The organism is Marinobacter lipolyticus (assembly GCF_018424605.1).
Taxonomy (GTDB): domain Bacteria; phylum Pseudomonadota; class Gammaproteobacteria; order Pseudomonadales; family Oleiphilaceae; genus Marinobacter; species Marinobacter lipolyticus_B.
Map to the genome: position 1 here is coordinate 1 of NZ_QTKT01000019.1, position 40,850 is coordinate 40,850.

Below are 40,850 nucleotides of genomic sequence, written 5' to 3' on the forward strand. Positions count from 1 at the left end.
CGATTACATCGAAATGTTCTATAACCCGGTACGCCGGCACGGCAACAACGGAGGACTGTCTCCCGTGGACTTCGAAAAGCAGTATTTTAAGCAGCTGTCAGGCGTCTAGGATATCGGGGGCTTGCCACACCGAACTCGTCTGGACTGGCCCGACGACTCCATTTGTATCTGCTCGCAGAACAGAGCAGGCGCTTTTACAGGTTATCAATTCCGCTGAGCACTCTTTGTTCATTACGAGTTTCGTGGCCTACGACGTCTCCACCGTCGTTAAGGCTCTTAATAGCGCGAATGAACGTGGCGTAGGCATATCAATGGTTCTTGAGCTGTCACAGGATCACGGCGGCAGTATTTCGTTTGATGCGATTGGCAGAATGAGAGCGGTTGTTCCCGCCGCCAACCTTTATGCGTGGCATGAAAAATCAGATGCATTTGCCGGCGGACGTGTTCATGCCAAAGTTGCTGTTGCTGATGAAAGAATTTGCTTCATTACCAGCGCCAACCTAACTGGCCACGCGATGGAAAAGAACATGGAAGCAGGTTTGATCATTGAGGGAGGGCGTATTCCAACAACCCTCAAAAGGCATCTTGAGGCACTCATTAGCACGAATATAGTGAGTGGCCTCTAGTTCCTTGGATCAAAGTATTGAATTATGAATCTGCACTAGAGTGTTCACGAAAGGTTAAAAAATTGACGAGGTAGGGAGCTCGAATCAAAAGCGACAAACGAGTTTTACTCCGTTTTCACGGACGATTCGAAGATAGTGTTGGACTTACCCGGGTCCAGAGCCAAAATTGCGGGACTTCCGCTTATAAGTTACTGATTCTGAGAGGGTGAAAGTGGGAGGCAAAGCGAGCGGCCAAAACTCCCGACGTAAGTCACCATAATGTGGCCGTTCCGGCCAATTTATGGTGGCATGACCATGAGGTTCTATGGCATTGCAGTAGATGGTGGGCCCAGCAGGACTCGAACCTGCGACCAAGGGATTATGAGTCCCCTGCTCTAACCAACTGAGCTATAGGCCCTATTCAGCGAACGCTGTTCTGAAAGGTGTTTCCGGCGAGGGGAAACAAAGCGGGCGCCATTATACCGGTGAGGTGTGGCGCCCGCTACTGTTGCGGTGTGTCTTAGCCGTTGCCCTGGTCGTCGATGAAGCCGCGCAGATGATCGGAGCGGGAGGGGTGCCGCAGCTTGCGCAGCGCCTTGGCTTCGATTTGACGGATGCGCTCCCGGGTAACGTCGAACTGCTTGCCGACTTCTTCCAGGGTATGGTCGGTGTTCATCTCGATGCCGAAGCGCATGCGCAGTACTTTCGATTCGCGGGCGGTGAGGCCGGCCAGTACCGAGCGGGTGGCTTCGCGCAGGCCTTCGGCGGTGGCGGAGTCCACCGGCGAGAGTGCCTGAATGTCTTCGATGAAATCGCCCAGGTGGCTGTCTTCGTCATCGCCGATCGGGGTTTCCATGGAGATCGGCTCTTTGGCGATCTTCAGTACCTTGCGGATCTTGTCCTCGGGCATTTCCATGCGCTCACCCAACTCTTCCGGCGTGGGCTCACGGCCCATCTCCTGCAGCATCTGACGGGAGATGCGGTTGAGTTTGTTGATGGTCTCGATCATGTGCACCGGAATACGGATGGTGCGGGCCTGATCCGCAATGGAGCGGGTGATGGCCTGACGAATCCACCAGGTGGCGTAGGTGGAGAACTTGTAGCCACGGCGGTACTCAAACTTGTCCACGGCCTTCATCAGGCCGATGTTGCCCTCCTGGATCAGGTCCAGGAACTGCAGGCCGCGGTTGGTGTATTTCTTGGCAATGGAAATAACCAGACGCAGGTTGGCCTCGACCATTTCTTTCTTGGCGCGACGGGCCTTGGCTTCGCCGATGGATACGCGACGGTTGATCTCCTTGATATCGGCGACGTCCAGATCCACTTCGGTCTGGATGTTCTGGATGCGCTTCTGCAACCGAACGATTTCGTCGATGCGCTCGCTGACGGCGGCCGCATAGGGCTTCTTGCTCTTGCCGATTTTTTCCGCCCAGTCGAGGTTGGTCTCGTTGCCGGGGAAGGACTTGATGAAGTCCTTGCGGGGCATTTTACTTTCCTTGACGCAAATCTGCATGATCGCGCGCTCGTTCTCGCGCACCAGATCATTGGTGGAACGGACCACGTTCACCAGTTCGTCGAAAGCTTTGTTGCCCAGCTTGAACGGGGCGAAGACCTGTCCCAACTCGTTCAGGGCTTCCTGGGTTCGCTTGTCGCTGCGGCCGTACTTTTCCAGTGCCTTGTCGGCGGCGTTGAGCTTTTCCTTCAGCAGCTCGAAGCGCAGGCGGGTCTCTTCGGGATCCGGGCCGCTCTCGGTTTCTTCTTCGCTGTCGTCGTCATCGTCGCTGTCTGAGGAGTCGTCAGAGCTGCTGGTGTCCGGGGTGTTGTCTTCGTCCATGAACGGCTCGGCGCCGTCCGGATCAAGAAAGCCGGTCACGATGTCGCTGATGCGGCCTTCGTTCTCGATGATGCGGTCGTAGGCCTGGATCACGGTGCCGCTGATGCCGGGGAAATGCGCAACCGCCGCCATCACATCGCGGATGCCTTCCTCGATGCGCTTGGCAATGACGATCTCGCCTTCACGGGTCAGCAGTTCAACCGTGCCCATTTCCCGCATGTACATGCGGACCGGGTCGGTGGTGCGGCCAGCGTCGGTTTCAACGGCGGCGAGGGCAGCGGCGGCTTCGGCGGCGGCCGCTTCGTCAGCGGTGGAGTCGCCTTCGGTCATGATCAGGGTATCGGCGTCGGGAGTTTCCTCGCACACCTGAATACCCATGTCGTTGATCATGCGAATGATGTCTTCCACCTGATCCGGATCGGCAATGTCTTCCGGGAGGTGGTCATTTACCTCGGCGTAAGTCAGGTAACCTTGTTCCTTGCCTCGTGCAATGAGGTCTTTCAAACGTGATTTCTGCGAATTGCCTGACATAGACACCCTGTGAACTCGCTGGTAAACGGAAAAAAGTTAAACAGCCATTATAGCTGTCGCTCGGTTGCTCTGCCACCGGATGGTTAGATGGTGATCAACGCTTCAAGTTTCAAGTGCAATACCGGATAAGCCCTGTATTTTCCGGTTATTCCGGGCGGCGCTGACCGCCGCTCAATCCTCTGGGCCCCCGCTCAGGGCTTTCAGTTCCTGGCGTTCTTCCGGGCTCAGGTCGGCAAGGCTGCGCTTCGACGCCAGCAGCGCGGAGAGCCGCTGTTTCCGGGCCGCTTCCTGGTTCGGGGTCAGCAGTTCCCGGGCGCCGGCAAGGGTCTTTTCCCGCGACGGTATGTGTTCAATGCCATCGAACAGGTTGTAAAAGCGGTCCCTCGACGGCTTGTCTGTGGCCAGAGTGCGCACCAAAGTGCGTCTGTCACCGATGCCGCGATCCAGTATCCATTCCGCGAAGCCCCGGGCCAGCCGGAACTGCCGGGATTGGCGCGCCAGTTCCACCACATCGCTTGCCATGTCTGGCGCTTCCACGAGGGCCAGGCACAGCGTGCTGTCCTTGCTGAGCCGCACGTCGATGCGTTCTTCCTGAACCCGATCGCGGCGGTCACCAAACCGCTTCTGGCCGGGCTGGGGGCGGCGGTTCTGCCAATCCTGCCTTCCGCCACACAAGCGCAGCATTTCATGCCACATGGCATCCCGCAGGGTGCTTCTGGGCATCTTGTTCAGCAGCGGTTCCACCCGGGCTCTGAGCTCGCCCCGGTTTTCCGGTAACTGCAGGTCCAGCCCTTCACTCTGCCGGTCAAACAGGAAGCGTGACAGCGGCGTGGCGCCTTCAATGCGCTTGCGGAACGCTTCCGGGCCTTCCTTGCGCACCAGCGTGTCCGGGTCCTCGCCGTCCGGCAGCATCAGGAACTGCAGGTGCAGGCCATCGGCCATCAGCTCCAGTGCGTTCTCCATGGCGCGGTCGGCGGCACGAAAACCGGCCTGGTCGCCATCAAAGCAGAACACGATGTGCCTGACCTGTCGGAGCAGGGCGCTCAGGCTGTCCTGATTCGTTGCGGTGCCAAGGGTGGCCACCGCAAAGTGGATGTCGTGCTGTGCCAGCGCAATGACATCCATGTAGCCTTCCACCACCAGCAGCTTATCCAGCTGGCGGATGGCCTGTTTGGCTTCGTACAGGCCGTAAATCTCGCGGCTCTTGTGAAATACATCTGACTCCGGCGAGTTGATGTATTTGGCCTTGTCATCACCGAGGGTGCGTCCCCCGAAGGCGATGGTCTTGCCGCGGCTGTTGCGGATGGGGAACATCACCCGATTGCGAAACAGGTCCCGTGGGCGGCCGTACTTGTCGGAGACCGTGCCAGTCTCAATCAAAGGACCCTGGAGGTCCTTGTTGCTGGCATCAAACAGGGCGGTACCGGTGCCGGGCGCGAAGCCAAGCTGGTAGAGCTGGATGACGTGATCGTCCAGCCCGCGTTGTTTGAGGTAGTCCCTTGCCAGCTCGCCCTGTGCGCCGCGCAACGCCGACTGGTAGAAGCGACTGGCGAAGTCCAGCGCGTCGGTCAGTGTGCGGGCCTGCTGGATTTCCTGGCGGGCACTCTGATCGTAAGGCACTTCCAGGCCGGCGCGCCGGGCCAGTTCTTCGACGGCATCGGTAAATCCTAACCCTTCAAACTCCCGCACAAAACTGATGGCGTCGCCATGGGCGCCACAGCCAAAGCAGTGGTAAAAGCCCTTGTCGGGCCGAACGTTGAAGGACGGTGTCTTCTCATCATGAAACGGGCAGCAGGCCTTGTAGTTGGCCCCGGCTTTTTTCAGCGTAATGCGTGATCCGATAAGCTCCGCCAGATCAATCCGGTCCAGCAGATCTTCAACAAAGCGTTGCGGGATCAATCCGCTCATGATGACTCCGGTTACGCAAAGGGTGCCGGCTTAGCGAAGCCAATAGCCAAAAATGCCGCCGAAGCCAGGCCTCGGCGGCATTTTGGAATCGCTCTGTGCAGCCTGCGGCTGAACAGGCGATCAATGGTTTGCAGTCAAGCGGCGTCAGCTAAAGCTTAGTACAGACGCTCGAACTTGCGCTGTTCCCGCTGAAGCTTCTTGAGATGACGCTTAACGGCAGCGGCTGCCTTACGCTTGCGTACAGCTGTCGGCTTCTCGTAGTGCTCACGGCGACGTACTTCCGACAGTACACCTGCTTTCTCGCAGGAACGCTTGAAGCGACGCAGGGCTACGTCAAACGGTTCATTCTCTTTCACTTTAACAGCTGGCATTCGAAAATCACCTACCTGATGTATTCGGTTTCTGTTGTGTCTGATCGACTCGTGCGTCAAATCGACTCGATACCTGGTCAGATTGGCTAAAACTCGACCAGTGCATATTTAAGGGCGGCAATGATAGCCCCTGCTTCGGGGTAAGGTCAATGTTTGTTCGATGAAACTGCCAGCGCGTTTCGGCTTTCTGCTAAAATAGCTCGCCTGACCATTCATGCCACCCGTTGTGATCCTTGTTTATGCTGATTCTCGGAATTGAAACGTCCTGCGATGAAACCGGCGTTGCCCTCTATGACAGCGAGCGGGGCCTGCTGGCCCATGCCCTGTTCAGTCAAATCGACATGCATGCCGACTACGGCGGCGTGGTGCCGGAGCTGGCCTCCCGAGACCACGTGCGCAAGCTGCTGCCGTTGTGTGATCAGGTGCTGGCAGAGGCCGGCTGTACCCGCGCGGATATAGACGGCATTGCCTACACGGCCGGACCGGGGCTGGTGGGTGCGTTGATGGTGGGCGGTTCCGTGGCTCATGCCCTGGGCCTGGCGCTGGATGTGCCGGTGCTTGGGGTCCATCACATGGAAGGTCACCTGCTGGCGCCGATGCTGGAGCCCGAACCGCCGGCCTTTCCCTTTGTCGCCCTGCTGGTCTCCGGCGGGCATACGCAACTGGTGCGTGTTGACGGTATCGGTGAATACGAGCTGCTGGGGGAGTCGGTGGACGACGCCGCCGGCGAGGCGTTCGATAAGACCGCCAAGATGCTGGGGCTGGACTATCCCGGCGGACCGCGTGTCGCTGCACTGGCAGAGCAGGGTGCCGCGGGCCGATACCGTTTTCCGCGGCCGATGACAGATCGCCCGGGGCTGGATTTCAGTTTCAGCGGGTTGAAAACCTTCACTCTGAATACGGTCACCGCGGCGGTCGACGCAGGAGAATTGAACGATCAGACCCGCGCTGACATTGCCCTGGCGTTCGAGGCGGCGGTGGTAGACACCCTGACCATCAAATGCCGCAGGGCGTTGGAGCAGACTGGCTGCAAGCGGCTGGTGATTGCCGGCGGTGTCAGCGCCAACAAGCGGCTGCGGGCCGGGCTGGAGAAAATGACAGCAAAGCTGCAGGCGGGGGTGTTTTATGCACGCCCGGAGTTCTGCACCGACAACGGTGCGATGATTGCGTATGCCGGTTGTCAGCGCTTGCAGGCGGGCCAGCGGGATGGTGATCGCATTGTCGCGGTGCCGCGCTGGCCGATGAATACCCTGCCGCCGCTGTCGCGCGCCTGCTCGAACGGGCTGGTGGACCAGACCTTCTAGAATCGTGCCTCACGCCCCTGGGCAAGGCGAATCAGGTTGTTGCGGTGACGAACCACAATCAGAATCGCCAGTAGCCCGAACAATGGCAGGGTTGCAGGCTCAATCACCGCGCTGATGACTGGCCCGGCCACGATGGCAATGATTGAGGCCAGCGCTGAAATGCGCCAGCGCCACATGATGGCCAGCCAGATCGCCGCCAGCAGAAGGGTGGTTGCGGGGGCCAGTGCCAGCCCGCACCCCAGTGCTGTGGCAACGCCCTTGCCGCCTTTGAAGCGGTAGAACATGGGGATCATGTGGCCGGTAACCGCGCACAGCGCTACCATGGCCTGGGCCAGAATCGACAGGCCGGCGTTGTGGGCCAGCCAGACCGGAACAAAGCCTTTGGCGGCATCCAGTACCAGTGTCAGAGCCGCCGGAATCCAGCCGCCGTTGCGATAAACATTGGTGGCGCCCGGGTTGCCCGAGCCCATCGCCCGCGGGTCGGGCAGCTTCCACAGCCTGCAGATTTCCAGCGCAAACAGCACTGAGCCGGCGGTATAGGCCAAGGCGCATAGCAGTACGGTCAGTAACGGGTCGCTCATCAGATTCACTGGCAATTGGCCTGGGGCAAAGACGTGTCCGGGTCATTTGTGAGAAAATGCCGGCCCTCAATCGTGTCAGGCCGTGGTTCACACAGTATCCCTAGCCTGTACGTTATTCAATCAGCAAAGAGTGTAACCCGGGAGAAATAAGCCGGTGACAGACAGCGTTCTGATCGAAGGCCTGGCCGTTGAAGCGGTCATCGGCGTGTACGACTGGGAGCGGGAAGTAACCCAGCGGTTGTTGGTGGATCTGGAGATGGCCTGGGACAACCGGGCGCCGGGTGCCACGGATGATGTGGCGGATGCTCTGGATTATGCCGCGGTGAGTGAGCGGGTAACCCAGTGGCTGCGCCAGGCGCAGCCAGCGCTGCTGGAAACGGCGGCCGAAGGTCTTGCCGGGGTCATTCGCCAGGAGTTCGGCGTCGGCTGGCTGCGGCTGACCCTGCGCAAGCCGGGTGCCGTGCCGGCTGCCCGGTCCGTGGGTGTGCGTATTGAGCGGGGGCAGGCGTGATGACGGCCATGGCACGGGTGTACATCAGCATTGGCAGCAACATTGACCGTCACCGGTACATCACCTCAGCGCTGGATGCGCTGGCCGACTGGTTCGGCGATCTGATCATCTCCCCGGTCTTTGAGAGCGAGGCGGTGGGCTTTGACGGTTCGCCGTTTTACAACCTCGTCGTGGGCGTCGACAGTCCATGGCAGGTTGGTGAACTGTCGCGGCGGTTCAAACAGCTGGAAGCGGAGAATGGCCGCCGCCGGGAAGCGCCCAAATTCAGCGCGCGTACGTTGGATCTGGATATCCTGACGTACAACGATGCCGTGGGTGAAGTGGACGGAGTGGCCCTGCCGCGGGCGGAAATCCTCAAGAATGCCTTTGTACTCTGGCCGCTGGCCGAGGCGGCACCGGACGCCCTGCATCCGGTTTGCGGCAAAAGCTATCGCCAGTTATGGCAGGAATACACCAGCGACCAGAAGCTCTGGCCGGTGGATTTCATCTGGCGGGGGCAGCTCATTTCACGGGCGCTTTGACCGGAACAGGCCGATGAGGTGTTCGGTGGAGGCGTCCGCTTGCGACCGCTCCGGGTTGTTCCCCAGTATCTGGTCCAGAATCTCTTTGCCCATCTGCTTGCCCAGTTCCACGCCCCACTGATCAAAGGAATCCACGTCCCAGATCACACCCTGTACAAACGTGCGGTGCTCGTAAAGGGCGATCAGTGCGCCCAGAGTGTGCGGCGTGAGTTTGTCCATCACCAGGGTATTGCTCGGCTTGTTGCCGGGAATCACCTTATGGGGCGCCAGCTCAGCCGCTTCCCCGGCGGACATGCCTTCGGCGGCCAGTTCCTCAAGTGCCTCGGCCTCTGTCTTGCCGGCCATCAGCGCGCGGGTCTGGCTCAGGCAGTTGGCGAACAGGGACGCGTGGTGCTCGCCCACCGGATTGTGGCTTCGCAGCGGGATAATGAAGTCGGCGGGAATCAGTCGGGTCCCCTGATGAAGCAGCTGGTGGTAGGCGTGCTGGCCATTGGCGCCCACGCCGCCCCAGATCACCGGCCCGGTCTGGTAGCTGATGGTCCGGCCGTCGCGGGTCACGCATTTGCCGTTGCTCTCCATGTCCAGCTGCTGGAGGTGCGAGGGCAGGCTTTCCAGGTAATGGTCATAGGGCAGAATGGCGTGCGTGTCCGCGCCCCAGAAATTGCTGTACCACACGCCCAGCATCGCCATCAGTACCGGCAGGTTGCGTTCCAGCGGGGTATGTCGGAAATGCAGATCCATGTCGTGCGCGCCGGCAAGCAGGGCGCGGAATTGATCCATGCCCACCAGCAGCGCGATGGGGAGGCCAATCGCGGACCACAGTGAATAGCGCCCACCGACCCAGTCCCACATGGGAAATACATTTTCGGTACGGATACCAAACCGGCCGGCCTCTGACGCGTTGGCCGTCACGGCGACGAAGTGCCCGGCAATGTCGCGCTCTGCGCCGCCATTGGCGAGAAACCAGTCCCTGGCAACGCGGCTGTTCTCCAGTGTTTCCTGAGTGCGGAAGGATTTCGATTGCACCAGGAACAGGGTGGTCTCGGGGTTCACCCGGTTGAGTACCTCGGTAATGTCCGAACCGTCAATGTTGGCAACAAAGTGCCCCCTGAGCTGCCCATGGTGATAGGGCAGGAGGGCTTCGCTCACCAGTCTCGGTCCCAGGTAGGATCCGCCGATACCGATGCTCACCACGTCGGTGAAGCGCTTGCCGGTGAATCCGCTGCGATGGCCGGTGATCACGTCCCGGGTGAAGGTATCCATTCGGGCCAGCGTCTGTTGGACTTCCGGCATTACGTCGCGGCCGTCTACTAATACCGGGTCCGCACCGGTATTTCTCAGCGCCGTATGCAGGGCCGGGCGCTTCTCGGTCTCGTTGACCGGCTCGCCGAGGAACATGGCCTCAGTGCGGCCCGGAAGATCACAGGCGCGGGCCAGGGCCATCAGCGCCGACAGTACCTCGTCAGTAATACGGTTCTTGGAGAAGTCCAGGGAGAGCCCTGCGCCTTCGGCGAAGAACCGCTGTGCGCGGTCCGGGTCCTGCCCGAACAAATCTCGCATGTGGCAGGTTGCCAGACTTCGCTGGAGTTCGGTCAGAGCCTGCCACTGTGGGCGTGACGTCAGGGGAGCAGGGGCCGGAGCCATGGTCGAGTCCTTTCGTTCAGTGTTCACCAGCGCCGGACCCTTGTATCAACGGCTGACCGACAGGTTGTCAATCAAACGGGTAGTGCCAAGGAAGGCCGCCACCAGAATGGTCAGTTCCGTATCCTCGGCGGTGGCCGGCTTCAGGGTGTCGCTGTTGACGATATTGAAATAATCCGGCCGCAAACCGGCTGCGCTCAGTGCTTCGGTGGCTTCGCGTTCGATGGCGCCAAAATCGGAGCGACCGTTGCCAAGTTTGTCGGCGCTGTCCTGCAGCGCCCGGTAGACCGCCGGGGCAATGGCCCGTTCCGACTCGTTCAGGTAGCCGTTGCGGGAACTTTTGGCCAGACCATCGGTTTCCCTCACCGTGGGGGCGCCAATGACCTCCACCGGAATCATCAGATCGCGCACCAGCTTGCGGATGACGGCAAGCTGCTGAAAATCTTTCTCGCCGAATACGGCGATGTCGGGCTGTACCATGTTGAGCAGCATGGTGACCACTGTGGCCACGCCCTCGAAGTGGCCCGGGCGGCTGGCACCGCAGTGGCCATCACTGACTTCCGGAACCACGACCTTGGTCTGCTGGACCAGGCCCTGGGGGTAGATCTCCTCCACGCCCGGGGCGAAGACCAGGGTATTTCCGGCGGCTTCAAGCTGCCTCTGGTCGTCCTCGAGAGTGCGAGGGTAGCTGTCCAGGTCTTCGCTGGCGCCGAACTGCATCGGATTGACGAAAATGCTGGTCACCACCACGTCGGCCGCTTCACCGGCTTTGCGAACCAGCGAAATGTGGCCCTCGTGGAGATTGCCCATGGTGGGAACCAGGCCAATAGTTTTTCCCTCGCGGCGATAGCCGCGCAGGATGGTACGAAGTTCTCTCAGGGAGTTAACGGTTCTCATGCCTTGAACGTATGCTCCTCGGCGGGGAAAGATCGGTCGCGGACTGCTTTGACATAGGCTTCGATTGCGCCCTGAACCGAATCGGTATCCGCCAGGAAGTTCTTCACAAAACGCGGCTTGCGACCGGTGGTGACGCCCAGCATGTCGTGGAGCACAAGTACCTGACCGTCGGTGTCGGAACCGGCACCAATGCCGATGACCGGCGCCTTGACCGCCTGGGTGATGCGTGCGGCAAGGGGGGCGGGTACACACTCGAGCAAAATGATGTCAGCGCCCGCCGCTTCCAGTTCGCAGGCATGTTCGATCATCATCTCGGCCGCGTGCTCGTCGCGCCCCTGCACCTTGTAACCACCGAACTTGTTGACGAACTGTGGTGTCAGGCCCAGATGGGCGCAGACCGGCACGCCCCGCTCGCTGAGCGCAGCGATCGTGTCGGTCATCCAGTCGGTCCCTTCCAGCTTGACCATGTGGGCGCCTGCCCGCATCAGTTCGGCTGCATTCTCCAGAGCGGCTTCGGTGGTGCCGTAGCTCATGAAAGGCATGTCTGCCATGACCAGTGCGCCCCGGTTACCTTTGGCCACGGAGCTGACGTGATAGATCATCTGGTCCATGGTGACCGGCAACGTGCTGTCGTGCCCTTGCAGCACCATGCCGAGGGAATCGCCGATCAGGATAACGTCGACGCCGGCTTCGCTGACGATTTGGGCGAAGGTGGCATCGTAGGAGGTCAGAGCAGCAAAGGCTTCGCCTTTCTGCTTGTATTCCCGCAGGGTATTGATGGTTACAGCCATAGAATCCTTGCCTTGTGGGTGGATGGGCCAAGACTGTGCCGGGGTCTGCCGGCGTTCAGGTATAAAGGGTAATCCCGGGGTGTGTCTGAGGCAATAGTAGCACGAAGCCTTCGGGTCAGCAGGGCGGCTGCAGCTCACGGGAAAACGGTGGCAGCTTCTTCAGCCGGTTGTCCGGGCAACGCTGGCGCAGGTCGGCGACGGACCGGCCATCGGGCAGAGCAAGGTCAGCGTTCAGGTCCAGCAGCGGCTGCAGCACAAAGTCACGGTTGGGTAGTTCGCAGTGGGGAACGGTCAGGCGGTCGTTGCGGATGGTCTCGCTGCCAAACAACAGCAGATCGAGATCGAGGGTTCTCGGCCCCCAGTGCTGCTTGCGTACGCGTCCGTGCTGCTGCTCAATCGCCTGCAACTGATCCAGCAGCTCAAGCGCGGTCAGGCCGGTGCGCAGCCACGCCGCGCCATTGACAAAATCCGGCTGATCCTGGGGGCCCACCGGCCGGCTGGTGTAGAAGGCCGACTGGGCCACCAGCGAGGTGGCGGGTAGTGCCGCCAGCGCGCTGATGGCGCGCGCCAGCTGGGCGGTCGGGTCCGCCAGATTGCTGCCGAGACCGACAAACGCGTCTGTCGTCGCCATGATCAGCTCCGATTGACGGGCTTGCGCTTGCGGCGCCGCTTTTTCGGGGCGTCAGAGGTCAGTTCGTTGAGCATGCGCTCCTGGCCGCGCTCGTCAGTGGCCTGGAAGTCAGTCCACCATTTGCCCAGCCCGGGCTCAATTTCACCGGCGGATTCGCGCACCAGCAGGAAATCGTAAGCAGCGCGGAAGCGGGGGTGAGACATGGCCATAAAGGCCCGCTTGCCCTGCCGGCGGGGCAAACGCATCTGCATTTCCCAGATCTCTTTCATTGGGCCCGAGAAGCGCTTGGGAATCGACGTGGCCTGGACCTGGCGCCCGATAACCTTGGCAATGGCGCCGTGAAGGGCCGGCTGAACCGGGTCGCCATTGTCCTGGCGACGACGCCATTCCGACTGCAGTGCCGGCCAGAGCATGGCGGCAAACAGGAAATAGGGCGTTACGGACTTGCCCTGGGCGATGCGGGCATCGGTGTTCTGCAGGGCCTGGCGGATCAGTTCGTCGGATTCGCCGGCATTCAGGGCGCGGACGGTCTCCGGAAATAAGGGGGCCAGCAGGTTATATTCCCTGAGCAGGTCGTAGGTTGCCTCGCCAAAGCCGGCAGAGAACAGTTTCAGAACCTCGTCGAACAGGCGGGCCGGCGGAATGTGGGTCAGCAGCGGGGCGAGTTCACGAATCGGCTCTTCGGTGTCCTCTTCAATGTCGAAACCCAGTTTAGCGGCAAACCGCACCGCACGGAGCATGCGCACCGGGTCTTCCCGGTAGCGGGTTTCGGGGTCGCCAATCAGGCGGATCTGCCGGTTTTTCAGGTCTTCGATGCCATCGGCGAAGTCGATAACGGTAAAGTCGCGGATGCAGTAATACAGGGCATTAACCGTGAAGTCGCGGCGCAGTGCGTCTTCTTCCAGGGAACCGTAGACATTGTCCCGCAGCAGCAGACCATGTTCGCTGGTACGGCGATCGTCGTCCTCGGTATCATCGTCGGCTTCCACAGCATTGCCACGGAACGTGGTGACCTCGATGATTTCCCTTCCGAACACCACGTGCACAATGCGGAAACGGCGGCCGATCAGGCGCGAGTTTCGGAACAGGTCGTGGACCTCTTCCGGAGTGGCGTTGGTGGCGATGTCAAAATCTTTCGGCTGCCCGCCCAGCAGAATGTCGCGGACGCCGCCGCCGACCAGATAGGCGTCGAAGCCGGATTTGTTGAGCCGGTGCAGAACCTTCTTCGCAGGTTCGCTGATCGCGGATCGGGATACGCTGTGCTGGTCCCGGGGGATCTCCCGACGCTGATAGGGGCGCTGCTTTTGCTTTCCGTTGCCGGGCATAAAGGCGCGGATTTTTTCCACCGACTGCTCGAAGAGAGAAGAGATTGATTTAGGCATTTAATTCCGTTGGTGCATGAGCAAAAACGAGAGTTTAACGGTTTGGGCAGGATTTGCACACGTTTGCAAGAGAATGTGCGGGAAAAACGGCAGAAAACCGGTAGTGGGAACGGGGCGCTCGGTGCCTGGTGCGACGTTTTCCGTAGCCCCAATAATCAAAAGGCGGATCCGTTTGCACGAATCCGCCCTGAAAGCGTTGACGATCTGCATTGTTTTTATTTTTGCCGGGATTTTTCTTCGTTTTTGTACCCCACTGTGTATCCCCAAATACGGAGATGTCAGCAGTGCAAACGGAAGGCTTTGAATACACAGAGCGGTCAGAAGCATCGGGCAAGTTATGGGTAAATGCAGTGTCGCCTGGAAGACGATTCTTCTCTACATCTACAACTCGCTCGTGCCAGGGGACCCCTAAAAAGCACAGTACCCAAAACACTCAGTTCGCTTACGTTCTGCTGTTGTTTTTGTTGCTGAACGTTTTCCTGCAGCTTTTTGTTTTTGTTGTGGCGCTGCGTTGTCACTCTTGTTTTTGTTGGTGTGCGCTTAATAGAGTGCAGGGCGTGTGCCAGTTTTAGTAAATCCTTTATTAACAGGTGGTTAAGAAAATCGGCTTTATAAGTGTTACCCCGTACAGCGTGGAAGTGTTACCCGGATCTCATTTCGGCCGCGGGGAGTGTTACCGTACGGAACAGCCGGTAACAACTGAGCCCGGGTTCACACTTTCGTTGGGTGGCGTGTGCAAGCCGAGCCAGGCTGGCGCGGACAGCTCAGTTTCCAGAGGCTTTCTTACGGGGAATACCAAGGCGCTGGCGGCGCTCCCACAAGGATTTGCGGCTGATGCCGAGCTTCTGGGCCAGCTCCGTTTCACTCATCTTGTCCTGATTCTCCAGCACGAAATGCTGAAAGTAATCTTCCAGTGACAGGTCGTTGGAGGATTCCGGTTCCCGGGCGCGCACCTGCTCGTTGTTGCCCTCCACCAGGGTTTCCGGAATGTATTCGTCACCGCCCTCGTATTCCAGGTCGAGCAGTGACGGGGTGATCAGGTCCGACTCGCACAGGATGGTGGCACGCTCGATGGCATTCTCCAGTTCGCGGACGTTGCCGGGCCAGCGGTGGCGCTCCAGGGCGCGCATCGCCTCAGGGCTGAGGTTCAGTCGCGGCTTGCCCATTTTCTCGCCCTGCCGCTGAAGGAAGCGCTGGGCCAGGCCAAGGATGTCGGATCGGCGCTCGCGCAGCGGCGGAATCCGCACCTGCATCACGTTCAGGCGGTAGTACAGGTCTTCGCGAAACTCGCCGGTGCGGGTCATCGCTTTGAGGTTGCGGTGGGTAGCGGCGATCATCCGCACATTCACCTGTCGGCTCTGGGTGGAGCCGACCTTGCGAATTTCTCCTTCCTGCAACACCCGCAGCAAGCGAGCCTGGGCTTCCGGGGGCAGTTCGCCAATCTCATCCAGGAACAGGCTGCCACCGTCGGCGGCCTCAATCAGCCCGGTACGGGCGGAAACCGCGCCGGTGAAGGAGCCTTTTTCGTGGCCGAACAGCTCGGATTCGATCAGGCTCTCGGGAATGGCGGCGCAGTTTACTGAAATCAGGGGTTTCGCGGCCCGCGGGCTGAGCAGGTGCAGCGCCCGGGCGGCGAGTTCTTTACCGGTGCCGGATTCGCCCTGGATCAACACGGTGGTTTCGGTGGGCGCCACCTTGCGGATCAGGGTGAACACTTTCTGCATGGCCTCGCATTCACCAAACATGATGCTGGCGGGATCACTGCGGATGTGGTCAGCCGAATCGGGCGCGGTGTCCGTTGTGGTGTCGTCCCGGCCGGTAAGCCTGCGAGACAGGATGTTTTCCACCGCGGCCAGCATCTCGTCGTGGTCAAACGGTTTGGCGATGTATTCCACCGCGCCCATTTTCATCGAATCGACCGCCGAACGCAGGCTGGCGTAGCTGGTCATGATCAGCACCGGGGTGTTGGGGGCGCGATTGATGAGCTCGGTGCCCGGGGCGCCGGGCAGGCGCAGATCGGAGATGATCAGGTCGAACTCATCGGGCTCGTGGCCCTGTTCCGCTTCTTCGACCGATCCGGCGTCAGCCACATCGTAGCCGGCATGCTGGAGCAGCTTGCGTACGGCCGAGCGGATTATCTCTTCGTCTTCTACGATCAGAATGCGAGGCATAGGATGTTACGACCTTTCGTTCAGGCTGATGGCAGCATTGCCGGGGTCCGGTTCGTAGGCCGGCAGTTTCAGGCGCACACAGGTACCACGCCCGGCGTCCGGGTCGGCAGGGCTGTCTACGTGAATGTTGCCGTAATGCTCTTCGACAATACTGTACACCAGAGATAGTCCAAGGCCCGTGCCCTTGTTGGGTGCCTTGGTGGTGTAAAAGGGTTCAAAGATGTGGTCGAGCTGGTCTCCCGGGATGCCCGAACCCTCATCAGTGACCTCGATGATAGCGGAGTAGCCATCGCGGATGCCACTGATGCGGATGGCGCCGCCATCGGGCGAGGCGTCTCGGGCGTTGGCAAGGAGGTTGACGAATACCTGCACCAGCCGCTGCTCGTCGCCCAGTACCGTCAGGCTCTCGGGGCAGTCGTTGATGTAGTGGATGCCCAGCCCCTGGTCGCTCAGGGACAGCAGGTTGATGGATTCGTCGACGCAACGACGGATGCCCACCGGCTCGTATCGGTTGGCCTGGGAATGGTTGCCGGTGCGGGCAAAGTTCATCAGCGATTGCAGGATCGTGGAGATGCGCCGGGTTTGCTGCTGAATCTGTTCCGCGGTAGAGAGGATGTCCGGGTCGTCAGTTTCCAGCTTAAGGTTCTGGGCCAGTGAGGAGATGCCGGTCACCGGGTTCCCGATCTCATGGGCTACGCCGGCGGCAAGACGGCCCACCGAGGCCAGACGCTCGCTGTGCATTAGTTCGTCTTCGAGAAGCCGGGTTTCGGTCTGGTCTTCCACCAGAATAATACTGCCGCCCTCAGGGTGGTCCGGTCCGCTCAGCGCGGCTTTGTGCAGATTCAGCCAGTGGGGTTTGCCATTGAGATCGAGCCGGTGCTTGTAGCGGTGCAGGTCCTCGCCACTGTTGAAGTCGTCCAGTAACAGGTGCCAGTGCTCGGGCAACGCCTGCAACCGGGCACCCACCACGTCGTCGGCGGTAATGCCGGTCAACTGTTCGATGGCGTTGTTCCACATCAGGATCTCGCCGTCGTCCCCCATCGAGCACGCCGGAATCGGCAGGTTCTGCAGGGTCTGCCGATAATGCCGGCGCAGGTTGTCGAGCTCTCCTGCAAGGCCGGTTAACTGGTTCTGATAGTCACCGAGGGCGCGTTCGACGTAACGGATGTCCTGTGCGGTACCGCCGCTGGCCATGGGTTTGTAGCCCAGGTGTCGCTTGACCAGGTCTCGCGCCACGGCGGGTCCCAGCAGACCGGAAAGATTGACCTCAACCTGGTCCCGCAGTCGCCGCAGCTGGTAGGGTCGGTATTCGACGTTGGGCAGTTTGAGCTGAGCCAGCGCACGCTCCACTTCCCGTCGGGCCACGCCGCGACCGAGGGGGGCTTCAAGCTGACGGACAAAATCCGCCGACGAGGTGGCCACCAGCTCCCGCCGATGGGGGCGGGACAGGGCCCCGAGTGAGCACGCCTGTGCCGCGCTGTTTTCTTCTGCGGTGCTGTTGCTGAGAATTGAGACCAGCGCGAACACCGTGACGTTCACCGTCAGGCTGATGAAGGTAAAGATGTGCCAGTTGCTGTAATCGGGCACCAGCGGTGCTTGCAGCCACTCCAGCACATTGGCGGTGTGAGAGAACGGCAGCACCAGGGTCAGCACCCAGATGGCAATGCCGGACACCAGCCCGGCAATCAGACCGCGCCGGTTACCTTCCGGCCAGTAAATCACGCCAAGGGCGCCGGGCAGCAGCTGCAGCATGCCCGACAGGGAAATCGCCCCGAGAATAGACAGATCCAGATGGGTACCGATGGTTTCGTGGAACAGCAGCGCCGCAAAAATGATGACGGCGATCAGCAGGCGCTTGATCCACCGCAACCAGTGATAGATATCGCCATGGTCCTTTGGTGTGCGCAGCGGAAGCACCACATGGTTGAGTACCATCCCTGCCAGCGCCAGCGTACTGACGATCATCAGCCCGCTCGCCGCCGAAAGCCCGGCAATGTACATCAGCAGTGTTAACGCCGGGCTGCCCAGAGCCTGGGCCGTGCCAATGGCGTAGAAGTTGGGGCCTGTTGTGGCTGCCAGTTCCTGACCGCCCCAGAGAATCAGCGGTACCGGAAGCCCCAGCAGCAGCAGGTACAGCGGCAGCCCCCAGCTTGCCTTGGCCAGCGCTTTGGGCGAGGGGTTCTCGCTGAACGTCATGTGGTACATGTGGGGCAGCACCAGGGCGCCGGCGAAGGACATCAGCATCAGCGCCCGCCAGCTGCCATCGTCAATGCTCATGGTCATCGGGCTGGCCGGTGAGTTCTGGTTGTCCAGCCAGGTTTCCAGCCCGCCCATGCCGCCGAAAACGCTGAACAGGATCACCCCGCCGAGCACCAGCAGGGCCGCAAGCTTGACCAGGGAATCAAAGGCAATCGCCAGCACCAGTCCCTGATGGCTTTCGGAGCCCTGATTGCGGCGGGTGCCGAACAGCATGGCAAACAACACCACGGTAAAACTGAACAGCACACTGATGAGGTGCGGTGAGGTATCCGGCGCCAGCAGGCTGGCGGAGGTGGACACCGCCTGAATCTGCATGCTCAGCAGTGACAGGATCGCCGCGCCGGAGCAGATGGTGACCAGGGTACCGGCCCACTGGCTGCGGTAACGATAGGCAAACAGATCGGCCAGGGACGCCAACTGGTAGGCCCGGCCGATGCGCATCACCGGGTTGAGTAACACCGGGGCCAGCAAAAAGGCGCCGCTGATGCCCAGGTAATAAGCCAGGAAGCCAAAGCCGGACTCCGCCGCCACGCCCACCGCCGCATACACCGCCCAGATGCCGGCATAGACGCCTAGGCTGAGGGTATACACCAGCGGGTGCCGTACCCAGTGCCGCGGCAATACGCCACGCTCGGTAATCCAGGCGACGCCGAACAGCAGAATTAGATACAGCAGGCTGGCAAGCAGCAGGCCCGGAGCGCTAAAACTCATTGGGGTCTCGCCGCCATTCCAGCCAGAATCCGATGGCGATCAGGCCGGCCCAGATGATGTAGGGGGTGTACCAGGCATTTCCGGGGGAGGTCCACCAGTCGAGAATGTTCGGTGAAAAAATATAGATGGCCAGAACCAACAGGAAGACCAGACGATAGATATACATCAGGCATGCTATCCGCGCTGAGGTTTGTGAGTGGTTTTATACCACGTAGCTTACCGGGATGTCAGGGGAATTGCCTGCCGCCGCCAGTGTTCCACCGACCAGTCGAGAATGCCCTGGACGGTGGCGTGCCTGAGCCCGGTGGGGGGCTGTTGTCCAAGCGCTTCCAGCGCCCGCACCAGGTTGCTGGCCGGCTGCCGGTCATCCAGCGCCGGCGCGTGATTCTGTTTGCTCAGTTTCTGCCCGCGGGCATTGAGAATCACCGGGATGTGCAGCCAGCGCGGCGGCGTGGCACCAAGCGCGCGATAGATCTGTTGTTGCTGTGCGGTCATCTCCAGCAAATCCGAGCCTCGCACCACATCGGTGATGCCCTGATCTATATCATCCACCACGACGGCCAGCTGGTACGCGTAAAACCCTTCCTTGCGCAGAATAACCGGGTCATCCAGTTCCGCTGTCACCTTCTGGATCTGCTCGCCCAACAGCTCGTCGTGCCAGTGGCTGACTTCGTCCCCCAGCGCGAACCGGACGGCAAAAGGCCGGTCGCCGGGCTGGCTCTTGCCGTCGCGGCAGCGTTCCGGGTGGCGGCCCTGGTGTTGCTGCAGTTGCTTGCGGGAGCAGGCGCAGCGATACGCCAGCCCCTTGTCGAGTAGGGTGGTGATGGCGTTTTGGTAAGCGTCGTGGCGCCGGGACTGAAAGCGTACCGGTTCGTCCGGGATCAGGCCGTGACAGGTCAGGCTGTGGAGAATCTGCTCGGTGGCTTGGGGGCTTTCGCGCAGCGGATCGAGATCCTCAATGCGCACCAGCCACTGGCCTTGGTGGCATTTTGCCTCAACGTAGCTGGCGAGAGCCGTGACCAGCGAACCAAAATGCAGTGGCCCAGTCGGGGAGGGGGCAAAGCGACCGCGGTAGGAGTGGTCAGCCATAAATAACGAGTGGCCTGCCGGCATTGGCGCCGGCGGGCTTGGCGTTGATTCGGCTCAGATGCCGGTCTGGCGTTCACGGATTTCCGCCAGGGTTTTGCAGTCAATGCACAGGGTGGCCGTTGGCCTTGCTTCGAGGCGACGGATACCGATTTCCACACCACACTGATCGCAGAAACCGTAATCGTCCTTGTCGATGCGGTCGATGGTCTGGTCGATCTTCTTGATCAACTTGCGCTCGCGATCCCGGGTGCGCAGTTCCAGGCTGAATTCTTCTTCCTGGGTTGCACGGTCACTGGGATCCGCGTAATTTGCGGCATCTTCCTGCATATGGTGCATGGTGCGGTCGACTTCTTCCATCAGCTCCTGCTTCCATTGCAGCAGCAGATTTTTGAAGTGCTCGAGCATCTCGGCACTCATATACTCTTCACCCTTCTTCATTTCATAAGGGGTGAAGTTGGTAAAACGTTCGCGTGGTTGTTCTGCAGTGTTTGCCATTGAACCCGGCCTCTTGTTTGTACTTCACAAGAACGCTTTGCTTCCCTCCGCACCAGCCGAGGCTGCGCGGTTTGACCCTGGATAAAGCATTCGTCCTGAAACGGGAATTTGCGGAAAATAGCAGATAAGTCACAGGGGTGCCAGCCTTGTGATCAGACTTTCATACGGAGACTACCATGAAGTGCCCTGATCCTTTGATTGAAGGCCGGCTGATCCGGCGCTACAAGCGGTTCCTGGCCGATATCAGGCTGGCGGACGGCAGCGAAGTGACCGCCCACTGCCCCAACACCGGATCAATGCTTGGCTGCCAGCCGGAAGATGCGCGGGTGTGGCTCAGTGAAAGCGATAACCCCAAGCGCAAGCTGCGTTACACCTGGGAGCTGGTGGAAACCGCCCCCGGTGAGCTCGCCTGCATCAATACCGCGCGGCCCAACACCCAGGCCCGCCAGGCCGTTGAATCGGGTGTGGTTGAAGAGCTGGCGGGGTACGGCACGGTGCGTGCGGAGGTGCGTTACGGCGCCGAGAAGAGTCGCATTGATCTGCACCTGTCGGAGCACTCCACCCGCGAAGATGCCTGGGTGGAGGTCAAAAACGTCACGTTGTGTGACGCCGGGACCGGCTATTTCCCTGATGCAGTGACCACCCGCGGCCAGAAACATCTACGGGAGTTGATGGCTCAGGTGAGAGGAGGTGAGCGGGCCGTTCTGTTGTTCGCCGTGAATCACACGGGGATTACGACGGTGCGGCCAGCAGACCACATCGATCCGGCCTATGGGCAGTTGCTGCGGGAAGCGGCCGCCGCCGGCGTGGAAGTGCTCGCCTACCGTGCCGAGCTCGGTGATGCCAGCGGGCCGGCGGGTGAATGGACGCTGGCGGCACCGGTGCCGGTTATTCTGGAAACCTGACGAAGAGGCCGTCGGGACGTTCGGCAAGGTCCAGCGGTGTCAGCGCGTCACCCTGGCACGGCCCGGCAATGCACTCGCCGCTGTCGGGCAGGAACAGGGCGCCGTGGGTCGAGCACTGGATGAAACAGTGATCGGCATCCAGGAAGCGCCCGGGCATCCAGTTCAGTTCGATGCCCAGATGCGGGCATTGATTGACATAGGCCCGTGGCCGCCCGTTGTGGAGCAGCACGAAACCGCGTAACGCCAATGCATCTGGATGGGCGGCTTTGCCTGCGAGCGTGAATTCGACCGCTCCTCCGGGCGTGAGGTCCTCTAACCGGCAGACTCTCTGCCAGCCATGGTTATCGGTCATTTTCCGGTGTTGTAGCGCATACGGGTGCCATGGTTGAGTGACATCACGATCTCATCCGCGTGCAGCGCGTGGGGGAAGAAACACCCGGAAATCTTCGCGCCGGCAATGCTTGCCCCTTCCATCTCGCACTCGCTGAAGTCAATGCCGCGTATATCGGCGCCGCGAAAATACCCGTGGCGAAGATCCAGCCCGCGGGCATCCATTCCGCGTAAGTCGAGGCCGCGAAAATCGCCGTGAGCAAAGCTGGGCAGATCGGTCTGCCGGCTCTTGGCGGCGTTGAAGGCCTCCATGTTTTCGCTTCGCAGCGTTTCGTAGAGCGGATCGTTGATCTGACGTACTGCATCTGAATCCATCATGATGACCTCTGCTCGCTGGTGCGGGTGTTCGGTGACAGACAGCCGCCCATCGGGCGGATGCTGTCAGTGTAGACGGTTTATTGCACCTGCAGCCCGAAGTGTTGGCGAATCCGGTCGGCGACCGCCTCGGCCACATGCTCCTGATCCGTATGCAGGTGGATGGTGTGGGTTTTTTCCTCGGTGGTCAGTGGTTCGAACCAGCTCTGCTGGGTCTCCAGCAACGCCTCGGTGGCTTCCGAAGCGTCGCCGGAGCGGCGACGAATCCACTCACGACGAAGGTCTTCCGGTGCTTCGCAGTGGATCAGGGCAAAGGGCAGGCCCTGGTTTTCCGCCACGTCGGCGAGCAGTGTCCGCTCACTTTGCTTGAGTGAGGCGGCATCGATAATCACCGGCAGGCCAGCCCTCAGCAGTTCACCAGCCACGGAGGCCAGGCGCTGATAGGTTTCCCGGGTCGCTTCCTCAGTATAGAGGTTGCCGCCGGTGGGAGATTTGCTCTGATCCAGTGGCCGCAGGCCAAACAGGCGTTTGCGTTCAACGTCGGAGCGCAGGCGGATCAGCCCCAGTTCCGCCGCCATCGCGGCGCTGACGCAGGATTTTCCGCTGGCCGACAGCCCGGTGGTGACCAGCAGGTAGGGGTTGGGAATAACGCTGTAATCCTCTGCCAGTTGGGCATAATCGCGGTAGCGTTGCATCAGGCCCGATTTCTCGGCGTCGGACAGCGCTGGATTCCCCATCGTGAACAGGGCGATCTTGGCGCGCACCATGGCGCGATAGGCTTTATACAGCGGCAGCAACGGCAGTGCGTCGAAGTCGCCCCGGTATTCCAGGTAGGTGTTGAGGACCCGGTTGGCCAACAGTGGTTCGCGGCGGGATTCCAGGTCCATCAGCAGGAAGGCCAGATCGTTGATCACGTCTATCCAGCGAAACGGCTCGTTGAATTCGATGCAGTCGAAAACCGTGACCTTGCCGTCGAAGCTGGTAATGTTGGCCAAATGCAGATCACCGTGGCACTCCCGCACAAACCCCTGCTCGCGCCGTGCGGCGATGAGCTCCCGCTGGCGGTCAAACGTGCTGCGGGTCCAGGCTTCCAGATTCTCCAGTTGAGCCAGCAGTTCGTTGTCGTCCAGCAGCGGGCGAATCTGGTCAAAATTCTCCTGCATGGCGGCGAATACCGCATCCGGGGTGCCCAGCGGCTTGTCCTCCGCCACCGGCGGCAGGGTGTCGTGGAAGTCGGCAACCTGTCTGGCCAGGCTGGTCAGCAGCTCCGTGGTGAGGGAGCCGTTTTCCTGGCGCACGTCGAACAGTTCGTTCTGATCAAACTGGCGCATGCGAATGGCGTACTCGAAGGCGTCGCCATGGCCGCCGATGACCGGTTCTTCCGGGCTGCCGGTGATCGGTACCACCTCAAGGTAGAGGGCGTCGGCCAGCCGTGAGTTGAGGCGCAGCTCTTCCTCGCAGAAATGCTTGCGGCGGTCCAGGGTGGAAAAATCGAGAAAGCCGAAGTCCATGGGCTTCTTGATCTTGTAGGCGTAATCACCGGTGAGCAGAACCTGAGAGATGTGGGTCTCAAGAACCTGGAAATCCTTTACCGGGTGGTCGTACAGCGCCGGATTCTGTAATGTCAGAATCAGGTTGTTGGTCTCGGTGTCGCTCACAGTTCTCTCCTCGCATTCCCTGAACTTATTGATTTTTCTTGCCGCTATCATAACGGGCAGATTACAGAAATAACACACAGATGACCTGCCTTCCGCCGCCATGCATTCGTTATAATCGCGCCATGAAAAAATCACCCCCCTCGAATAAGTCCGTAAAGAAAAAATCCGGGAAGGGCCGTTCTGCCAGAAAACCATGGTTCTGGCGCCTGTTCTGGCGGGTCACGCTGATTGGTGTGGTGTTGCTTGCCGGATGGATGGTCTATCTCGACGCCGTGGTCACCTCCCGCTTTGAAGGTCGTCGTTTTGAAGTGCCGTCGCGGGTTTATGCGCGCCCGCTGGAACTCTATGACGGCGCCAGCGTCAGTGCCGGCAATCTCCAGCGTGAGCTGGAACTGGCCGGGTTCCGCAAGGGCGATGGCGTGCGACCGGGTACCTATCGCCGCAATGGCGGCCGCTTTGTGATCAGTTCCCGCGGTTTTCTGTTTGCCGATGGGCTGGAGCCCCGGCGTCGGCTGGCGCTGACCGTTTACGGCGACCGGGTGCAGGATTTCCGTGTGCTGGAGGGGGAGAACTCACCGGTTGTGCGCCTGGAACCGGCACAGATCGGTGGCATCTACCCGGCCCATAAGGAAGACCGGGTGCTGGTTCAGTTGGAAGACGTTCCCGAGTTGCTGACGGATGCACTGTTGGCCATAGAAGATCGGGGCTTCTACGACCACCACGGTGTGGCGCCCCTGTCGATTGCCCGCGCGCTGTTAGTGAATCTGCAGGCGGGTCGGGTGGTGCAGGGCGGCAGCACCCTGACGCAGCAACTGGTGAAGAACTTCTACCTGACCCGTGACCAGACGCTGGTGCGCAAAGGCAACGAGGCACTGATGTCGTTGCTGCTGGAGCTGCATTACGACAAGAACGACATTCTTGAAACCTACCTGAACGAGGTCTATCTCGGCCAGGCCGGTACCCGCAGTATCCACGGTTTTGGTCTGGCAAGTCAGTTCTACTTCGGCGAGTCGATCCGCGACCTGGATCTGCATCAGGTCGCCCTGCTGGTGGCCATGGTCAAGGGGCCGAGCTATTACAACCCCCGTCGACACCCGGAGCGCGCCCTGGAGCGGCGAAATCTGGTGATTGACGTCATGGCGGACGGAGGGCTCGTCGAAGGCCCACAAGCGGCCAAGGCCCGGGCACAGCCACTTGGCGTCAGTGAGCGGCCCTCCTACTCGGAGAACCGTTACCCGGCCTACATCGATCTGGTCCGTCGCCACCTGGCGCGGGATTACAAGCAGGAAGATTTGCAGAGCGAAGGCCTGCGTATCTTTACCACGTTGAACCCCGGGATACAGTACGCCGCCGAGTTTGCCGTTGAGGAAACGCTCTCACGGATGGACTCGGGCGCGAAGGAGACATCGCTGGAAGCCGCCATGGTGGTCACCGCTCGCGACAGCGGCGAGGTGCTGGCTCTGGTCGGCGGGCGTGATTCGCAATTTGCGGGCTTCAACCGCGCCGTGGATGCCAGCCGGCCGATCGGCTCGCTGATCAAGCCCTTCATCTACCTGACCGCATTGCAGCAGCCGGATCGCTACACCCTGATCAGTCCGGTGGAGGACAAGGGCTTTGCCCTGGTGTTTGACGACGACCGGCGCTGGGAGCCGAAAAACTACGACAACAAGGAGCGCGGAGACGTGCCACTGCACCGCGCGCTGTCCCATTCCTACAACCTGCCCGCCGTTCGGGTGGGTCTGGATGTTGGGGTCGATGCCGTGCGTGACACGCTACAGGCGTTCGGGGTGACCAGCCCGATCTCCCAGTATCCGTCCATGCTGCTGGGTTCCGTGTCGATGACGCCGGTTACCGTGGCGCAGATCTACCAGGGGCTGGCGACATCGGGCTTCAATACCCCGCTGCGCACCATTCGCCAGGTGACCGATTCCGGCGGCAAGGCGCTGTCACGTTACAACCTGGAAGTCGATCAGGTGGCGGATCCTGCCGCGGTGCACCTGGTGCAATACGCCATGCAGGAAACCATGCAGGAAGGCACCGGCCGTTCCGTGTATCGTACCGTGCCACAGCAGTTGTCTCTGGCTGGCAAAACCGGCACCACCGATGATGGCCGGGACGCCTGGTTTGCCGGTTTCAGCGGGGACTTGCTGGCCGTGACCTGGGTGGGGCGGGATGACAATGGCCCCACCACCCTGACCGGCGCAACCGGCGCTTTGCCGGTTTGGTCACGCTTCATGGGGCAGGTGCCCCAGCACGGCTTTTCGCCGGTGATGCCCGACGGAGTGTCCTATCACTGGGTCAATCCGCAGCGTCAGGCGCTGACCCGTGAACACTGCGACAATGCACGCCTGGTTCCGTTCATGACAGGCAGTGAGCCAGTTCAGGAAGTCTCCTGTTCGGGCAATCTAGAACGACGGATCCGTGGCTGGTTTGAAGGACTTTTCCAATGAAGACAACAACACTGAAAATCAGCGTAGCGCTGGCACTGGCGGCTATCATTGGCGGCTGTGCCTCCCCCGGCGGTTCCATTTATGTGCCAGCAGGTGGCTCGTCACGGCAGGTGGAAGAGGCTCCGGAGCCGCCCCGGAGCGAGCCGAGCGCTGAAACCACCCGTACCGAGCGCAAGAGTGAGCAGCCGCCCGAGCCCGAACAGGATTGGGAGCGGGAGCGCCAAAGCGCCTCCCCGAGCTATCAGGAAGCCGGCGACCAGCTCTCACCGGCGGCCAAGAGCCTGATTCAGCAGGCTGACCGCTACCTGGCCGAGGGCAACATCCCGGCGGCTATCGCCCAGCTGGAACGGGCCCAGCGAATTGCACCGCGGTCAGCGGAGGTGTATTTCAAACTCTCTGAGGCTTACGTTGCCTCGGACCAGCTTAGGGCGGCGGAGCAGTTCACCCTCAAGGGTTTGTCGCTGGCGGGTAGCGACACGCGTTTGCAGCGGTCTGGCTGGCTTCTGCTGGCGGATGTACGCCGCGAGCGCGGGAATGTTGCCGGTGCCAATCAGGCGGAGGAGCGGGCCAACGCGCTTTGACGATGCTGCTGTCTGTTGGCCTGGCATAAAAAACCCCGCACTTGCGGGGTTTTTTGTTGTTCAGATTATTCGACTTCGAAGTTTGCGGTTGTTTGTGAGCCCGCCGTAACCGTAACGTTGCGGGTTCCCAGGAACTCGAGTTCCTCATTCGCCACTTCGTTGTCATCCGGATCACAAGTGTAGCTCACGGTATATTCACCCTCCACCAGGAAGGCAGCCGTGTAGTTGTACTCTGACGCTTCCCCGTCAAAGGCAACCGGTGCAGTCAGTACGGGCTCGTTCTCGCTGCCCAGATCACCGGTGGTAGCATCGCTGCCCTGATAGACGTAAACCATGCCATCGAAAGCCGGATCGTTATCTGCGCACTGAACCTGGATGATGGTTGACTCATCGACCGCGCCGGCGATCGATCCGACCTCCAGGTTGTTGACCAGTCGCAGTGCCGGCCTCAGCATGAAATTAGCGAGTGCTTCGCCTTGAGGGTCGACCACGGCCTTGCGCACGTCGAAATCGATGGTGAAGCTGGTGGACGTGTCGGCGGCGACCACGAAGTCCCCCTGCAGTTTCAGGCCGCTCTGCTCACCAGACGGAACTGCGAGGGAGTACTCTGTGTCGCCGGTGTCAGAGCGGGTAACGAACGAATTCTCGGTGTCGACAATCAGGCGGATTTGGGAGTACTCACCGGCAGGCACTTCTTCGTCGGTGATCAGCGGCTCGCTGATGCCGCCCTGCAAATCCAGCATGTTCACGGTTTCAAAACCCTCGAGGGGGAAGGAAACCCAGTCACCATCAACAGGCTTAAGACGAATCTCGGTAAAGGCGACGGTTACGTTGCTGAGATTCGTCGCCGGCGCGTCAGTGATACCGAAGGATACGGTGCCGGTGGCCTCGGAATCGGAACTGCTGCTACTACCACCACAGGCGGCCACGCCCGCGGACAGGGCGGCAATGGTGAAAAACTGCAGAGAACGCTTCATTTAAGTAAACCTCCTTGATGCTTTCTGACGAACGTGCGGGGGCGTAGGCCGCCCCGCATGTCCTGATGGAACGAATCAGATTAACATCGGGTTCCCGTGATGTTGTTTACCATTTTCTCATGTCACGGGGCCACATCGGTTGAGCCGACGCTTACAGGCCGGCGTTCTTCAGCCGATTGGCATGCTGCTGGAAGACCGCCTTGGGGTCGGTCTCGAACAGGCTGTGCAGGCCCAGAGCCTGGTTCACTTCATCCAGGTGGTTCATGAAGTAGTTATCCCGGATGACCTTGCCGAAGTGGTTGCTGCAGCGCCCCACCAGTCCATCGTTGGCTGAGAAGCCAAAGGCCAGGCTGGTGGTGCCCAGCAATGCATCGGAGGGATCCAGTACGTTGGTCAGTACCCCGGTGCCACCCCAGGAATAGAAGCGCACACCGTTGGCCGAGTAGGCGCCTTCGCCGCAGGCGGAGGAAGGGATGCCGGCCGGAGCGAAGTTGTTGAACTCGGCGCTGCCTTGGGTGGTCAGCGAATACAGGCTCGAGCGAAGATCCTGGTTGTAGCCACCGCCGGAAATCAGGTCAATCAATCCGCCCAGGGCGTTACCCAGCGAGGCGGCCAGGCTTTCGGCGGGAGAGCCGTAGATCAGGTCCGCCACCGGGGAGCCTTTATGGGGCGAGCCCACGGAGGTGACCGAGGCAACCAGATCGGGACGAACACGAGAGACGTAACGAGCGGTCGGGCCGCCGTGGCTGTGGCCAATCAGGTTGACCTTGCCGTGCACGGCGGCGATTGCCTGGATCTGTGGCAGCAGGGCTTCGCCACGGGCCACGCTGCTGTCCAGTGCGGGCACCTGTGTGGTGTAGACATCGGCGCCGTAGCGGCGCAGGTCTTCGGCAACGCCGTACCAGTAATCCACGCCGGCCAGCGAGTCAAAACCGAACATACCGTGCACCAGCACCACCGGGTAGCGGGTGTCGGTGTAGTTGGACGGGGTGGAGTCCCACCACCACGCCATGGAAGGGGCGGACCATGCCATCACGCCAAGCATGAAGGCTGCTTTTAACCATTGTTTCATTGTTGTACCTACAGTTTGTTGTTGTCTTTGTTATCAAACTGCGGCTCAACCTAACGGGTTGCTCCAGAGACTTCCCGGCACCTGCGCGAGACAGGGCGTGGCTTCCGTGCGCTGACTTCCTACTTCGTTGTTGTTAGATTGTCGCAGTCAGTGCATCTCATGTGAGATATGCACATAATTTGATCAGCGAGCGTCACAAGTCAATGTCAGGGCAGGCATTACGGTCGGCAGGAGGGAGATTTGTGAGGCGGGTCACGGTCGGGGCCCCGGATGACAAGCGATGGTCGCCTGTCATCCGGTCTTGCCCTCAGAGGGTTTTCATCACGCGTCTGGCCGCCTCGATGGTGTGATCGATGTCCTCCTGCGACAGCGCGGCGCTGGTGAAGCCGGCCTCGAAGGCTGACGGCGCCAGGTATACGCCTTCATTGAGCATGCCCTGGAAGAACTTTTTGAAGCGCTCCACGTCGCAGGCCATAACCTGATCAAAACGGGTCACCGTGTCGGCGTCGGTGAAGAAGAAGCCAAACATGGCGCCGGCACTCTGTACGGCCAGAGGAATGCCGGCCTCGTCGGCGGCCGCCTTCAGGCCATCTCGCACGGCATTGGTTTTTTCCGTCAGCCGGTCGTGGAAACCGGGCTCGGAGATGGCGTTCAGCGTTGCCAGCCCGGCGCACATGGCCAACGGGTTGCCGCTGAGGGTGCCGGCCTGGTAGACGGGGCCCAGTGGCGAGATGTGTTCCATGATCTCCCGTTTGCCACCGAAGGCGCCGACCGGCAGACCGCCGCCAATCACCTTGCCGAGGGCTGTCAGGTCGGGCTTGACGCCATAAAAGCCCTGGGCGCCGCCAAGGGAAACACGGAATCCGGTCATCACCTCGTCGAAAATCAGTACCGTGCCGTGTTCGTCGCAGACCTCTCTCAAAGCCTCCAGGAAACTGGGTGCCGGCGGTATGCAGTTCATGTTGCCGGCCACCGGTTCGACGATAATGGCAGCAATGTCATCGCCCATGGCGGCAAAGGTTTCCCGCACGTTGTCGATGTCGTTGAAAGTGAGCGTTACCGTGTGTTCGGCGAGGCTGGCGGGGATGCCCGGGGAATTCGGTACTCCCAGGGTCAGGGCACCGGAGCCGGCTTTGACCAGCAGCGAGTCCACGTGGCCGTGGTAACAGCCTTCGAATTTCACGATCTTGTCGCGGCCGGTGTAGCCCCGAGCCAGGCGGATGGCGCTCATGGTGGCTTCGGTACCGGAATTGACCATGCGCACCAGCTCAATCGAGGGCACCAGCTCACACACCTTCTTGGCCATCTCGGTTTCGATGGCGGTGGGCGCGCCGTAGCCAATGCCCAGGTCCACCTGGGCGTGGAGCGCGTCCTTGATCACCTGATTGGAGTGCCCAAGAATCATCGGCCCCCAGGAGCCAATGTAATCGATGTACCGGCGGTCGTCTTCGTCGTACAGATAGGCGCCTTCGGCATGCTTGAAGAAGATTGGCGTGCCGCCCACGCCGCGGAACGCCCGCACCGGCGAATTCACGCCGCCGGGAATGTATTTCTGTGCCTCTGCAAAGAGGGTTTCCGAGTGGTTCATGGTGTCAGGGCTCCAGGTTGCGTGTAAGAGTATCGGGTGTGTCTGGTGTAGCCTGAAATAGCGGGTGATGCGCCTCGAACAGGCGCGTAAAGCCCCGGGCCAGCTGTTCGGTCTGATCCGCGCCTTGGCCGAACAGCCCGCCAATGACGGCCAGCATGTCGGCGCCGGCGCGGATCAGCTCTGCGCCGTTGTCCAGGGTGATGCCGCCGATTGCGGTTAACGGGCGCTCGAAGCGATGAGCCTCGGCCAGGATGCTCTGATCGGCGTCGGGTGCTTCGGGCTTGGTGGACGAGCCGTGGAAGCGCCCGAAGGCGAGGTAATCCGCGCCGTCACGGCAGGCGGATTCCGCCAGCCTGAGGTCGCCGTGGCAGGTCGCGCCGAGGATTGCGGATTCACCCAGCAGTTGCCGCGCTGCCGCCAGAGAGCCATCGGACTGCCCCAGGTGGACGCCGTCGGCACCCACCCGCTTGGCCAGTGCCGGATCGTCATTGATGATCAGAGGTACTCCCGCCTCACGACACAGGGATACCAGATCCCGCGCCTGTTGCAGCCGGGTCACCGCGGCACTGCGTTTGTCGCGATACTGGACCAGCACGGCACCGCCGCGCAGGGCCGCTGCCACGGCCGGCAACAGCGTGTGCTCCGGCAGCAGGTCACTGTCGGTGATGGCGTAGAGCCCCGGTTTCAGGGCTTTTCGGTAAATTGCCGCCATATGGTGCTCAAGGCTCCCAGCGTATGCCGCGGTCAGGTACCGGCTGGCCGTGACCGACTGCAAGAGAATGAAGTATCGCCCGGTGCACGAAATTCTGCGCCTGCGCAATCGCGGTCCGGGGTGAAAGCCCGCATGCGCGACCTGCGGCGATCGCCGCTGCCAGGGTGCAGCCGGTCCCGTGGTACTCACCACCTACGCGGTCGATGTGCCAGTGAATCGGCTCACCATCGTTGCTGAACAGCGTGTTGGTGATGTTTGGACCATCGCCATGGCCACCGGTGGCCAGCACACTGCGGCAGCCTGCGGCCATCAGCCGGTGGGCCGCCTCCGCCGGGTCTTCCGTGTCGCCGAGCATGGCCAGTTCAACGCCGTTCGGGGTAATCACGTCGGCACGACTGAAAAGCTGGTGCTTCATGGCGTCGATCAGCGCCTGATCGGCCAGGTCTCCGCCACCGGCGGCCTTGATCACCGGGTCGGTGATCAGCGGAATATGCGGATTCTTGTCCAGAAAGGCGACTAGTGCGTCCACCACCGCGGCGTTGCCGAGCGCCCCGGTTTTGATGGCGTGAATAGGGGAATCCGCCGCCACGCAGTCCAGTTGCCGGCGAATCAGGTCGGCGTCTACTGCCACCGCATCGTAGACGTTGCGGGTATCCTGTACCGTCAGGCAGGTGATTACCGGCAGTGGATGACAGCCCAGTGCGGTTACCGCCTGAATGTCAGCCTGGATGCCAGCTCCCCCCGACGGGTCCAGCCCTGACAGAATCAATACCTGGGGGCGTGTATGGCGTTCGATGGCTCAGCTCCTCAAAACGGTTTTACGACGGCCAGAATGACCACGGCAACCAGAATGAATACCGGCAGCTCGTTAAACCAGCGGTAAAAGACGTGGCTGCGGGTGTTGCGGTCATCGCGGAAGACCTTGACCAGATGGCCGCAATAGAAGTGGTAGGCAACCAGCACGGCGACCAGCAACAGTTTGGCGTGCATCCAGCCCTGGCTGAAATAACCGGTGGCATTATAACTGATCAGCCAGAGGCCAAAAACAAGGGTGGCGACCATGGAGGGCGTGGTGATGCCCCGGTACAGCTTGCGCTCCATGATCTTGAATCGCTCTCGCCCGGGTTCGTCGTCGCAGGCGGCGTGATAGACAAACAGACGCGGCAGATAGAAGATGCCGGCGAACCAGCACACCAGCGAGATGATGTGGAGGGCTTTGACCCAGAGCATGGTTTAACTCCGTCGGTATTGGTAATAGCTTTCAATATCGGATTTGAGCACGATGCCATACACCCGTTGAATCATTGGGGCGACGTGGCGCTGCACATAAAGCGCTTCTACGTTGGTTTTGTCAAATTCGTCCAACGCTTCCTCTAATGTCGCCTGGTACTGGACCGGGGCAATGTCCCGGCGGTTGGCGGGAATTTCCATCAGGTCAATGGTTTCCGGCAGCTCGGCGTCTTCCTTGGCAACGAGCTTTTCGGCGTCCTCGAGGTAGCGCGCCAGGTCGACCGCCGGTAGCAGGCCGGTGGGCCCGCTGCTGCCCTCGACCACCAGCCACTTCGGTTCTGCAGTCAGGATTTTCCGGGCCTCTTCCAGGCTCAGGTGGCGTTCGGTGCGCAGAATGCTCCGGTCCATGATGGCGCCGACGGACACCCGCCGCAGAGCCTGGATGATCGGGGAGTTCTGGTAGCTCAGCCCCTGGCTTTTCAGGATCGTGAGGAACAGGGATTTCTTGCCGAACACCTCGCTGGTGACCAGGCTGGCGGTGGTGATAATCAGCATGCCGGGCAGCATGATGTGCGGGTTGCGCGTCAGTTCCAGCAGCGCCATCAAAGCGGCCAGGGGCGCCTGGAGCACAGCTCCCATCATCGCTCCCATGCCAAGCATGGCGTAGAACCCGACGGAAGACGCGGTGTCCGGGGCGATCTGGGCGCCAATCAGACCCATCGCGCCGCCGAGCGTGGCACCCATAAAAATGGTTGGGCCGATCACGCCGCTGGGCATGCCAAGGCCAATAGTCAACGCGGTAATGATCAGCTTGGCGATGCCGGCACCGAGCAGTAGCCAGAACGCTAGATGGCCATGAATGGCCAGATCCACCGTGTCATAGCCAATGCCCATGACTTCCGGTACCACCATCGCAAACGGCACCATCAGCACGCCGCAGATGGCAATTCTCAGCAACACGGGGCGGTGGTGGTAACGCCCCATGGTGTCGACCAGTTGGATGAAAACCGCGGCCGCGATACCGATGATAACCGCGATGGCGAGAATCCAAGGAATCTCCACCAGCGAATTCATCGTCAGTGCCGGCACGCTGAAGGCCGGTTCGGTGCCGTACATGGCCTGGGTGACAATGGCGGCGCTGACGGCGGCAAGAATGATCGGGGTAAAGCCGGCGATGGTGTATTCCATCATCACCACTTCCATGGCAAAGATGACGCCGGAAATCGGCGTGTTGAAGGAGGCCGAGATCGCGGCCGCACAGCCGCAGGCCACCAAGGTGCGGATGCTGTTGTTGGGCAGTTTCATCCACTGCCCCATCAGGCTGGAAAACGCGGCTCCGAGGTGTACGGCGGGGCCTTCGCGGCCCGCGGACTGACCGGTGACCACGGTGAAAACGCCGGTAATAAACTGCACCAGGGCACTGCGCATCGAAATGTAGCCCTGGTGGTAGTTGAGGCGCTCCATCACATGGACGATGCCGACCTTGCGGTCATGGGTTGCCAGCCGGTGCAGGAAAAGCCCGAGCAGCAGGGCGCCGGCCAGCGGCAGCAGGCCCCGAGTGAGTATGTCGAGCTGTTCGAAGGATTCCGAGCCATCGCCGGGCAGAAAGTGCGCCAGAGGCCACTCGATCGCCAGACGAAACAGCAGGATAACGCCCCCGGTGATAAGCCCCGAAAGCAGGCCCAATACCGCGAGTTGCGGCAGGGCGTCGACGCCGGACAGCCGACCGCGAAAGACCGGTATCAGGTGCTCTGTAATCTGGTGCCAGATCTTGCGCATGGGCGCCGGAATTCCGCTCGTGGGTGAATGCTGTCGTTATTGTAATGGTCGCAGGTCCGGCTGCAATAAGTCCTTGGTTTATCATGTTAGACTAGCGGACTGGAAATGACCCGATTTTGCGACAACCAACGCCAGCTGGAGTGACAGGTGATTAAAGTAGGCATTGTAGGCGGGACCGGCTATACCGGTGTGGAACTACTCAGGATTCTCGCGGTTCATCCGGAGGTGACGGTAAGCTGCATAACCTCCCGGTCGGAGGCGGGCCTGCCGGTGGCCGAAATGTACCCGAATCTCCGCGGTCACTACGAGCTGGCGTTCTCCGAGCCCGACGTTGACACCCTGGCTGCCTGCGATCTGGTGTTCTTTGCTACCCCCCATGGGGTGGCGATGCGGATGATACCGGAGCTGATGGCGGCAGGTACGCGGGTGGTGGACCTGTCCGCGGATTTCCGGCTGCGGGATCTCGATGTCTGGGCCGCCTGGTACGGCATGCCCCACGAGAGTCCGGAATGGGCCGCCCGGGCGGTATACGGCCTGCCAGAAGTCGTACGTGAACAGGTTCGCTCCGCACAATTGGTGGCCAACCCGGGGTGTTACCCGACCGCGGTGCAGCTTGGTTTCCTGCCGCTGCTGGAGAATGATCTGGTGGACCCGTCGCGACTGATCGCCGACGCCAAATCCGGCGCCAGTGGCGCCGGGCGCCAGGGCAAGATCGGCATGCTCCACGGCGAAATTGGTGAAAGCTTCAAGGCCTACGGTGCGTCAGGGCACCGGCACTTGCCGGAAATCCGCCAGGGTCTCAGTCACGCCGCAGGCGGTTCGGTGGGCATCACCTTTGTGCCCCACCTGATTCCTATGATTCGCGGCATTGAGGCAACACTGTATGCCGAGTTGCGTAACCCGGCTGACTTTGACCGGTTGCAGTCGCTGTTCGAAGATCGGTTCCGCGACGAACCCTTTGTTGACGTGATGCCGTTCGGCAGTCACCCGGAGACCCGCAGTGTGCGCGGTGCCAATCACTGTCGCATGGCGCTGCATCGCCAGGAAAACAGCAACGTGGTTATTGTGTCCTCGGTCATCGACAACCTGGTGAAAGGGGCAGCGGGGCAGGCGGTGCAGAACATGAATATCATGTTCGGCCTGGATGAAACGCTCGGGCTGAACGCACCCGCACTGTTGCCATAGGATGTCCCGGTGAGTGAACAGAAGAAACCGGCGGATGAATACGTCGTCATTCGCCACCGCCCGGGTTACCGGCTCCGGCGCTTTTTAATCCTGCTGGCGTTTTCCATTGCCGCAGCCGTCGGTGGCTACGCCACCGGGCTGGCCCAGGGTGGTTTTCGCTTTTCCTCGGTGGAGGATTCCCGGGATCGGCTGGACCAGGAACTGGACGAGCTGAAGGGCAAGTATCGCAACGCGACCCAGCAGCTGACGAATCTGGAGCGTGGTCGCGCCATTGATCAGCAGGCACTGAATCAGGCGCGCCGAAGCATTGTGACTCTTGAAACCAGGATTGCGTCACTGAATGCAGATCTGACGTTCTATAAAAACATCATGGCGCCCTCGGAAACCAGCAAAGGGTTGCAGGTGGACCGGCTCTCGCTTCAGGCGGACCGCCAGAACGAAGGTTTTAACTTCAAGCTGGTGCTGACCCAGGTAGGCAACAACAAGAATTACATCTCGGGCGTCGTCGCCGTGAACGTGATCGGCATGCGTAATGACGAGAAAGAGGTCATTGCCCTGCGGGACCTCTCTGGTGACATTGACGACCTGGGTATCAAGTTCCGCTTTCGATACTTCCAGGACGTTGAGGGGACCTTGACCGTGCCTGAGGATTTTGAGCCCAGAGAGATCCAGGTCGTTGCCAAGTCGGAGGGGCGGAAATTGACCCAGGCAGAGCGAACATTCGATTGGAAAGATTTGACGGAGAACTAACATGCTTGGCAAGAAAAAGCAGAAGCCCCGCCGCCCCACCGGGCACTTTGATACCCTGATTTCCTCGCGCACGACAGTGGAAGGCGATATGCATTTCTCCGGCGGCCTCCACGTTGACGGCCGCGTAAGAGGAAAAGTGGTTGCCGAGGAAGGCAGCGATGCCGTGTTAAGGGTGTCTGAAGTCGGAGAGATTACCGGCGACATCGTAGCGCCCCACGTCATTATCAACGGTACCGTTCACGGTGATGTTTACGCGTCGGCCCATCTTGAATTGGCGGCGAAAGCGGCCATCAATGGCAATGTCTATTACAACCTCATCGAGATGGCCATGGGCGCGTCAGTCAACGGTAATCTGGTTCATCAGCGCGAGCCCGTCGGTTTGCTTGCCAGCGATCACCCGCGGCCAGCGCCAGCGACCAGTATCGAAGAGGGCGACGGCGATACTGCGCCCTCCGGCAAGGAATAGTTGATTGTTTTAGTCAGGAATACCATAATCGTCGGCATTGCAGAGCCAGTAACCGGAGGCGGACTTGAGTGTAGTTCAGCAACAAATGGCCACGCCGCTGTTTCTCAGCGACAGCGCCGTGACAAAAGTGCGGGAATTGATTGAGGAAGAGGGCAACTCTGAACTCAAGCTGCGCGTTTTTGTGACCGGTGGCGGCTGTTCCGGTTTCCAGTACGGTTTTTCCTTCGACGACAGTCAGGATGAGGAAGATACGGCCATTGAAAAAGACGGCGTGACCTTGCTGGTGGACCCGATGAGCTACCAGTACCTGGTTGGTGCCACGGTCGAATACACCGAAGGCCTGCAGGGTTCCCAGTTCGTGGTCAACAATCCCAATGCCAGCGCCACTTGTGGTTGCGGCAGCTCGTTCTCGATCTGATCAGGCGAAATACACCGCGCCCAGTATCCTTTCCCCACTCGCTCCGGTGACCTCCGGCAGGTTCCCGGGGCGCCGATCCAGAGTCTGTTTGGCCAGCCAGGCGAATGCCACCGGTTCCACCCATTGAGGGTCCAGCCCCAGATCCGCAGTTGTGGAGAGTGTCAGCGGGCTGCAGGTGCGCCTGAGTTCTCGCATCAAAAAGCCGTTGCGAGTACCTCCGCCGCAAGCGAAGATTGTCATATCGGGAGATTGCGGCAGTTGGCGGGCGATGGAGACGGCGGTCAGCTCCAGTAACGTGCGCTGAACGTCCGCGGCCGAGACTTCGGGATGGCGGCGTGCCATGGTTCTGACCCATTCCAGGTTGAACTTCTCTTTACCGGTGCTTTTCGGCGCCGGCCTTGCAAAGTACCCGTCGGAAAGCATGTCGCCCAGCAGCACCTGGTGGACGATGCCTTCCTGCGCCCATAGCCCCTGATCATCGTAGGGACGTCCCGTTTGATCCAGGCACCAGGCGTCCAGAAGCGCATTGGCCGGGCCGGTATCGAAACCGATCACCCGATCCTTAGGATTCTGTGGCAGCCAGCTGATATTGGCGATCCCGCCCAGGTTCAGGATGCAACGGTCTTCGGTGGCTGAGCCAAAAAATGCTTTGTGGAAAGCAGGAACCAGTGGGGCGCCTTGCCCGCCTGCGGCCATGTCGCGGCGTCGAAAGTCGGCAACTGTGTTGATACCGGTGCGCTCGGCGATCAGGTTGGGATCGCCGATTTGTAGCGAGAAGGGCGTGGCGCCAAGAGGTTGGTGGCGAATGGTCTGGCCGTGGCTGCCGACGGCGCGAATATCATGTCGATCGAGGCCGGCTTTCGCTATGGCGCCCTCGGCCGTCTCGGCGAACAGGCTGCCGACGGCGTGGTCCAGTTCCCCGATGTCGTCCGGGGTGCCGTGGTTCTGGGAGAGTTGAATCAGGCGCTGGCGCAGGTCGTCGGGGTAAGCTGTGGTGTGGGTGCCGTGAATCTTGACCTGGTTGCCGGGAAAAGACACCAGCACGGCGTCAATACCGTCCATGCTGGTGCCTGACATCAATCCAAGCCATGTGGCCATGGCGTCAGTCGTCCCGGGCGAGAGCGAGCTGTTGGTTGCCGTCACGGTACACTTCGAACTGCGCAATTTGCTGGTCCGCAAACTGACGGAAGCGGGCCAGTTCCGGTTTGGGAACCGGGCTGGCGTCGGGCAGATCGATAGTCCGGGAATTGCGTGCCACGCCGTTCACGTGAAACTCGTAGTGCAGGTGTGGGCCAGTCACCATGCCGGAAGATCCGACATAGCCGATGGTCTCGCCCTGTTTGACGCGGGCGCCATTACGGATCCCTTTGCCAAGTCGGCTCATGTGGGCGTATAGCGTATCGATGTTGTCGCCATGGGAGAGAATGACGGTACGACCATAGCCGCCTTTCCAGCCGGCAAAGTGAACACGGCCATTGCCCGCAGCTTTGATCGGGGTTCCCGGCGGCGCGGCGTAATCGGTGCCTTCATGGGGGCGAACCACATCCAGCACGGGATGACGACGTTGCTTGTTGAAGGGTGAGGACACCCGCGCATTGATCGGTGTGCGAAGGAAAGCCTTGCGCATGCTGGCACCGTCGGGCGCGTAATAGTCGCTGTCGCCATTGCTGTCAGTATAAAGAAGCGCGATGTTCTCCTCTCCGCGGTTTACGAAGCGGGCGGAGAGGATGCGCCCGGTATCGAACTTCTCGCCGTCGAGGTAAAGCTCTTCGTACACCACCTCAAACTGGTCGCCTTTGCGAACGTCGTAAACGAAATCGATGTCCCAGCCAAAAATACCGGCCAGCTCCATCGCAAGCCGGTCACTCATGCCGGCATCGCGGGCGGCGATATACAGCGAGCCATCAATAACGCCTGAGGCAAAAGCCGGGCGTGCCTCTGGTTCCCGCACGATCGTCTCGCCCTGGAAACCGTCGTCTGTTCTGGAAATGCGCAGGGTTTCCAGCAGGCTGCGTTTGAGTTCGATGGCGGCTAGCTCACCTTCGCTGTCGGTGGCGAAAGCAATCGTTTCGCCCGCGTAAAGGCGTTGCAGTTTCTCTGCTTCGCCGTCGCCATGAATAACCTTGAGCATAATGCCGTCGTTGAAGCCTGCATCCCGGAACAGGGAAGAGAGCGTTTCGCCGGATCTGATCTTGTGCTCCTGCCAGTCGAGCGCGGGCGAAGTGTCTTCCGTGGTGTCCTGGACCGTAACCTGGGTCTTGTTCTCCACAGGCGCTGCATCCTTGGCGTCCGGTTTGGCCGTCTCTGCCGCGGGTGATGTGGCGGCGGGGGCTGACTGCTTGACGGTGTTGCCTTCCAGGTCAAGGGAGTAGGACATACGCTTGGCCTCAACTTCCGAGCTCGGGCTCATCAGAATGGCGGCGGTCACTACAACGGTGGCAGCGGCGGCGATGGTAATGTGTGTTTTGGGAAGCATTTTCAGCACGTGTGACACTCGTTTTAATCGGTATTCCGGTAGGTTGACCTACCTAATTAAAGCTGTTGTTCAAGTATAGTCCAACAGATTACCGTATAAAAAGCATGCGGGACAGCGCGGAACATTACGGTTACGGCTGCATCCTCCGGATTTCTGGCGACGTCATTGTTATAATGCATCGCCCTTGATGCTCGGTATTGTTCAAAATATGAGCGCCCCTAATGTATCAAGGCTCCGGGTAACTCACAGATTTCTTTTGTTGAAGTCTGTAACTGGCAGAATCATTTTGGATAAACGTAGGGACGAGCAGTTCATGGCATCTATCGATGAGGCGTTGGCCATAATCAAGCGTGGCGTTGACGAGTTGATACCGGAAGACGACCTGGTGGCGAAATTGAAAGAGGGTCGGCCTCTGCGTATCAAGGCCGGTTTCGATCCCACGGCGCCGGATCTGCACCTTGGACATACCGTCCTTATTAATAAATTGCGTCAGTTCCAGGACCTCGGCCATGAGGTGATCTTCCTTATAGGTGATTTTACCGGAATGATCGGTGATCCCACCGGGAAAAGCGCGACCCGGCCCCCGTTGACTGAGCAACAGGTGGCCGATAACGCGGTCAGCTATAAAGAGCAGGTCTTCAAGATTCTTGACCCGGCGAAAACCCGGGTGGTGTTCAATTCCGAATGGATGAGCCGAATGACGGCTGCTGACATGATTCGTCTGGCCGGTCAATACACGGTGGCACGCATGCTCGAGCGGGACGACTTCACCAAGCGCTATCGGGCTGAGCAGTCCATCGCCATTCATGAATTCCTCTACCCGCTGGTGCAGGGCTACGATTCCGTGGCACTGGAGGCCGATGTGGAGCTTGGGGGAACGGATCAGAAGTTCAATCTTCTGATGGGGCGGATTCTGCAGAAGCACTATGGCCAGTCTCCCCAGGCGATCCTCACTATGCCGATTCTCGAAGGGTTGGATGGGGTTCAGAAGATGTCTAAGTCCCTGGCCAACTATGTTGGTGTGAACGATGCCCCGGGAGAAATGTACACCAAGCTGCTGTCCATGCCGGACGCCCTGCTGTGGCGTTACTTTGAGCTGTTGAGTTTCCGCCCGCTGGCCGAGGTGGCCGAATTTCGTCGGCAGGTCGAAGAGGGTGCGAATCCGCAGGACTACAAAAAGCTCCTCGCAGAAGAAATCATTACCCGCTTCCACGATGAGGAAGCGGCGCGGACCGCTCACAAGTCCGCAGGTAACCGGGTGGCTTTGGGGGAGATTCCGGAAAATGTGCCAACGGTAGAGGTTTCACTCGCTGGCCAGGCCGACATGCCGATGGCGGCAGTGCTTCGGTTGGCGGGCCTGGTGAAGAACGGCGCCGCTGCCCGTGATGTGCTTGGGCGTGGCGCCGTCTTTGTGGATGGTGAGCAGTTTGATGGAGCGCGTTCGTTTAAAGAGGGCGATGACTGCGTCATTCAGGCGGGTAAGAAGAAGATTGCCCGGGTTCTGGTTGTTGCGTGACCGATTTTCGACGATTTTTAAGTTTTCTCGAAATCGTCGTTGACACCTTCGCTGGTGTCTGTAGAATGCGCATCTCCTTCGAGGGGCAGGCCGATTAGGTGGCTCCGGATTCGAAGGGCAACTGTTTGAAAGTATTGAAGAAAACGAGT

General features: G+C 60.3%; 39 protein-coding genes and 1 tRNA gene. 13 read left to right on the forward strand and 27 right to left on the reverse strand.

The features are described from left to right. Both DYI22_RS17000 and drmC read left to right on the forward strand, forming a co-directional pair. Positions 1-109: IS3 family transposase (locus tag DYI22_RS17000; protein WP_213477651.1), on the forward strand; the 109-nt coding region annotated here is incomplete at its 5' end. A gap of 1 nt (position 110) precedes the next feature. Then, positions 111-626, forward strand: a complete 516-nt coding sequence (drmC, locus tag DYI22_RS17005) for a DISARM system phospholipase D-like protein DrmC (RefSeq protein WP_323132936.1) — start codon at positions 111-113, stop codon at positions 624-626. A 320-nt stretch (positions 627-946) separates the two neighbouring features. On the opposite strand, the gene DYI22_RS17010 is transcribed toward drmC, so the two are convergent. The 4 genes from DYI22_RS17010 to rpsU all read right to left on the reverse strand — a co-directional run bounded on the left by DYI22_RS17010 (position 947) and on the right by rpsU (position 5,249). Further along, positions 947-1,023 (reverse strand) — tRNA-Ile (locus tag DYI22_RS17010). A gap of 102 nt (positions 1,024-1,125) precedes the next feature. Further along, positions 1,126-2,970 carry an RNA polymerase sigma factor RpoD gene (rpoD, locus tag DYI22_RS17015; protein WP_213479251.1) on the reverse strand — a complete coding sequence of 615 codons (1,845 nt, stop codon included), beginning with the start codon at positions 2,968-2,970 and terminating at the stop codon, positions 1,126-1,128. 171 nt (positions 2,971-3,141) lie between these two features. Then, complete coding sequence (gene dnaG, locus DYI22_RS17020; RefSeq protein WP_213479252.1) at positions 3,142-4,878, reverse strand: DNA primase; 1,737 nt, start codon at positions 4,876-4,878, stop codon at positions 3,142-3,144. 155 nt (positions 4,879-5,033) lie between these two features. Further along, positions 5,034-5,249 carry a 30S ribosomal protein S21 gene (rpsU, locus tag DYI22_RS17025; protein ID WP_007153483.1) on the reverse strand — a complete coding sequence of 72 codons (216 nt, stop codon included), beginning with the start codon at positions 5,247-5,249 and terminating at the stop codon, positions 5,034-5,036. Between the two features lie 239 nt (positions 5,250-5,488). Between rpsU and tsaD the strand changes: the two genes are divergently transcribed. Next, positions 5,489-6,553, forward strand: coding sequence for a tRNA (adenosine(37)-N6)-threonylcarbamoyltransferase complex transferase subunit TsaD (gene tsaD, locus DYI22_RS17030; RefSeq protein WP_213479253.1), 1,065 nt, complete (start codon positions 5,489-5,491; stop codon positions 6,551-6,553). Here tsaD and plsY read toward each other — a convergent pair. Continuing rightward, a complete protein-coding gene (gene plsY, locus DYI22_RS17035) occupies positions 6,550-7,143 on the reverse strand; it encodes a glycerol-3-phosphate 1-O-acyltransferase PlsY (RefSeq protein WP_213479254.1) in 594 nt (197 codons plus the stop codon). The genes tsaD and plsY overlap by 4 nt on opposite strands. A gap of 145 nt (positions 7,144-7,288) precedes the next feature. On the opposite strand from plsY, the gene folB reads away from it, so the two are divergent. Together folB and folK (DYI22_RS17045) are read left to right on the forward strand one after the other, a co-directional pair. Next, positions 7,289-7,645, forward strand: a complete 357-nt coding sequence (gene folB, locus DYI22_RS17040; protein ID WP_213479255.1) for a dihydroneopterin aldolase — start codon at positions 7,289-7,291, stop codon at positions 7,643-7,645. 8 nt (positions 7,646-7,653) lie between these two features. Then, the gene (gene folK / locus DYI22_RS17045; RefSeq protein ID WP_213479282.1) at positions 7,654-8,166 is read left to right on the forward strand and encodes a 2-amino-4-hydroxy-6-hydroxymethyldihydropteridine diphosphokinase; all 513 of its coding nucleotides are present in this window, start codon (positions 7,654-7,656) and stop codon (positions 8,164-8,166) included. Here folK (DYI22_RS17045) and pgi read toward each other — a convergent pair. From pgi to dksA, 10 genes are all read right to left on the reverse strand, one after another. Then, the gene (pgi, locus tag DYI22_RS17050) at positions 8,152-9,810 is read right to left on the reverse strand and encodes a glucose-6-phosphate isomerase (RefSeq protein WP_213479256.1); all 1,659 of its coding nucleotides are present in this window, start codon (positions 9,808-9,810) and stop codon (positions 8,152-8,154) included. The genes folK (DYI22_RS17045) and pgi overlap by 15 nt on opposite strands. 45 nt (positions 9,811-9,855) lie before the next feature. Beyond that, positions 9,856-10,704, reverse strand: a complete 849-nt coding sequence (panC, locus tag DYI22_RS17055; protein ID WP_213479257.1) for a pantoate--beta-alanine ligase — start codon at positions 10,702-10,704, stop codon at positions 9,856-9,858. Further along, the gene (panB, locus tag DYI22_RS17060) at positions 10,701-11,495 is read right to left on the reverse strand and encodes a 3-methyl-2-oxobutanoate hydroxymethyltransferase (protein WP_213479258.1); all 795 of its coding nucleotides are present in this window, start codon (positions 11,493-11,495) and stop codon (positions 10,701-10,703) included. The genes panC and panB overlap by 4 nt, the downstream gene beginning before the upstream one ends. A 115-nt stretch (positions 11,496-11,610) precedes the next feature. Next, positions 11,611-12,126, reverse strand: coding sequence for a 2-amino-4-hydroxy-6-hydroxymethyldihydropteridine diphosphokinase (gene folK, locus DYI22_RS17065; protein ID WP_213479259.1), 516 nt, complete (start codon positions 12,124-12,126; stop codon positions 11,611-11,613). 2 nt (positions 12,127-12,128) lie between these two features. Next, the gene (pcnB, locus tag DYI22_RS17070; protein ID WP_213479283.1) at positions 12,129-13,451 is read right to left on the reverse strand and encodes a polynucleotide adenylyltransferase PcnB; all 1,323 of its coding nucleotides are present in this window, start codon (positions 13,449-13,451) and stop codon (positions 12,129-12,131) included. A gap of 821 nt (positions 13,452-14,272) precedes the next feature. Beyond that, entirely contained in the window at positions 14,273-15,679 is a 1,407-nt protein-coding gene (locus tag DYI22_RS17075) for a sigma-54-dependent transcriptional regulator (RefSeq protein ID WP_213479260.1), read from the reverse strand. A gap of 6 nt (positions 15,680-15,685) precedes the next feature. After that, complete coding sequence (locus DYI22_RS17080) at positions 15,686-18,649, reverse strand: ATP-binding protein (protein WP_213479261.1); 2,964 nt, start codon at positions 18,647-18,649, stop codon at positions 15,686-15,688. Further along, positions 18,639-18,815, reverse strand: a complete 177-nt coding sequence (locus DYI22_RS17085) for a hypothetical protein (protein WP_012139305.1) — start codon at positions 18,813-18,815, stop codon at positions 18,639-18,641. Before DYI22_RS17085 ends, DYI22_RS17080 begins: the two co-directional genes overlap by 11 nt. Before the next feature lie 50 nt (positions 18,816-18,865). Then, positions 18,866-19,738, reverse strand: a complete 873-nt coding sequence (gene gluQRS / locus DYI22_RS17090) for a tRNA glutamyl-Q(34) synthetase GluQRS (RefSeq protein WP_213479262.1) — start codon at positions 19,736-19,738, stop codon at positions 18,866-18,868. Between the two features lie 54 nt (positions 19,739-19,792). Continuing rightward, entirely contained in the window at positions 19,793-20,233 is a 441-nt protein-coding gene (gene dksA / locus DYI22_RS17095) for an RNA polymerase-binding protein DksA (RefSeq protein ID WP_012139308.1), read from the reverse strand. Between the two features lie 176 nt (positions 20,234-20,409). Here dksA and sfsA point away from each other — a divergent pair, with 176 nt between their 5' ends. Beyond that, a complete protein-coding gene (sfsA, locus tag DYI22_RS17100) occupies positions 20,410-21,138 on the forward strand; it encodes a DNA/RNA nuclease SfsA (protein WP_213479263.1) in 729 nt (242 codons plus the stop codon). Here sfsA and DYI22_RS17105 read toward each other — a convergent pair. The 3 genes from DYI22_RS17105 to DYI22_RS17115 all read right to left on the reverse strand — a co-directional run bounded on the left by DYI22_RS17105 (position 21,122) and on the right by DYI22_RS17115 (position 23,552). Then, complete coding sequence (locus DYI22_RS17105; RefSeq protein ID WP_213479264.1) at positions 21,122-21,490, reverse strand: Rieske (2Fe-2S) protein; 369 nt, start codon at positions 21,488-21,490, stop codon at positions 21,122-21,124. The genes sfsA and DYI22_RS17105 overlap by 17 nt on opposite strands. Further along, a complete protein-coding gene (locus DYI22_RS17110) occupies positions 21,487-21,843 on the reverse strand; it encodes a pentapeptide repeat-containing protein (RefSeq protein ID WP_213479284.1) in 357 nt (118 codons plus the stop codon). Before DYI22_RS17110 ends, DYI22_RS17105 begins: the two co-directional genes overlap by 4 nt. A gap of 80 nt (positions 21,844-21,923) precedes the next feature. Beyond that, the gene (locus DYI22_RS17115) at positions 21,924-23,552 is read right to left on the reverse strand and encodes a bifunctional aminoglycoside phosphotransferase/ATP-binding protein (protein ID WP_228301112.1); all 1,629 of its coding nucleotides are present in this window, start codon (positions 23,550-23,552) and stop codon (positions 21,924-21,926) included. Between the two features lie 71 nt (positions 23,553-23,623). On the opposite strand from DYI22_RS17115, the gene mrcB reads away from it, so the two are divergent. Further along, positions 23,624-25,951 (forward strand): penicillin-binding protein 1B, encoded by a 2,328-nt coding sequence (mrcB, locus tag DYI22_RS17120; RefSeq protein ID WP_228301113.1) that lies wholly within the window; start codon positions 23,624-23,626, stop codon positions 25,949-25,951. After that, positions 25,948-26,532 (forward strand): tetratricopeptide repeat protein, encoded by a 585-nt coding sequence (locus tag DYI22_RS17125; protein ID WP_213479267.1) that lies wholly within the window; start codon positions 25,948-25,950, stop codon positions 26,530-26,532. The genes mrcB and DYI22_RS17125 overlap by 4 nt, the downstream gene beginning before the upstream one ends. Positions 26,533-26,597: 65 nt before the next feature. Here DYI22_RS17125 and DYI22_RS17130 read toward each other — a convergent pair whose 3' ends face one another. The 7 genes from DYI22_RS17130 to DYI22_RS17160 all read right to left on the reverse strand — a co-directional run bounded on the left by DYI22_RS17130 (position 26,598) and on the right by DYI22_RS17160 (position 33,890). Beyond that, the gene (locus tag DYI22_RS17130) at positions 26,598-27,509 is read right to left on the reverse strand and encodes a DUF4382 domain-containing protein (protein WP_213479268.1); all 912 of its coding nucleotides are present in this window, start codon (positions 27,507-27,509) and stop codon (positions 26,598-26,600) included. A gap of 151 nt (positions 27,510-27,660) precedes the next feature. Continuing rightward, on the reverse strand, positions 27,661-28,554 hold the full coding sequence (locus DYI22_RS17135) for a lipase family alpha/beta hydrolase (RefSeq protein ID WP_228301116.1): 894 nt from the start codon (positions 28,552-28,554) through the stop codon (positions 27,661-27,663). Positions 28,555-28,888: 334 nt separating this feature from the next. Next, positions 28,889-30,169 carry a glutamate-1-semialdehyde 2,1-aminomutase gene (hemL, locus tag DYI22_RS17140; RefSeq protein WP_213479270.1) on the reverse strand — a complete coding sequence of 427 codons (1,281 nt, stop codon included), beginning with the start codon at positions 30,167-30,169 and terminating at the stop codon, positions 28,889-28,891. Between the two features lie 4 nt (positions 30,170-30,173). After that, positions 30,174-30,881: a thiamine phosphate synthase gene (gene thiE / locus DYI22_RS17145; protein ID WP_213479271.1), complete on the reverse strand. Its 708-nt coding sequence runs from the start codon at positions 30,879-30,881 to the stop codon at positions 30,174-30,176. Between the two features lie 7 nt (positions 30,882-30,888). Then, the gene (thiD, locus tag DYI22_RS17150) at positions 30,889-31,650 is read right to left on the reverse strand and encodes a bifunctional hydroxymethylpyrimidine kinase/phosphomethylpyrimidine kinase (RefSeq protein WP_213479272.1); all 762 of its coding nucleotides are present in this window, start codon (positions 31,648-31,650) and stop codon (positions 30,889-30,891) included. 38 nt (positions 31,651-31,688) lie between these two features. After that, positions 31,689-32,111, reverse strand: a complete 423-nt coding sequence (gene hemJ, locus DYI22_RS17155; protein WP_213479273.1) for a protoporphyrinogen oxidase HemJ — start codon at positions 32,109-32,111, stop codon at positions 31,689-31,691. A 3-nt stretch (positions 32,112-32,114) separates the two neighbouring features. Continuing rightward, positions 32,115-33,890, reverse strand: a complete 1,776-nt coding sequence (locus DYI22_RS17160) for a chloride channel protein (RefSeq protein ID WP_213479274.1) — start codon at positions 33,888-33,890, stop codon at positions 32,115-32,117. Positions 33,891-34,037: 147 nt separating this feature from the next. On the opposite strand from DYI22_RS17160, the gene argC reads away from it, so the two are divergent. From argC to erpA, 4 genes are all read left to right on the forward strand, one after another. Then, positions 34,038-35,075, forward strand: a complete 1,038-nt coding sequence (gene argC, locus DYI22_RS17165; protein ID WP_213479275.1) for an N-acetyl-gamma-glutamyl-phosphate reductase — start codon at positions 34,038-34,040, stop codon at positions 35,073-35,075. Between the two features lie 9 nt (positions 35,076-35,084). Next, a complete protein-coding gene (locus DYI22_RS17170) occupies positions 35,085-35,825 on the forward strand; it encodes a DUF6776 family protein (protein WP_213479276.1) in 741 nt (246 codons plus the stop codon). A 1-nt stretch (position 35,826) separates the two neighbouring features. Then, positions 35,827-36,291, forward strand: coding sequence for a bactofilin family protein (locus DYI22_RS17175; protein ID WP_213479277.1), 465 nt, complete (start codon positions 35,827-35,829; stop codon positions 36,289-36,291). 85 nt (positions 36,292-36,376) lie between these two features. Further along, entirely contained in the window at positions 36,377-36,709 is a 333-nt protein-coding gene (gene erpA / locus DYI22_RS17180; RefSeq protein WP_228301119.1) for an iron-sulfur cluster insertion protein ErpA, read from the forward strand. On the opposite strand, the gene DYI22_RS17185 is transcribed toward erpA, so the two are convergent. Then, positions 36,710-37,807 (reverse strand): anhydro-N-acetylmuramic acid kinase, encoded by a 1,098-nt coding sequence (locus tag DYI22_RS17185; protein ID WP_213479279.1) that lies wholly within the window; start codon positions 37,805-37,807, stop codon positions 36,710-36,712. Between the two features lie 4 nt (positions 37,808-37,811). After that, positions 37,812-39,194, reverse strand: a complete 1,383-nt coding sequence (locus DYI22_RS17190; protein ID WP_213479280.1) for an OapA family protein — start codon at positions 39,192-39,194, stop codon at positions 37,812-37,814. Between the two features lie 304 nt (positions 39,195-39,498). Here DYI22_RS17190 and tyrS point away from each other — a divergent pair, with 304 nt between their 5' ends. After that, positions 39,499-40,701: a tyrosine--tRNA ligase gene (tyrS, locus tag DYI22_RS17195; protein WP_213479281.1), complete on the forward strand. Its 1,203-nt coding sequence runs from the start codon at positions 39,499-39,501 to the stop codon at positions 40,699-40,701. Positions 40,702-40,850 lie beyond the last annotated feature (149 nt).

Coding starts and splice junctions, on each gene's coding strand:
- rpoD (WP_213479251.1), bottom strand. CDS start 2,970: ATGTCAGGCAATTCGCAGAAATCACGTTTGAAAGACCTCATTGCACGA.
- dnaG (WP_213479252.1), bottom strand. CDS start 4,878: ATGAGCGGATTGATCCCGCAACGCTTTGTTGAAGATCTGCTGGACCGG.
- rpsU (WP_007153483.1), bottom strand. CDS start 5,249: ATGCCAGCTGTTAAAGTGAAAGAGAATGAACCGTTTGACGTAGCCCTG.
- tsaD (WP_213479253.1), top strand. CDS start 5,489: ATGCTGATTCTCGGAATTGAAACGTCCTGCGATGAAACCGGCGTTGCC.
- folK (WP_213479282.1), top strand. CDS start 7,654: ATGGCACGGGTGTACATCAGCATTGGCAGCAACATTGACCGTCACCGG.
- pgi (WP_213479256.1), bottom strand. CDS start 9,810: ATGGCTCCGGCCCCTGCTCCCCTGACGTCACGCCCACAGTGGCAGGCT.
- panC (WP_213479257.1), bottom strand. CDS start 10,704: ATGAGAACCGTTAACTCCCTGAGAGAACTTCGTACCATCCTGCGCGGC.
- panB (WP_213479258.1), bottom strand. CDS start 11,495: ATGGCTGTAACCATCAATACCCTGCGGGAATACAAGCAGAAAGGCGAA.
- folK (WP_213479259.1), bottom strand. CDS start 12,126: ATGGCGACGACAGACGCGTTTGTCGGTCTCGGCAGCAATCTGGCGGAC.
- pcnB (WP_213479283.1), bottom strand. CDS start 13,451: ATGCCCGGCAACGGAAAGCAAAAGCAGCGCCCCTATCAGCGTCGGGAG.
- DYI22_RS17075 (WP_213479260.1), bottom strand. CDS start 15,679: ATGCCTCGCATTCTGATCGTAGAAGACGAAGAGATAATCCGCTCGGCC.
- DYI22_RS17080 (WP_213479261.1), bottom strand. CDS start 18,649: ATGAGTTTTAGCGCTCCGGGCCTGCTGCTTGCCAGCCTGCTGTATCTA.
- DYI22_RS17085 (WP_012139305.1), bottom strand. CDS start 18,815: ATGTATATCTATCGTCTGGTCTTCCTGTTGGTTCTGGCCATCTATATT.
- gluQRS (WP_213479262.1), bottom strand. CDS start 19,738: ATGGCTGACCACTCCTACCGCGGTCGCTTTGCCCCCTCCCCGACTGGG.
- dksA (WP_012139308.1), bottom strand. CDS start 20,233: ATGGCAAACACTGCAGAACAACCACGCGAACGTTTTACCAACTTCACC.
- sfsA (WP_213479263.1), top strand. CDS start 20,410: ATGAAGTGCCCTGATCCTTTGATTGAAGGCCGGCTGATCCGGCGCTAC.
- DYI22_RS17105 (WP_213479264.1), bottom strand. CDS start 21,490: ATGACCGATAACCATGGCTGGCAGAGAGTCTGCCGGTTAGAGGACCTC.
- DYI22_RS17110 (WP_213479284.1), bottom strand. CDS start 21,843: ATGGATTCAGATGCAGTACGTCAGATCAACGATCCGCTCTACGAAACG.
- DYI22_RS17115 (WP_228301112.1), bottom strand. CDS start 23,552: ATGATAGCGGCAAGAAAAATCAATAAGTTCAGGGAATGCGAGGAGAGA.
- mrcB (WP_228301113.1), top strand. CDS start 23,624: ATGAAAAAATCACCCCCCTCGAATAAGTCCGTAAAGAAAAAATCCGGG.
- DYI22_RS17125 (WP_213479267.1), top strand. CDS start 25,948: ATGAAGACAACAACACTGAAAATCAGCGTAGCGCTGGCACTGGCGGCT.
- DYI22_RS17130 (WP_213479268.1), bottom strand. CDS start 27,509: ATGAAGCGTTCTCTGCAGTTTTTCACCATTGCCGCCCTGTCCGCGGGC.
- DYI22_RS17135 (WP_228301116.1), bottom strand. CDS start 28,554: ATGCTTGGCGTGATGGCATGGTCCGCCCCTTCCATGGCGTGGTGGTGG.
- hemL (WP_213479270.1), bottom strand. CDS start 30,169: ATGAACCACTCGGAAACCCTCTTTGCAGAGGCACAGAAATACATTCCC.
- thiE (WP_213479271.1), bottom strand. CDS start 30,881: ATGGCGGCAATTTACCGAAAAGCCCTGAAACCGGGGCTCTACGCCATC.
- hemJ (WP_213479273.1), bottom strand. CDS start 32,111: ATGCTCTGGGTCAAAGCCCTCCACATCATCTCGCTGGTGTGCTGGTTC.
- DYI22_RS17160 (WP_213479274.1), bottom strand. CDS start 33,890: ATGCGCAAGATCTGGCACCAGATTACAGAGCACCTGATACCGGTCTTT.
- DYI22_RS17175 (WP_213479277.1), top strand. CDS start 35,827: ATGCTTGGCAAGAAAAAGCAGAAGCCCCGCCGCCCCACCGGGCACTTT.
- erpA (WP_228301119.1), top strand. CDS start 36,377: ATGGCCACGCCGCTGTTTCTCAGCGACAGCGCCGTGACAAAAGTGCGG.
- DYI22_RS17185 (WP_213479279.1), bottom strand. CDS start 37,807: ATGGCCACATGGCTTGGATTGATGTCAGGCACCAGCATGGACGGTATT.
- tyrS (WP_213479281.1), top strand. CDS start 39,499: ATGGCATCTATCGATGAGGCGTTGGCCATAATCAAGCGTGGCGTTGAC.